This is a genomic window from Candidatus Liberimonas magnetica (assembly GCA_020523885.1).
GTDB classification, from domain to species: Bacteria; Elusimicrobiota; Endomicrobiia; order Endomicrobiales; family JAFGIL01; genus Liberimonas; species Liberimonas magnetica.
The window spans coordinates 230,687-288,357 of sequence record JAJAPY010000003.1 but is presented as its reverse complement, the minus strand read 5'-3'; the positions used below and the strand labels follow the sequence as shown (position 1 = coordinate 288,357).

Genomic DNA, 57,671 nt, shown 5'->3' with positions numbered 1-57,671 from the left:
AAACGCCGATTTTGGTTTCAACAAGCTCGAAACTTCATTGTCTTTTAAAGGTAAAAGCTCTGGTTCATCTATATCTTCATTAATATTCCTAAATGCCGAGTGCAATTTTTCGTTAAAAGAGCGTGCTTTTGCCTGTTGGCATAAAACAAATGCGCCTTTGGCGTCTCCCAAGACTACCTTGTTTAACAAAGCCCCGTCATAGATATCAAGCTTGCGGACAAAATAGGTTTGACGGTACTCGTCTGCATCAATCTCCGAACGGGTTTCTTCAGTAATTTGAATTGCGATATCGTAATCTTCTGCTGCCTGTTTCCGTAAATTCAGTTTTTCATAACACTTTGCACGCTGGTAATAAGGCTCGGACCTGTTAGCTTTGCTCTGATTATACCAGGCGATACATTCATCTAAGAGTTTTATTGCCTCTTTGTACTTACTATCAAGAATTTCAAGCTGGGCACGGTATTCCTGCACATGAAAAATGCGCCTTTCTTCTCCAGTAAGCTTTGCATATTCCTGGGCTTTAATGAATGCCTTGCGGGCTTCTGGGAATCTGCCCAGTTCCATATAGATTACCGCTTCGCCCTGGAAACATGTTGAAAGGTAGTGATTTTGAGAATGTTTAAAGAAAATATTGCGGGCTTTTTCCAGGTTGGAAAGTGCAGGTTCCCACTTGGATGTTTTTGTTAAGGCAATAGAAAGATATAACTGTGTTTTTGCCTTTTCCATTTCAGGTAAATTGCCGCTTGCCATACACTTTTTTGATATAGTATCCTTTTCCAAGAGAGCAATTGCTTCTTCAAAAAAAGTTATTGCTGCTGGGAAGTTGGCAAGCCCGCTTTCTGCTCGACCTATAGCCCGTTTTAACTTAAAAACCTCGTATAGGTCTTTTGATCGTTCGTACAAAGGTAGTGCCTCAAGGAAACAGGCTCGTGCCTGTTCAGGGAAATGGTCAAAGAGTTTCCCATGGCCGTTATTTCGTGCGGCACAGGCAAGTTTAAGGGCATTAACATCAGAAGGGTCTATGCGATATTTCTCCCGTGCAGAAACCAGGGCTTCATCGCGGATATAATCTTTCTTATCAACATCGTTATTGTGAGTGTTTATTCGTGCCATATTTAGATTCCACAAGTTTCTTTAGTTTATTTTCCAGCTTTATCGCAAAATCGTGGTGTCCTGAGTTACGCATAGTTTTAAACGCAAGTTCTGGCGGTTTGGCTGTTTCAACAAGATACTGTGTTTCTTTAACTGTTTTATCAATAAATTGAGCCAGTTTTTTTATGAAATTATTATCATTTTTAAGCTTTTCGGGTATTGTATGGGTTAAAAGTGCCCCTAACTCATGAATACTTATGGAAAGCATTTCTGAGGCCTTATCAAGCGAAATTGAGTGCTTAAATGAGGCATTAGAAACAAGGGAGCTGACAGTTTCAGGTTTCATTGGTTCAAAAGCCGCTGTTACCAGACCTGTAAAGCTTTCTATAGTTTTTTCTTTTGATAACTTCATCGCAGTACGCATCCTCTTTTGGATTACAAACTGTACCCCGCTTATTATAAGCTTTGAAACTTCTTTTGCAGGTACTCCTGCTGATTTCACTGCCTCTTTAAACGGGATTTCTTTAATTGCCAGGTCATGGATAATCTTTCTTGATGCAGTATCCGGGATATTGTTAATATCTTCTGGTTTAATGCTTAATTCCCCATTTCTTATAACTTCCGCCAGGCGATCATAGCAAATACCACTGGTATCTAAATCCTGATAATTCTTCCTAAAATGTTCCTCAACTTCGGTCATGAGCCGCGAAATATTGCTGCGCACAGAAAACTGTTTTATATCCATTATTCCTGAAATTTGGTCATCCTTAAGTAAAAGAACAAAACGCATAATAAAAAGTGTTCGCAGATGGTCGCTTTTTATCTTTAAAACCGATTCAATAATAGTGTTACGAATCTCATGATACAATGAAACATAAAATTGAGAATGCCCCTGGCTCTTTAAACTATTTTCTTTTACAGTCTGATCCTTATAATCTTCTTCATCTGAAACGATCTTTAGCTCAGCAAGCGAGTGCTTATTCCTTCTAAGCCAGTCATTTGCGCTGTTTCGCAGTATAGCGCTCACCCATGTAGCAAAAGAAGATTCCTTCGGATTATATGTACTTAATTTATCAAAAACTTTCCTTAATGTAATAGTAACTATATCTTCAGCATCAGCAGAGGATAAGTTCTTGTTCCAATACGTTGAAAGCAGGATTGGCTGCAGTTTGGTATAGTACTTTTGAAAGAGCACATCAAACAGGCCTGTATCGCCGTTTTTGATCGCTACGGCTAATTGTTCATCTGTAAGAGTTTTCTGTGATTGTTTTTTCATAAGTGGGTTTCCTTTCTGTAGATTGATTAGGAAATTATATCACTTACAAAAAACCAATGCAATTATAGTTACGCCTGTTTTAAAAGATCTTCTTTGGTCAACTTCAACTCGAATTTTTCCGTATTAATAGCCATATCAAATATGATTGGAGACAGCGTTTCTTCAAGTATTGCCCGTAACCCTCGTGCCCCGACTTTGCGTTTCATTGATTGTTCAACGATAAACTCTAAAGCGTCTTCAGAAAAAGATATATCGCCATACAGACTGCGGTACTGGCTAAGAATAGAATTAGAAGGTTTGCTTATTATTTCTATGAGTTCGGTCTTGGTAAGTTCAGACAGCTCAACAAGGATAGGAAACCGACCAACAAATTCGGGTATCATTCCGTAATCTATAAGCTCGTTTGAAAGCTCCGAATGAACACGTACCCCTGCTTGGTGTGCCGGACACGCGTCTTTTGAACCAGTAAACCCCGCAATCTGCTGGTTTTGACATAAATTGGTTCTCATATTAGCGAATGCTCCACCAGCTATAAATAATACGTTTGAAAGGTCCATTGGCATTGTTTTAGTGGAGAAACCGCTCCTGATTGTTATTATTGTCTGTGCTCCATCAAGAAATCTAAGCAATTCTTCCTGAACGGACTTACCGCTCACGTCTCGGCCTGTATTGTGACCTACTGAGCAATCACGTGCAGCTATTTTATCAATCTCATCAATGAAAACAATGCCTTTTTCAGCTCGGGACATATCTCCTCGTGCCGCATCACAAAGTTGCTCTATCATGTCATCAACATCTCCACCTACAAACCCTTTTTCAGTGTATTCGGTTGAATCAACTATAATCATCGGCACATCCAATATTTCAGCAAGGGTACGTGCTATAAGCGTTTTTCCGCTGCCTGTCGGCCCAATAAGCATAAAGTTGCTTTTCCCGGGTTTTAACGCCCCCTTTTTAATTGATATTCGTTTAAGATGTGTGTGAGCAGCCACAGATATCATTTTTTTGGCTCTTTCCTGGCCAATAACAGTTTTGCTTAACTGTGCATATATTTCTCGCGGACTAAAAAGCCTTACTGACTTATTAACTTTGATTGACTTAATATATTTATCTAATACAGCGTCATTTGCTTTATTAGGATAGATAAATTTCCGTGCCATATCTCCTATTTCCATTTCAGTTCTATAACGTTCCAAAACTATTAATTTGTTTTTAAAAAGAGCTGCATCGTGATCGAACATCCAGTTACTGAGCAATATTCTGTCGTAATCTCCTTCACAAACAAGATAAAGCAGATTAGCTTTCTCTGTTTTTATATTGGCTGTAGGGTCAACAGTGTTAAGAGCGATTATGCAAATCACGATGACTTCATATTCTCTTAGATTGTACCGTTTGCGCATTATTTCCAAAGGAAGCCTTACTTTGCCATCTTTCAGTGTAGCTTCTGTAGTCAACCTTATCGTGTTTTTTTGAAGACTTATATTTTTGTAGATTTCGCTTACTTCTTTTTCCTGTTCTAAATGTTTTTTCTTCTGCTTTTCCTGGTCAACAGGATTTTCAGGAATTTTTTCCGGTTTAGTGCTCTCATCCTTTTTTAATTCTTTTAACTGTATAAGTAACTTTACAAGATTAAAATACTGAAACAGCTGTTCCTCTTCCCCTTTATATGTTTTTAATTCCAGTAGTTTCGTCATCCTGCATCCTCCCAGCACAAAATAAATACATTCATATATCCTATTCTGAAATAATCTCCTCGGCATCCTCAAACCGCGTATAATCCTTGAAAAAGTTCAAATCTATAGTGTCTGTAGGCCCATTGCGCTGCTTGGCTATAATAATATTGGCTGTATTCTGGTTTTCTTCGGTCTTTGTATAATACGATTCCCTGTATATGAACATCACAACGTCTGCATCCTGCTCAAGTGCGCCTGAGTCCCTCAAGTCTGATAGCTGGGGCTGCCTTTCCCTGCCTTTTTCCTCAGGTTTCCTTGAAAGCTGGCTTAATGCCAGTACGGGTACCTTCAAATCCCTGGCAAGCCCTTTAAGGGAGCGGGATATTTCCGCCATCTCCTGCTGCCGTGATTCGGCTCTTCCCGACCCTCTCATCATCTGTATGTAATCTATAACAATAAGCGCAAGCTCTTTCTTCTCGTTTTTAAGGTCGCTGGCAAGCCTTCTGGCCCTTGCCCTTAGATCCAGCACACTTAAGTTGGTGCTGTCATCTATGTATATATCCGTTTCTGAAAGTCTAGCGGCTCCTGTAGTCAACGCAGGCCAGTCGCGTGTAGATAAGTATCCCCGCCTTGCATTGTGAGCATTGACACGGCTTGATGAACAAATAAGCCTTGTCATCAACGAATCTTTTGACATTTCTATTGAAAACATCGCTACCGGTTTTTTCTGTTTTAAAGCGACATTTTCCACAATATTAAGGGCAAAGGCTGTTTTGCCCATTGACGGCCTTGCGGCAAGCAGTATCAAGTCAGAAGGCTGGAGGCCTGCTGTCAGGCTGTCAAGCTTGGCAAAACCAGTCCTTAACCCGGGAACGTCATTTTTGTCCTTGTGAATCTTTTCCAGCTTTTCAAGAGAAGAATGTATAAGGTCTGAAACTTTAGAAAAGTCGTGGGACAAACGGTTTTGTGCGATACTGAATATGGTGCTTTCAGCAACATCTAATATTTCATCAGCAGAGGTTTTTTCGTTAAAAGCAGCGGTAACTATATTAGTTCCGGTTACTATAACCTGCCGGAGTATAGATTTCTCCCTTACAATCTGTGCATAATGCTCAACATTAGCTGCCGTAGAAACCTTGTTAATCAGTTCTGTAATATATGAAGCACCTCCGACTTCATTTAAGAGGTTATCTTTATTCAGTTTTGAAGAGATCACAACTGCATCAACAGCCTGGTTCTCAAGAAACATTTCTTGTATCGTTCTGAAAATCCGTTTATGCGCTTCTTTGTAAAAGTCGTAATCCCTGACAAGGTCCAAAACCTTTGAGATAGCTTCTTTTTCTATCAGCATTGATCCTAGAACAGCCATTTCAGCTTCTATCGCTTGCGGCGGTATTTTATCCATCAATTCTGCCATAAATCCCTCCTCCTGCCTATATTATATATACGCAGCAAGTCCGGAATTGTTGATGAAGTTTTTAATTAAATTGATTTTTAATTGGGTTTAAAGCGTGAAAGGTTAGCTGATTGTATATTCTTCGCCGTCTTTTAAGAGTATTACGTTTTTGAAGAGTTGTTTATACTTTTCAGGTTCAAAGGTATGAATAGGTATAAGAGTTTTAGGATTAACTGCCTTTGCAAACCGCTGAAGGTCTTCTACTATAGCATGGCCACTAGTATGCACTTGTTCAAGGTTAATGCCTTTGTGATACCATATTTCTACGTGTTCAGGCTTTAGATACCCGTTCCACATTGAATAAATTATTTGAGAACCTTTTAACTTATCTATATGTTTGGTTAGAATAGGGAAAAAAGAATTATCACGCATGACCATAAGGATTTTGCTTTTTGTGCTGTTGATTTCAGGTATCTTTATTCTACTAGTTTTAAATTTATAGAGTAACTCTGTGCCTGTCAATCTAACAAGAGTATCTACCTGGTTCTTAATAAAATATACCCGTACATTATCTGAATTATACTGGATTATCCCTTTTGATATAGGTTTTAATTTGTGAAGAATATAAGCCGTGTATATATCAATAACAAACAATGCTTTAGCTTTTATACAAGAGCGATATGCAGACACTATCCGGTCTATGTTCTGGGATGAAACAAAAAGAAATGATATTTTATGTTCTTCTTTCAGTATCTGGGTTATTCTAGCTTCAACAGCGGTTTCATCTTTATATTTCTGCCCTTCCCTGCCAAGCATCGAACCTTCCATAAGCAGGCAGTCAATATCTTTCGGCGGGTTGTCTATCATTTTTTCAAATAGTTTACCTTTACGGCCATGAGAGCGAAAGTCTCCTGTATAGAACAAACGTTTGCCATCTGCGTCAATTAAGAACGCTCTCGCGTCAAATGCCGAATGGTCAACAAGATAGTTGGAGACAGTAATATCTCCTACTGTATCCTTTCCCCATGCTTTAAGCCTGCGGAACTGGTTAGATATATTAATTTTTGATGGGGTGAATTTGCCTGTAATTTCAATAAGCTCTATAGCACCTTCACTTGCATAAATAGGTATTTCAGGATGAATAAATTGAAGGAACCCATAATGATCTAAATGAGAGTGAGTAATAAATATAGCGTCAACGTAACGTTTCTCATCTCTATATAAACCCTGAATGTTCGGAAGGATTCCTGATTGCTTCAAATCTTCTATTGTTTTTCCTTTTAGCACTTTAGAATCAAACGGTTTTTTCTCAGAATCCACTAAAGGCATACCAAAATCAAACAAGATCCGTGTGTTTGAAGTTACGACTTCAACACAACTCCCCCCTATTTCTTTAGTTCCTCGATGTATTGTGATTTTCAATTATACCTTTCCTTTAACTATTTAACGATGTATTTATTTCTAATATTTTATTAATCTCTTCTTTGAAATATATGTAATGCAATTCAAAAGTACATCCCTCATGGACAATTTTTATACCTTTAAACGATTCATTATTGCGTTCTTTATATTCACTAATTGGCATTACACAAGCGACTAATAATTTAAGGTCCTTACGTACTTTCCCAGAAAAACCAAATATATTCCACCATTTTTTACCACTTTTACTTCTTAATAGTTTAGAAATAAAGGTAGCATATGCCAACCCCTGCTTAATAGCTACTTTTGGCGGTTCTTTGGCAGTATTTTCATCTTTTAGTTCCATAATACAAAGTTTTGTAGAGTTTCCTTTCCCGACACGCGCTAAAATATCAATCCCTCCACCTTTCCCATTTTTAGGATATTTTAGATCATTACTTGCACTAAATGGTGTAGGCATTTGGAACCTGGCAATTTTTGCTATTTTTACAGGCTGTATATTACGCAACTCTTTACGCTTATCCTTAGCATCTCTTTTAGAAAATTCTGTCAAAAACATACTCTCAATTCTGTGCTCATGATTCTCTTTTTTTTGCTCGACTTTAATTCTTTGAGGATTATTGCAGAAGTGCTTTCTAAATGCTTTTGCTGCTGTTGCATCCTTCCCACTCCACTCCCATATTGTTTTGTCGTCTTCGTAATTATGAATGAATCCAAAATAGTCTTCATTATGTTTCTTATACCTATTCTGATCAAGCTTTATAGACTTTACAGAACCATCCGATTTTACATCAATATCTGCAACAGATTGGCCTAAATATCTCAGATTAAAAATAGCGTCACCCTTTGCTTGGCTAACGTTCATATATAAATATAATGGGGACCATTGGTTAAAAGAATCTTTTTTATTCTTAATTCTACTAATGTTTTTTTTAATTCCTTTTGCGTATTCAGCAAAACGGTTTATCCATTCATTATTTTTATTCAATAAATTACTGGCAGTTTGGATTGTGTCTAAATAATCTTGATAATTTTCATCACAAAGCGGTTTATCCATAGAATCTCCATTAACTATTTTGCTGTTTTTATGCTGTTCTATCCAAAAAGGTAAACATTCTTTCATAGTGGATAGGTCTATCTTAAATTGGCTGTCTTCCGGATCAATAGCAACAACACGTTCCCAATACTTTATCGCATCGGGAACATCACCGTTTTTCCCATGAACGAATGCCATAAATTCATTAAACTCTATATTGTTTGGCTCAATATTAATAGCCTTATTGCCATAAAAAAGCGCTTTCTTAAAATCTTTAACATTCTCATAAACAGTCGCTAGTTTGTAATAAAGTTCTGCAGAGGGTTTTTGAGCAATAGCTTTTAAAAGATATTCTCTTTCTTTTTCAGGGTTTTCAACATCACGCCAATCCATAACTATCTCCTCCTAAATCTAACTTATTTCATCGCCAGGTAAATAAAACTTGCTTATGAACTCTTTAATCCCAACAACAGTTGTTGTCATGCAAGCAAAACAACCGAATTTATTAAACTTTACATTACATTTAATATTACAACTTATCTTTATAAAAGTCCAATAAAAATAAAGTGCGTCTTTCCAGTAAGAATCAAGCACTAATTGCCTGATATATTCTTTCATTCTATGCTTGTTGTTTACATCAACTTTGTCCAGTAGTAAGCGCTGATTTCCCATTGCCGGGGTTTTGTATAAGGCATAATCTTCATAATCCTTCAATACCTCATCCACAAAATCAAACAAGATGCCTGATCCTTTATTTCTCTTGTATTTACGTGAAATATGGATAAATGTAACTGCTGGAAGGAATAAATCGGCGTAAGCAAGCATGGAAGCTCTGCCCATAACTTCATTTGTTTCAGGATGATACTTTCTATGAAATTCTTCTATATAATTTTTGCCTGATTCATAATTGCCTAAAGCAATATTCGCGATCCCTAGCCCGAACATTATATCCTGGTCAAGTGGATTGAGATCTTCACCATTCTGAAAAGCTGTCATGGCAAAAGAATATTTCTTTAAAAACAAAAATGCTACACCTTTCCAGTAATAGCCGTTTGCATCGTAACTATGCTTAGATACATAGTCATTCATAAAAATCAATGCGTCTATTGGTTTATTATCCAAAAGCATAGATTGAACTTGTATTAAAGGGTCATTGTTATTCATCTCATATTCAAACATTTGCATTGTTATTACTTAACTCCTTATTCATTCTGTTTCTATATATACGCAGGAACCTTGGAATAGTTGATAAAGGTTGTAAAAGACTTATTACTAATCAATTGCTTCGTTTAAGGTTCTTGGAATGTTCGCTAAACCTTTAAAAGGATTCGAATCTTCAGGAATATTGGCATGCAAGCGGTCAATATTTTTAGATTCAATAACGCTCATTGATTTCCACTTGCCTTGCAGGAACCTTAAGTAAAAAGCTATGCCGAGGACGCTGACATAGATTGATGCTATAGCCCAGGCATAATAAAGGCCTTTACCAAAAATAAAAACAACCAGATAACTGGGAATAACAAGCACAAAGAAAGACACAAAGAAAAGCATATACATAACAAACTTTGTATCTCCGGCTCCTTTGATGGCCGAAGCAAAAATCGTGCTCATTGCGTCAAATATAGAGTATACAGCTACGAACTTAAGAAGAAAAGTTATTGTAGGTATCATCGCTTCTATTTCTTTGGGATTAGACCCTTTTGTAAAGGGAAGAATAAATATGTTTGGGAAGAAGTAAAAGAGAGAAGCTATCGTAAATATATATAGGATCGTTAAATGAAAGCCGGAATATGCACTTCTTGATGCAAAATCAGCTTTGTTCATGCCTATATATTTCCCAACCAGTATGCTTACGGCAATACCGCAGCCTATGATCGGCATAAAAGCGATACTGTTTATATTGAGGGCAATGTTTGTTGCTGCAAGGTTATCTGTACCAAGTTTCCCAACTATCATGACAAATGTCGTAAAACCAGCCATATCAAGCAGGAACTGAACTCCGTTTGGGAAACCGAATTTAAATATTCTTTTGATAATCTGTAAGCTTGGTTTAATGCTCAAGGTGTTATATTTTGCAATGTTGGTAGTTTTTGATATGGCTACCAAATAAATAAGAAAACCAACTGTCCCTGCTATGACATTTGAAATAGCGGCGCCATTGATGCCAAGTTCAGGAAACCCATATTTTCCGAAAATAAGAATATAGTCAAAAACTATGCATATAAGCGTACTTATAAAGTTCACCCACATAATGATCCATGTTTTACCACGGCCTGCGTAAAACCCTGCCAAAGCGCTTGAGGCTATTACCGGGAATGCCCCGAAACAGAGTATTCTATAATATGATGTTTCAAGGTCTCTGATTTCATTTGTATGGCCAAACAACGCAAAAATATTTCCGGCAAACGGAATCGTTAAGGCAAGAACCAAGCTACCTATAATTGAAAGATAAACACCCTGCCAGACAATAGGACCTATATCCTTGTCCATTTTTGCACCGTAATATTGAGCTACAAAAGTGTCTACATAACCCACAGTTCCAAGAAATAGGCTTATAATAATGAAGTTGAGCATCCCAGAAGGCATTGCTGCTGCAACAGTAGCAGGCGAGTACCAGGTAAGGAACATCCTATCTATAAAATGTTCCAAAGACCAGGAACTGGTACTTAAAATAAGAGGGAACGCAATAAATAGAAATTCCTTATATCCCCCTTCACAATTCCATCTCCAATTAATGTATTTCTGTATTTTAGTTATCATATTTTTAAGTTAAGCTCATAGGAGCAACGTATTTTTATCCGAAAGAATCCTTTGGATAGTTCCCCTATTATATATACGTAAATAAAACAGATTTGTTGATACAATTCTTAATTTGATTGATTTTTGGAGAGTTTTAATTATTTGGCAAGGTATTAATCTGTATAGTCGTATTCTTAATCGGAATAATCAGAGGGAATATAGGCACACTACAACTGATATAATTTAAAGAAAGGTATTTCAAGTGAAGTTATAGCTACAAATTTATCAAGAAGTGTGATTATTTGCGTCAATTTAGAGTTAAATAATGGGTTATGCTTTCCATTTACTAATATCCTTATCTGTTATTTTACTGAATATTTCATTACAGATACTTTCTATTATTTTCACATATCTTCCAATATCTTCTTCTAGACTCTCTTCGTTAATAATAAAATCCTCTTCATCTTTAATATTGTAAAAATTATTACCTCCTTCAGTAGATTTAAGTTCTTTTTTCATAAATATTTGTTCTGAATTATTGAACCAATCAAAGGTTGGCCCTTCTTGCTTAGTAACAAAACTGATATTCATTTTATTGTTTTGTATCCATACAGATATTCTGGGGATAGTATACTTTTTGCCCTCCCATAATTCATACTTTTTACCCCATTCTATTGGATTTACCGTTATCCAAGATGTTCCAGATTGAATATTGTATTTTTCTTCATCTAATTTTTCAGCAATATCTGCTATGAAATCGGCAGTTTTTGGTATAAACTGTATAATGGTATCAAATTCTTCTTTGTATTTTTTATAGATTTGATTACATAAAGGTTTTAATTTATCGTCCATTAAAATGACCTCCTCAATCCAGCAAAGAATATTTTTTAATAAATAACTTATGTTTTCATCTGAAGGTTTTAATTTTTTAATAACTGCTGCAATATCGGAAAACGGTATGCTTGCAAATTTGCTTGATTTTGGATCAATACCTTTTGGGGTTACAAATAACTTTAAAATTATATTTTTGCTAGAAGAGTATTTCTTATCAATCCATTGACTGTAAATTTCTGTTTGATATAAGGTCTTGCCTTCAATTGAGTATTCGTTTTCTGAGGAATCTATTTTATTTTCAATTATTATATATAAATTACTATTTTGATTACCTTTACATTCAATAAATACATCAAGCCTTCCACTATCTCCAATAAAATACTCCTTATAAACTTTTGCATTATTTAAATCAACATTTTCCACATTCCAACTATTATTTTGATATTTATTTTTTAAATATGACAGGAATTCTTTTAAGAAGGCATCTTTTAAACCATGGTTTTCTAAGGGGTCAAGTAAATATTTCATTACTCTTGAAAAAGTAAGTTCGTCATTTTCTTTACATATTATATTAAAAATACAATTTTGGTTCATCTTGAGATTATTTCTTAATTCAGCAAAATCTTTATCTAGAGATAGACGTTGTTCAAAATCATTAATTGAATTATCCATAAATAAATTTTAACCTTTTACAGGGTATTTAGTCAAATTAATGTACAATCTTTCAACATATTGATAGTTGATGGAAAAATGTCCTTTACTTACAAATTAGATAGCACTTCATGCAATTTAACCATTGCCCAAGTATCGCGTTTACAGTAGGTGAGTAGGTTTTTGCGTATCTGCGCGATTTCATTGGCATCTGAAATCTTCCCCATTGCCATATATGCGAACAAAACTGCAGCGCTGCCGCCTTCCTGAATGTCCAAATCGCTATAGTCAAGGCCAGGAACCATTACTGGTAGAACCTTTTTTATTGAATAACTACCCTTGAAATCCTTATGACTGTAATTGCTCCGCAAAAGAGCAAGAAGGTCTACCATTCTATCAACAAGCTTTTTCAAAGGTTCTGAAAGGTCAGGGTAGGTTTTAGTAAGGCCATTAATAATCCCTTGTTCATAGGAAGAATAAACAATGATACTGCCGTTGCCATTAAGTGTTTTTATCAAGTTTTCAGCTATATCTCTCCGGCAATCACGGGCAGGGTCAGCAAGATACTCAAAATGGGCTTCTTCAACCCCTGGAGCTGAGCATTTGTGAATGGAATATTGGGTAACTATTGTTTCGTAAGGGGCAATGCCATCATAAAGAGGTAATGTTGTCATGCAAGTTTCAAAATCCAGGTACCATGCAGGCCATAGTATAGCTTTTAGTTCTTCTTTCATATCTGGAGATATTACAGGTTTTTTTGTACGAACGGCCTGCAATGCCCGCTGTTGTCCCTCAGTTAATTTAATCTCGGCTGGAATATCCTCAATTTTATATATGCCTCTTTCATCTAATTCAATAAAATGTTTAGCTAAGATACGAGGTAAATAAAGTATATGATTTTCAATCCCTTTACCGGTACAATCTTCAAAGACATCGCAGTACTTGCAATCCAAAATAAGTTTTGGCTCGCTTGGGTTTGGAGCATTAAGGGCAGTTGCTGTAGAGTCAGCTATTGCATTAAACTTCTCAACCTGTTCTTTTGCATCTTTGGTAATATCTTCGGTTACAAACAACTTTTTGTCTGGCATGCCTTTTCGGTAATCCCCTGAAACAAGCATCAGGGAAATAGTCTTGATTTGCAGACCTGTACGCATGATCACCATCGCAGTATATGCTGCATCTTCAATATATTCCTCTTTAGCGGTTTTGCCTGATTTTATTTCAATAAGGTTCCAACCGCTACCATCCTTACATAGAACATCGGCCCGGGTTCCAAACCCATCAGCAGAAAACGCAGGTTCAAAAAGTATGGAGTTATTCCTAATTGCCGTACTTGTTTCAATTAGTGCTTTTTGCATTTTCCCAGGGATTAATACCCCTGAAGGAAATAGCTTCCATGCCCGCTCATTTATTTCAATACCTTGCGTGATCCAAAATTCAGCATCAAGCGAGTCATCCTCAGGCAGTTGCCCATGATGAGCAAGCCACCCCAATCGCGGGCAAACAGTTGCATGCAAGAACGTGTGTTTAATTATTAGCTTTTCATAAGGTTTATTGGCTACCATTGGGAAAGTGCTCCTAAAAATCTATACTTAAATAGCATGTATATTATACTCTTTTTTTATTTCTTAATCAGTCATCAATAATAATAGTTGTATCCTAAGGCCTATAATCAAATATTGTTGTATCTATACCGGAAGCTTCGGCTACTTGATCCCGTTCGTTACAATATCTTTCCCGCTCAAAACACATATAAGCATCGTACGCCCAATTTTCATCTCTTGCTGCTTTTTCCAATATTGGCTTCATGAAACTAGACCGGTTAATCGATAACTGCGAGTGAAACATGTGTTTTGAGTCAAGGTATTCTTTTCGTATTCTATGGAATTCTTCAATAGTAGAAACGGGGACCAGGTTTTCTTTATCTAAGGTAAGACTTTCTTTAAACATATCCTGAATGAATTTATATTCAGCAGAAAAATGCTTTTCGCTGCTACAATCTTTCATTTTTTTACGGATAAAGCATATATCCTGTTCGGGAGTTGCCGGGCCAAAATATTCAATTTGTCCGCTAATGCACTTTTTCAGTTCGTCAACTGCATGCAAACAAATCATTTTATGTGATTGAACCGGGTTATGGGTTCTATCATTTAATGCAAGATAATATTCTATTATCTGATAAGAATAACGATATTTCATTGTTCCCTGCAGCCACTGGTACTTACAACAAAGCACATCATCTATATGAAGAAAAAACAGCGCTAAATTATTGCAGAATTGCGGTTTATCCTCATCAGCGCAATTTTCTAATTCTTGGTCAAGGAAATTAAATGGAAGAAACCATACCATTTCAGATTTACCAACATACTTAGGTTTCAAATTCCATCCAGCATGATGAATTTTCTCATAAACCAGCTTTATTGCTTTATTATAGGCATCTTCAAACCTTGATAAAGTTAGTATTCCTGATTGATCATGCATAGCAATTCTACCTCCTGTCTATATGTACGCAGAAAGTTCAAAATAGTTGATGAGAAATTAAGTTAAGGAAATATAATGTAAGATTAAGATGAAAGGTTGTAAAGAATACTAAAACAACTGGTTGGTAATTAATTTAATTACTTTATATCGACTTGGTCGGATTTGGGCATAGAAACAGCTTTTCCGTTATTATACGAAACCATTTCTCCTGTATCGTATTTCAAGCAAGCGCCTTCTACATACCCGTTACGTTTTACAAGTCCTATAATAACTGAGCCTTTGGGCAGCTCTGTCTCGCCTTTATACGTAAGCGCTATCTCTAGAGATTTTTCATCAGTATAAACTTCAACATACATAGACAACCCCTTATACATTAACTGCTTTAAAATTATGTGTCCTTTATTATATACCTAAAGACTTATTTTTAGCAACTTTTAAACCGTTATATCTGCAGTAATTGTAGGGACAACACAAGACAAATGAGGTCACAAGAGGAACATTGAGTAGGCACAAATTGGGCACAAACGATGTTTTTGGTGGAATTTATATGATTAATAAATCGTTGAAATTGCAAGGAGTTATTGATTTGCATTAAATTTGTAGCTAAAGGTTTTGCAGACCTCTCCCTTAGCCACTTGTGACTTCCTTAGCGTTAATATAAATTGAAATCCCGCAAGGCGGGAGGTACCGCACCGAAATTCATGAAAGTATATATAAAAAGCCAAAAAAAGTCAATTATTCGACAGAAATTAATATTTTAAGGTTTGGACAATTGGGGACAAGAGAGGACAAGACAAGACAAGACAAGAAAGGAACATGGCATAGTAACCGTTTTTGTGACAAAACTTGATGCAATAAACTGCGCTTTAATTTTCCTAAAAAAAGTATTCAAAAAACAAAAAAACCACGCGCACATGCGGTGGTTTTTTTATTTCATAGCGGTTGAATTAACCGGGTTGTTTAATTCTGTTAAATCTGTCTTCAATAATTTTATTCAATTTAGTCTTTTCATCCGGTGTTAGATCAGAGTTTTGGATTTGTGAAATAAATATAGACTTTTCATCTATAAATCTGTTTTTTATTTTATTTTCCGGTATGTTTAGATATTTCGATAGTTCCTGAAAGTCCTTAAAAGTCAATTTATTCTTTTTGCCGTTTAATGTTAAAGCTAAATCTTCCTCATCAGGAATGACAAGTTTAGAACATACAATATCATAAGCCGGTGCAAGCCTTACTTTGTCATCCTCTGTGTAAAGTATTGAGAAATTCTTAGAATGAGCATCGCCATTTCCAATAAGAAAATTAAAAAGCACTCTTTCATAAAACAGCTGTATATCTAAACCAGGTACATCTGATATTTCTTTAAGCTTTAAACCTATTTCTTCAAGAGAACCCTTGTACTTATCTCTTTTGTCTAATATTTGGTAAAAGTTTTCCTGATGTATTTTCTTACTTTTATTTCTGTCATAGCGTTTTATTAAATATGCTTTTGTGCCGTCTTTAAGTTCAAACAACCCGTGCGGAGGAACATCGATTCCTACTAATTCGGCTATAGTCATACAAAGATTTTCATTTTCAGGTAAATGCGTGTAAACTTGAGTCTGCGGCTTAAGAATATATTCTCCTTTATCAGGTGTAACTTCAATTTCTTGATTTTTTGTATTTAGTTTAACAGACAGTTTTGGCTGTACACCTGAAATTGATAGTTTCCCGGCAGTTTGCTGGGCCTTTAATGTTATTTCCGGCAGTGAGAAATTTATCTTTGGCACATAATCTACGCCAAACAGTTTTTTTAGGCATTTAGTATGGTATGCTCCAGCTATTTCCAATTGCTGACCGCAAATTTTGCATAATTTCATTTTATCTCCAATATTGATACAGCTCCGGCTGTATCTTTGCATGTTGAAAGCAAAATGCCGAATAAGTCATTTTTATCAATTTTTAGCTTTGAAGAAACTACATCAAGATACCACCCTTCAGGTAAAAGCCCTTCAAAAAAGTTAAATAAAATATCACTTTCATAGGGTTCCGGCCTTAATGGCAGTGAAACAGAGATAGGATGGCCATTCTTTAGGTAATTATCATTATACTGGAACTTGTACCCCTTACCAGTTTCTTCAATTATACCGGCTTCTATGTCGTTTGACATAACACTGGCTCTTCTTTGGTTATTTTGCATTTTTAATTACCTCAAGGTGATATCCTAAAAAATCAAGTACCTGGTTAAGTTTGTCTATCCTGATAGTTTTCTTTCCTTGTTCAAGATCTCTTACAAACCTGAGTCCAACTCCGACACGCAGCGCAAACTCTTCTTGTGTTAATTTGGCCTGTTTTCTTAGTTCTTTAATCTTATGTCTTATCTCCATTTTTTATACCTTCCTTTTGCCCACCGTCGCAAGACATATCATCAATAATCACGGCTATTCGCCGTATTGATGATACAGCTTCGTCGGATTTCGCAGAAACAATAAAAGTTAAAATCCGTTGAGCTCATTTTCTACATTAATTATATACCCTAAAAGGTATAATGTCAAGTTAAATTAAATAAAATATATCATTTAGGGTATATTCTTTAATATGAATTAGCTATTCATACCCTATATGGTATAATTTTAATATTTCTTTTTTCATTATAATCCCTATCAGGTATAACATTTAGTCCTAGTCGCAATAATTCTTAATTTGGTCGAAATCCAAGGATGTTGTGAAAGGCTTGAGGTTAGGCCAAAGACCCAGTCTAAACGCTTATTTTTAGCAATTTTACTTGGAATTCATGGAAGGTTTAGGCGGTTTTTTGGAAGTTTTCTTTTTTCTTTTGAGTTGTTTCTTTAAGAAATGAAATGACTTTTGACTTTATGATGTCACGTACTTTTTTTGTACTCTCAAGTATCTGGAGGTTATCCCGCTTATTGGCCTCCGGGTCAATTATGTCCCAATGGATAGTCTCTTTTGTGTTCAAGAATACCGGGCAAATTTGCAGGGTTTGTTTGTCGCAGGTGAGCACCACATAATCGAAATGCGCATTTGAATTAGAAAAATCTAGTACGTTTTTTGTTTTATTATTCGAAATATCAAAACCTATTCTCCTCATTACCTGCACTGCAAAAGGGCTAAGTTCGCGAGGCGTAATGCCTGCGCTGAAAGCTTCGAATTCATCTCCGGCAAGCCTGTTTAGAAAAGCCTCGGCTATCTGGCTTCTTGAGCTATTATGTGCGGATACAAATAAAACTCTTATTTTATTCATAGAAGACCCCTGCATAATGTGTCAATTATTATCATTTAACATTTACTATCTTTGCAACGGAGAGTTACCTGCATTACAAGTCCCATCAAAAACTAAATGTTCTATCTTATACGTGCCCAGTTTTCTTGCTTTCAAAAAACCGTCCCAGGCTGCTTCAGCAAGGATCCCGCTTTTTCTAAGGTCAAACAACCATTCCGATGAATGGTCAACGGAACCTGCCGGTTTTATACCCGTATGTATGTCCTGCAGCCATCTTTTGTTCAAAGCTTCGTGAGTCCCTACAGACGGGGCCATAAGAATAGGGATGCCTAAGGCACAATAAAATACCAGTTCGCTTGGTTTTGTCCATAGCACATCTGTCGTCCTTAAAGCTTTATTAAACATATCAAAGTATTCGTACGGGTCCGGGCTATAAATTATCCTGACATTTTTGTTCATATAGTCTTTTAGATTAAGGGAATATAGGAAATCTATAAAACAACGATAAACATCCTCTCGAATCCCTGCTGAAAGATTTATGCGCACTTTTTGAGCTACAATCTTGTCTTTGAAGCTTTTCAATATTCTTTTTGCCGTACCTACCTGTACACCTGAACCGCCTACCGCGAAAGTAAGGTCAAAGTATTTTTCTCCAATAAAATCTTCCTGCTTTTTACCCAGATAGTATTCCACTGTTTTTCCGTGAATATTAAAAAAATAATTATCAGGGTCAAGCCTTATCAACCTATTGAACAGGTCTTCCTTTAATATCTCAAGCCCTTCTTCACTGCCTATATTTTCTTTAGGCAAAGGAAACCCTGTAAGAAAAATGTTCCCTTCAGGTACACCGTAAGACAAGAGCCGTCTTTTGACCCTTGTACATGGCGCAAAGTATTTAACATTACTTTCCTTAGGCTCTTCAGGAACCCATATTCTGTTAAAATCAGAATCGCATATTAAAAGGAAATTTTCTTTTTTCTTAGATTGCAATATATCTAATGCTATTGCAGAAGAATAAAATGTGCTTATAACAGGAAAAGCTTTTTTACCGATTAGCTTTACAACGGAATTGCTTAATCCTCTGTTCTTTATTAAATAAACAAGAAACTTAAGAGGAAATATCGGTTTGGACAGGTCTCTTTTTGGATAGTATGAAGGGATTTCCTGTACAAGGCACAGTAACTTGTAAATATAATCCCCTATTAAAGGTATTTCTTTTGCCCTGGACATGAAATAGTAAGCAGCTCTCATCAGGTTCCATATTTTGTAATCCTGAGGCTCACTATCTTCTTTTGACCCATCTATTAAAATACGGTTATCCGCAATATCCTTTAAAGGATACGCGGCACGTAAATGGCCAAGCCCCATATGAGCCGATATGACCCAGGCTTTTTTCGATGGTTTATCATTGTTGTAGTTCATTGCAGCCTGAGTTTTATCCTGCTCTTGTACCCTATTATAAACATTTTATCGCGCCAGGCGACTGTTTTATCGTATAACGGAATAAAGTAAATAAATAGCAGTAAAATATCCTTTAAAACAACATAAAATGGGTATAAAAGAATAACTTTCATCTTTTTAGGCTCTTCCCTGTCCAGCCAGAAGAGGGTTAAATATTCTAAAATAACTTTGAGGAAAATCGAAGACAGTAATAAGAATATACCGTTCTTCCCGGTCATTAGTGAAAAGACTAAAGCCATTCCTAAAGGGTTTACAAGTATCTCAAGAGAATAAAATACTTTATTGATATGGAACCTCATTTTTGCCCACCTGAGGGTTCTTGCAAAAAAATCCTTTACCGAACCCGTGCAGTTATAGTCCTTCACCCACGAGAAATTAGTAGCTATCTTTATTTTGTTATTACGGTATATCTCTCCCATCATATAATCTTCAGCCAGGTATTCTTTGAACCTGTTAAAACCGCCTAATTTATTCAATGTATTTTTTTCGATAAGCATTGATTTGCCTACAATAATAGGTTCCTTAAACAAATTCCAGGCAAGAATGATGTTTCCTGAGACAAATGTATTTAAATATGAATTTCTCATGATACTACCGCCTGAGCTGCACCCTGTCCCCAGGATAGGCGAAAAGACTATTTTTGAATCATTGTTTACATATTCTTCTACTAATTGATGCAGCGTATCCCTGTTTATCCGGGTGCTTGAATCAGCAACCCAGTAGAGGTCACAGTCTGAATTATAATAGGTTACAAGTTTTAATAGGGTATCGATCTTTGGGTTTAATTCCTTATCTTTGCCTGTTTCTATTATCTTTGTTTTCCTGCCTGGATACTTTGCCTTTACCTTTTTTAGAATCCCAAAACAGGGGTCATCTTCAGTTTCTATACCAAACACTATTTCGAAGTTCGGATAATCGCTCAAATAAAAACTTTCGATGTTGGTCTCCAGGTTATCATCTATACCCATAACAGGTTTTAATATGACAACTTTGGGGTACTCTGACAGCCTATCTGTTCTCTTTATGTAGCTGCTATGCGTGATTGTTGAAAGCAGATAACAAATAAGAAGGGCAAAAGAAATAGTTATTACAGACAAGGAAGTTACAAATAATACTGTCATTGTTAATACCCCGAGAACCTTTGGTGCAATATCCGGTTGTACATTCGTTTATCGATATTAACCTCATCGTCAAAGAGATTCTTAACAAAAATGTCCATGTCAAAACGTTCTTTCAGATTTATGGATGAATCTTTTTCAAGAATCCTGGAATCACCTGCTGAGTATAAGGATAGCTTTACATTTGATTTAACAAAAACTATTTTGTTAGGCTCGAAATTCCATTGTTGGAATATATTCAAATGCTCTTTTTTCAATACTTTTATCGTATCCATGCACGAATAGAACCACTTAAAATAAGAATCTATTATTCCTGATATAGTGTCATCTTCTATCAGGTCGTTGTTATCCCAGGAATAATCTGAATCATAGACTGCGACAGCTTTTGTATTGAGCAGCTTTGCAGCAAAAAGTCCGAACAAGCATATAGGCCCTGAACCCGATATATAAATTTCATCAGGGTCATATTCATAGACCTCTTGTAAAGATTTTAGAACTGACGGTATGTGGAACACCGTCTTTTTATTCCACGGCAGTTCTAAAGAATATATGCCGGGGATATTGACTATATTTTGCCGCACCTTAACATCTTTGCCAGTTTTAATATTGCAGGACACGAATTTTACATCCCTGTTCTTATGATGCAAAGCGGCAGATTCATCCAAAGATTTAAGGAAGCCCGTGTTGGCAAAATCCGAATCATCAGTGAACCAGAGTATTTTTTTTGCCTTATTTTTATTGATATTAAACCTTGTTTTAAGCTCTTCGGAAAGATCCCTGCTCTGGAATAAATGCCTGAAAGTGCTGAAAAATGGTATAGAAATAAATATCCCGGGCAAAGAAGTGGATATGTTCTTTATGAGGTTTATTACATCACCTCTCTGAAGGTCTGTTTCAATGGATTTAATGAATATTCTTGCGAATTCATCGGCAATTGAAGCGATCTTGCTGTAGATAAGGTCAAGTTTGTTTTCTATAGGCAAGGAATTGTTGGCACGGAATTCTTCAATAAGCTCCGTGATCAGATCTCTCACATTATCATCGCCTTTTTTATAGGAATACTTCATTTTTTTTATCTTTAACCTGTCTTTAAAACTTAATGCGTTATTTTCAAAAAACAAAGAACTGAGCTTGCTGATGAAAGATTTTGAAAAGTTATTGCTTTTTGACTTGGAAAAGTCATAAGCTATCTTATATAACGCAAAGGCCAGTGATTTGAAGTCGTTATGCCTTCCGTCCGCAGATATCTTATTTGACTTTATCTTATCAAGAAATTCCTGCAAATTATTTGCCTCAGCCATCGTATAGGTTTTTCCAATAAATATGCCGCCGTGGTCATCGGAACCCCCGCTTAAACCTTTTATCCAGGGCATATTACCAAAAGGCTCTAACCCGTGCTTCTTAAACAGGTCTCCTATCTTTTCCGGATTAAGGCTTTCAAGGGTTTTGATCCATATGTTATTATTCAATTTATTCCTAGCGCCGTTTATCCCCTCGAAGTTATCAAAAAGCAGTATAAGCTTTTCAAGGTGCTCTATAGACAGCCTGTCATTAACCGAATACATAGCATGAGCCACGGAATAAGCCAGATTTTTTTCCTTTATATAGTCCCTTAATTGGTAAATATCCTTTCTTATTTTTTGTATTTCATCGTATTCGGTGTAACCAAGCCCATAAATAAGTATGTGAACTTTACACCCGTTCTCAGGAAAATACGCGGTTGTTTCAAGGCCTGTAAACACGTCCTCAGGGTGTCTTTCCTTTAAGCGCATTACGCCTTCTATCTTGTTGTGGTCTGTTATGGTAACAAAGCTCATACCGTTTTCTTTTGCAGCCCGGTATATGAATTCAGGGTCAGTATATGATTCGCTTGCACCGATCCGCTGAAGGAACCATTCCGAAGGATGCTCAGAATATTTTGAATGTACATGCAGGTCGACTTTAATCACTGTCCTCTCCTTTAAATATAATTTATCTTTTGCCATAGATCACTTCTTTCCTGAATCTTTTTCCTCTAATCTTCTAAACAGGTCCTTTATTCTGGTGATCAGCGCCTTTGGTGAAAAAGGCTTTGTTATGTAATCATCTGCTCCGAGTTTAAGGCCCAGTATCTGATCTGCTTCTTCGGCTTTGGCAGTGAGCATTATTATAGGAATACCGGCATATTGTGGTGTCTTTTTGAGCATGTTGAATATCTCGTAACCATTCATGCCAGGGAGCATTAAGTCAAGAAGCAAAAGATCCGGTATTTTATTCTTTAATAAGTTGAATAGGCCTTCGCAGTCGCTGCAAACCTTTGTTTTAAACCCATTCTTTTTTAGGTTTATTGTTATCAGCTTAAGTATATCTTCTTCATCATCAACTACAGTTATTAGTTTATTCATTTGATCCTTTGAATATGGCTTTACTCTCAATAGAATTATACTTATAATGGGTTAATTCCATATAAAGGTATTGTTAAGGCTATGTTAATGAAATTTCGAGAGTAGATATGGAAGAATAGGGAACCTTGTAAGTTATTGCTGCCAGGCAAGCTTTCTGGTTAGGTCCAGATTAAACACATTCTGTTTTTCAGGGAGAGGTATTTCTATATTTGAATTCATTGCGCCCGCTACTTCAAGCAAGGCTGCGACAGATTTGGCATAAGACTCCGACCCTCCCGGCATATACGGCTGATCAGGAGTGAAGAACTCAGGCAGGGTTCCATTTTCTATAATCAGGTGTTTCAGTATATTGATAATTCTCTCGGATTCTGTTACAGTTAAATCATCTCTTTTTGCAATAAGATAAGGGGAAATGAGCCAGGGAAATACAACCCCGCAATATGGATTATTTGTACCCTGCCTATATCTCGGATCTCCGGGCGAGAGTGTTCTTAAACCATATTGGGTAACTAAGGAATCATCTATTACTTTCAACATAGCTTTTTGCCTGTAGGAGGATAAGAAATCCCCGTTTTGGCTTAATGAAATAAGTGATAAAGCGTTAGGCCTGATAGCGTCAGCAGAAGCAGGATCAGTGCCCAGCACATCGAGCGGGTATGCCCGGCCTGCAACGAAATAGTACCTGTTAATCGCTGTAGCTAAGTTCTGCCTGATTACATCATACTTTTCGGCAAGCTGTTCATCACCTGCTGACCTATTTAACTTGGAAGCTATAGAAAGAGCGTTATATAATAAGGCCTGAACCTCAATAGGCTTTTCCCTGCCTGTATTGGAAACTTCGCTATTTTGTTTCGGAGACTGATAATATCCAGGCGGAACGCTTACTAGCCCGTCAGTATCTAAACGTGCTTTTCCGTTTGGCCTTAAATAGCCGTCCACTATTATATTTGTAACATCCAGCATTTCCCGCATAAAATCCACATCGCTGCTGTTGGCCTTGTAATACTTATTAAGTGCCTCTACGAACCACAGGGAACCGTCTTCAGTGTCATAATCCAACCTGCCGTCATTTATTATAAATCCGGGCAAACGCCCGTTTGTCCTGGCCAGGTTTGCATAATACCTGAAGAGTTTCTTTGCTTCATCATACCTTCTAGTTACAAGAAAAAGGCCGGGCAGGCACATGAAGACATCTTTTGTTTTTACACCATCATTAGGATGAGCCAGCATCCGGACACCTCCAGGGCCGTCATGGACTATAAATGAATCCGCAGCAACAAGAAGCTTTTTAAAAAAAACATCGCTTACAATGCCATTACTTGCTTTAAAACCAAGCATATTTTGAAGATCTTTAAGTAAAATATCTATCTCGTTTACCAACTGCATATCTTTTTCATCGAATTCAAGGATACTATCAGAAACATACTTTGCAAGCAGATCCTTTATTTTGGTATCCGAACCCACATTTATGCTCCTCTGGCCTGAATATTTCGGGTAAAGTATCTGTTCTTCCAGTAAACCCTGGATAAACCCGAAAAGCTGAATATTTACATTAACTTTTTCTTTAGGATCTGAAACTGTGTCCGCGTGTTTTTGAAGTTTCTTAAGATAGAACCAAATTTCAGGGACCACAGACTCGGTTAACCCTGCTTTTTTTAGTATCCGGTATGTTATTGAAAAAAACTCGCATTTGCCAGCATGGTTTAAAAATGCATCCGTGCCATTCTCTTTGGAATTATTTATGCACCTGTATGCAGCAAGAAGCAGATGCAGGCCTGGAGCGCCTAAAGATGCCAATTTATTCTTCCCCCCGCTGTATGTTAATTCCATGGTCTCAAACCCGTTTAACTCAGCATTTATTAATGCCTTTCTATCTCCTATATCAAGGTTACTCCCGTACATATACCCTTCATTAAAATAAGACTTTTGAGTGTCTGGTTTCTTGCTGACTATGATATCTTTTAAAGACGCTATTAGTTCGCTTAAATTCGCTCCGGAAATTGACTCGGCCTTGTCAAACTGACTTGAAAGCTCAAAGCTTATATATTCAGAACAACCTGATCTAATGGCTTCTGAAAGGGTTTTCATGAATGTTTCTCCGGTATCACCGCTTGTTAGGTCAATTCTTAGCCAGGCATTTCCCATTTTTTCAAGTTCCTTTTTTATTCTATCCTGAGTTAACTGGCCGGGATCTGAAATAGAAAGAAATGAATATATTGATTTTGACTGCCCTGAGTTATAGTCGACACTGTACCCCTTAAAAGGTTCAACTATTATAGTCGCTTCCGGCTTTGAACTCCTAACAGCATCTGTCAGCCTTGACAACAAAAGGTTGTATGAAAAATCACTGTCTTTTATGCTTTCATAGGCATTGATACCGCTTATCCAAACACCCTCAAACCCGAAATTCTCAAGCCAATACTTAAGTTCCGTAACAACCGGCCCATACCCCGACTTCTGCATATTTCTCCAATTACCCAACACCAAACCATTCTCAACTTTTCCGCCAATGTTTGGAGAAACAGTATCTCTTTCTTTATCGCAGAAATAGTCAGGATGATAGATCATGTCAGAGGAATTCCTTGCTTTTAGAATAGGGTAATTCATGATTATACCCATTCCTTTTTTATGGGCATAGTCTATCGATTCTCTAAGTTGTCTGTAAGCTACGTACTGAAGGTATTCATAAATCTTGGGGTACAAGATCCATTTATCAGGAGCTATCTTAACTAGATCATCTATCATTTTGGCGTCCTGAGGGTAAGCACCGAGTATCCTGACCGCGGAAAAATATTTTGCCCCCTTTTCAATTTCAGGCCATAGCTTTTCATTGTCATCCTTGAATTTGGCGAATTTTTTCTGCTCTTCCTTATTTTTCAGGAATTCATTGTAACACCTGAGCGCAACATAAAACCTGTTCTGGCCGATAGTGGTTTTTTCATTTTCAGCACTCTGCTCTTCCTCATCTTTAATGATCGAATAAAAGGATTCAATGTCGACCGAAGAAAATGCAGCTTTTTTTGACCTCAGCCTTCCTGCTTCTTCCACCAGGTCGACAAGAAAAGGGTCTACACAAAAACTGCTCATGCTTCCGCAGACGGAGCTATCTGCGGCTTTGAAAACCGGGAAAACAGGCTGCAAAAGCAAAGTATTTATGCCGTCAGGACTAAGCTTGTCGCACAGTTTTCTTATATCGCCAATATTATTTATAGAAACAACCGGCGCTATTTGAACTCTGTTCGTAGAAGAACCGAATCTCCTGTTGTTTTTGCGGGTTTTTTGAGATACACAGTTTTTTGTTTTATAAGCCGGATATAATAATTCCTTAAGGTAGCTTTTAGCGGCCTCGGCATCATCCGGTGCGATCCCGCTTGCCGGTTCATAAACCATATCCTGAAACTCGGGATAATAATCTATGCCGGGCATTGCCCCGGCCTGATTTAAAGAGGCGCTTATATCTGAGGTAACAAGCGCTATTTTTCTTAAGTCCACAGCACCTGAAGAAATTATTGAATAGTTAAGAAGGTTCTCGTTCAGATTGATCTTTTTAATAGAACTTAAAACAAGTTTTGAAACCTCATTTTCATCTTTTAGTGAATCGGTGTTAAAAGTAAAAACAAGAGAATTAAGCTCCTCATCATTTATAAAACTGTCCGCAATAGCCTGCGGCTGGGTAAAGACGCTTAAGACTCCACGCATAGACACAACTGCCGGAACTATATCCTGGACCGGCAGTCCGAGGTCAACCAATTGTCTTTTTAGCTCAGGGTTTCCTTCAGTTATTTCTTTAATGACAGCGAGCGTGCCCCTGCCGAGCAAAAGCATCTGGATATCACGTTTTTCAGCGTCATTTTCTAAACCTTGACTGTCTTCTATTTTAGAAACAAGCATTCTGGCTGGATCGCTTTCCTGCTCAATAGCCGGTAAAGGCCTTAGATAAAGCTTCACGCTTTTATTGCCTGCGCCGCTTTCGATCACACGCGCATAGATCCTGGCTATTACATCAATATTTTCAACGGGTACTATGACCTTGGTATTCAGGTCAATTAACTGGCCTTCGGCAGAAGCAGTGTTTTGGTACATAAGCGTTACTTTTAATGCATTTATGCTCAAATCAGCCATTGAAAGCATCTGTCTGTCCACAATTTCCTCATCTTCGATACAGCTAAACACTATACTTTTATTGCAAAAACCTGGAGCATTTTCAAACAGCCATCTTTTGCTTTCTGTAACGGTCTCATTTAACACATTTTCCCTGATAGTTTTAATGGTTTCGATCGGGTCAGCGCCGGACCGTCTGGCATGCCTGAGAGCATCCTTGATTATGCCGGGTACAGTTTTTTTGTATATCCATTCCCTAACTTCGCTTTCATCCTTTAGCCTTATGGTGTATGTGTTTAGCACATAGCCGTACTTGTAGCCGTATTTATACATGATTTCTGCGCGTTTTTCTATGGTTTTTAGGCTGTAATGATAAAGCAATGTAGCTGGTATATGATCACCGGCCCAGTATATCTTACCTTCTTCTTTAAGCTCTTGCAGCCGGGCTATCTTTTTATCCAACAATTCACTGCCATTGTTTTTCTTTATCTCATTTACGGGGTGCCTAAAACCAGGCTCATCTTGATTCCCTTCAGTTTCGTTTTTCTTGACTTGAAAACCTTCATTTTGAACGCCTGCTTCCAGCTTGATAGTTTCCTCTATTTCTTGGTTTCCGGAAAATTTCTTGAGTAATTTTATCTGTTCCAAATATGCCAAACTCTCTTTAAAGTGTCCGGGTGATACAGTAAACACGGCTTCAGGCGGAATGAACGTATTTATATCCAGTTCCTTGATCGTATCCCTGTAGGCATTTTCATAAAGCCTGAACAAATTCCAATAGAAATCATTTTCCTGCTTGCTCTGCCCGTTTTTTCTTAATTTCATGCAAAATGCCAGAGGATCTTCATTCTTAGATAACATTAAGAAGGGAATTATTAGATGGGGCATCAAATCAATCTCAGGAAGCACCTTATTCCCATATTGAGAAATCATTTTATACTTAATAGTGCCTAAAAGGTCAATAAACTTATTGAATTTATCCGGGTCGTCAAAACTAACGATCATATTTCCGGTAAGCGCTTTCAACTGTTTAACCTGCTTGTTGTTAAGGTCATACATACTGTTCAAACCCTTTTTTGCAAGCATGTTGGTTACTTCTTCATTATTGAATTCATGATATATTTTATCGATCTTTCCTGTTTTACGTTCTTCTATCATTAATGTTAAACTCTGTCCCAGCATCTGAGAGTAGCTTACGTTTGAACCCAGCAAAGTTATATCTCCCGTGCGCTTGATAGGCCCCAGATATATGCTGCTCGGGTCGATAATAGCCATACCGCCCCTGTTTTCCTGGCGTAAACTCCGAAGTGCCTTAAGCCCGTTGAGGAGAGCAAGCTCAAGCACAGTCAAACTAGTTTCATTTATCCTGGCAGGGAGAGCCTGTCCGAGCGAGCGCTCAGTCATACCGTTAATATTTAAGGCCACTATCCTTAATTTTCCGATATCCTTGCCTCTCAATGAAGGATATTTCTCTGCCAATCTGGAAAATTTATCAGCTTTCAGAGGTTCAAATACTTCCAACAATGTACTGCCATTGCCTTTGCCTGTATTTTTAATAAAAACAAAAGGCACGGAGAACTGATCCCAGGTTTTATGCGGTAATATAGCTTTTAAATGGGCTTGAAGCCCTTCATCTGTGTCTGCCACAATAAAAACAAGATCCGGTTTCTCGTTGTTAAAAGATTCCAGCAGCTCCTGATACTCATTGCGGAGTATGCCCTCGGCTTCTGTTTCAAAAACTGGAGGCCTTTTTATTGATCTTATGATTTTTTTATTGCGGCTGAAGTTCTTGTTGAATAGAGAAAGAATTATCGGTATCCAGTGCAGCACAAGGGAAAGGCCAAGCCCTGTAGCGAACGTGACCAGAAAACCTCCGGGAGTTAAAGGTGTACCGAACAAATACGATTCTAAAAAAGGGCCCCAAAATACGATAAGCGGTATAAACCGGGCAAGCATTTTTCTGTCTCTCCAGCCTTCAGACATTCCCAATTCAAAATATACGCTGTATTTGTTTTGCTTTATAAAATCATTGACCTCGCCGCTAATTTTACCGGCATCATAAAAACCAGGGATTATCCCGTTTCCTTTAGTTACAAGGTTTTTTGAGGTTTTTCTAAGAAAGAGCGAAGACAGGACAATGCCCACAGAAATGCCGAAAATAGCCCTTACCACGTTCATAAGCTGAGACTGTTCAAGAAAATATAGCCTGCTGTTTTTTGATATCCGATAAATAGACAGCACCTCTATGTTGTTTGCGCAGTCCAGGGCATAAAGATAGTCGTTGGCGTATTCATACATTTGGGAAAAAGAGGCTATTTCATTTTTTAGTTTCTCTTTTTCTTCTGCAGGCAGGCTATGTATCTTATTTGCAGTTTTCTTGGCTAGCTCCAAAAACATATCAAAAACAATGACTGCTTTTTTTCTCTCTAAAGGAACCAGCATTATATTGGAAAAATGTGTAAGACGGATCAGCTCCCCTGCATTGCTTCTGATGGCATCCAGAGCATTTTTATCGAATTTATCCAGTTTAAGTATATCTCCCCAGGCATCCAGGCAATCTTTTGAAGCGCCAAACACTGTTTTTGCATTTTCTTCAGGCTTCTGAACCAGCAAATAGCCTTCGGGTACACTAGAAAGTTCCTTTATTGTGCTATCAATTGATTTTTTTAACCAGGGGTTACGATTAAGATGCTTATTGATAACTCTTTTCTGCCGGTTGTAGAAACCATTTGTCCTTCCCTGCTGAATAAAAAACTGATGCAAAAAAATCGACAAAACTATGCCAGTGCCCAAAGGAATTACTATTGAGAACAAGATAGAAGCTAAAATCGGATTACCGCCTACCAGCGCGGTCTGGGCCGCACAGGATGTGCCGCCAACCCATAAACTGCTGGTCAAGATAGTGCGAAAGCTTAAGAATAGCGAAGAGGAACGCTGGATGGCTTTTCTGCTTCTCCATAGTTTATCCAGGCCCAAGGAATGCTCCCCGTTTTTATGCTCAAGAGCCTGTACATACATATTTATTTCTGATTTCGTTTGAGGGTAATCATACAGGGAGTCCAGCAGGAGGTTTCCTGTGCCCACAACCTTATCAACCTGTTTTCCCAGGCCGAGTTTTGACTTTTCAAAACCATCTGCCATTCCGAATATAAGCCTGTTAAGCGGCATTATCTTATATTTTTCCATCCAGTCGTTCTTGGGATAGATGTAGCCTGATAGTATCTCAAGATTGACGGCAAAATCTATCGTATGAAGGTACTCAAGGCTGTATACAGAAATGCTTTCAAAAGAATCCCTGACATGGACTAATTTCGCCTGTTCCTTGTCTTCTGCTGGGTTCTTGTTTAAAATACCAGCTAACTGCTCAACAGTAGAGATCGAAAGGCTGCTGAACTTTCTATACAGCATAGCCATGGGCTTATTATTATTTCCAAAACTTTCTTCTGAAAGCCTGGTCAAACGCATTATTCCTTTCGCCTTTTCAAGCATGTTATCATAAACACCAGGATCAAAATCTTTTTTATTTGCATCAAGCAGCTGTGCCCATTCTTCCAGAAGTTGTTCGGATTTTTCTATGGCTGTTACGCCGGTTTCTGCCCTGCTCTGCCGTTTTTCAGTGGCGACCCCTCCGTCTGAAGCCGAAGGCTCTTTAAACCTGTCGCCCTTCAGGGACGAATGCGAACGCATTCCTCCCCCGTCTAAAGACGGGGGATTCCATGGCGCAGGATTAATATTGTCATCTCTTTCCGAAGATTTCTGGCCGGACAGAATTAAACTGTCCGCGGCCGGGCTTTTCTTTGTATTAGATTCTATTTTCTTAAAGCGGGTGGAAAAGTTTTTTTTGGCTTGGGTTATGGCCGGCAGAGTTAACTCAGGCACGGATATTTCTCCGAGCATTAAAACCTGGTCATTATATGTTGAAGGAGGGTCCTGCCCGGTATAGATCCTGGAATATAAGGACTCTGCAGGAAGCTGGGTTTTTATATTAATGTCTTTTATTAAATTGAATTTATTCCTATACAATTCAAAAAGGGCAAAGTAAAAATCTTTATAAAAATCGAGGTCATCCCCATTTTTGAAGGTATCTCTTAGCTTTACGCAAAAAGCGTTAGCGTCTTCGCCGTTATAAAGCATAACAAGCGGGACAAGCAGGTGAGTTGTCAGATCAAAGCCCGGAGGGGCTTTGTTTTTATAGTTAGTATTGACCCAGGACCGGACATCTTCCATAAGCCTGTTGAACCTGTCATATTTGTCAGGACTGTCAAAGCTTAAAATGATATTTCCGGTCATAGATTGCATTTGTTTGAGTTTTTTGTTACCGAGATGGTACATTCCGCGGATGGCATTTTTCTCAAGGGTATTTTTTATCTGTTGTTCGTTAAACCTGTTGTAAAGCTTGCGTACTCTGCCGGTTTTATCGTCATTGAGCATTAAGGTTAACCCCTGTTCAAGCATCTGCCCGTAACCCACATAGGAGCCAAGAAGGGTAATATCTCCTGTTGGCTTTACAGGTCCAAGATAAACAGAGGCGGGGTCCATGATGACCATACCGCCTTTTCCCATTCTGGTTAAGTTCTGGACAGCCTTAAGGCCGTTTAATAAGGCGAGTTCTATAGGAGTGATATTTTTCCCGTTGATCTTTACCGGCAGGGGCGCACTTATCGTATCCTTATCCAGGCCGTCCACAGCTAAAACCAGTATCCTGAGGTTCTCTATCTTCTTGTCTTTCAGTGATGGATATCTTTCTCCAAGGCCTCGTATCCTTTCAGGACTTAAATATTTGAATGCTTCAAGAATAGCCCTTCCGCTTCCGTCCCCGTCATTGCCTATGACCTCAAAAGGCACATTCGACATTACCTCCGGTCTTTTAGCAAATAATTCCTCAAGGGCTTCTTTGCGCATATCGCTATTACCGGACATTACAAGGACTAGGTCCGGCATAGGCCCGGAAAGGGAATTTGCCAATGATCTGTATTCATCATTAAGCATTGCTTTAGCCGGGGAATACGGCAGGGTTGTCTTCTGTTTTCGTTTTGAAAATACTTTCTTAAAAAATGAAGCTAGAGCTTTAGGTATCTTTAAAACTCTATTTCTTCCCTTAGGCCCCTTCTGTGGCAGCTCAACCTTAGTTCCGTCAAGAACAACATTTATTGAGCCGTCTGCCAGCATGCTGTCAATATCAAGTTTTACTGTGATAGAGGGATTTTCACTCATCCATCTTGTCAGTTCAGCCTTAATTTCTTCTGCGGACATACCCTGCTTGTGCGCCTCCTCGGTCCACTTTAACATAAGCAGTTCTATCCTAAGTTTTGAAGTGCCAAGATCCAGCAATTCAGGAGCGAACGAAGAAGATAGAAAATCCTTTAAGGCAAAGTTATCTGTAAGAATTTTTGAATATATGGATTCATCAGCCGCATGGGTTACATTGGGTATTATATTAAGATAAGATATTCCGCCCTTTTTAATGAACTCTGTTATTTTTGAATGGAAACCGCCGGTTACTACTACGTTGATCTCTTTAAATTCCTTTAAATGATTAAGGACCGTGGCATAATTGCTTTTCAAAGACTGATTTAAATCTTTACCCCGCCGCACAGAAAGCCCTCCCGCAAACCGGGAACGGGGGATGAATGTTAATAATGGCGGGATGTCACTTATAAAAGTCCCGCAGAGCGGGACTGCCGGAGGGGTTCCACTTGCTTCATTTTTTATGTTCTTTAGCAGATTGTTATAGAATATATCATCTCTTTGAATATTGGTTTTATAGAATTCATGGATATTCTCTTCATCTATCATAGCTGTAAGGCCGGTTGTGTCGCTGTTTTCAAAGAACTTGCCGAGCAAGACCTTATATTTAGCACAGTTATTCTCAAAGGTAGCCAGATCGTCAGGTGTTATCTTTAAATTGAGCAGGTCATTGAGTATCTCGCTCATATCAGATAGAAAAAGTATTTCTTTATATAACAGCCTGTCAGAAAATGAATTTAAGATCTTCTTTTTCAGCAGCTTTTCTTCAGAAAGCATATATATGGGGTTAAAGCAATAATTCAGAGTTTTGTATTTAAGAAAGCTGTTTATTTCAGGGTAAGCATAGCTCATATTCGGAGTGTAGGTTTTTGCGATTTCTGATAAGGAAAGGTAAAATTCATCTGACCTGTCAGGATCGTTCAGCTTCTGCATCATAACCCCGTAGAGGCTGTACGGGATAATTCGTTTAAGCATACCATAGTACTGTTTGAACTCTTTTTCTAATTTCTTACTATCTCTTCCGCTATTTGATCTAAGAAGCTTTATGTAAACATCCAGGTTTGGGTATCCCGTTATAGCTATACCTAATTTATCGCAGAGTTTTCCCATCTCCAGGTAGTAGGTGCCTGTATCCTTACGGGCATTGCTGCTATTTAAATAAGATTCCAGTTCCTGTATTTTTTTAGAAAGCATCTTTTTTTTAAGGCCGGTAACCTTATATCTTAATTTAGTGATCTCTCCTGCGTAGCTTCCCCTTTTCTCTAAAATGCCCCTTACCCTGTTAAGGTTAGAAAGATATATTTCCCAGTTTTCAAGCCCGTACAGAATATCCCTGTCTTTAGCTACCGAGTAATATTCCGCCCCGCTTAACAACCCATCTGAAAGCAGATCATTAAGGACCATTTTTTTTATTGCTTTATCAGGCAAAGATGAAAGCAGGTGTGTATCAACCTTGCCTTCAGGGGCGCCTTCGGAAAAGATTTTTGACAAGGGATAACGTGCATCGAATAAGTTTATTATATTAGATATATTTTTTTGCGCTTCGGCATGGCAATGGAGGTCTTGAATATAAATGACAAGTGTATCGGAATTGTTATAGTTGCCGTCAATTATTCTGCCATAACCTGAGGGCAGAATAAACCTGCTTATGCTGTCCTCCAGTTTTTGAGCATTCTTTTTATTTGCTAACAGGTCCGTGAGCGCCAATAATGGTTCCTGCAAGACAAAGGAATATGTAAAAAAAGATAAGACTACTATCGAAATGGCTTTTAAGTGTAATTTATTGGAAAGCATTTGTTGTCCTTTTCTGCGTATTTAACTGAACTCTTCATTTAAATGGTATTTTTACTTGCTTTTTTACAATTTTCCTTATGCGATACAGTTATACGGATAAATTATTAACAATGTATAAAGAAATAATTAATAATTCGTTAAGGCTTGTTTTTACTTACTTAAAAGGCCAAATATCTTTAAACATAACTTTAACAATTAATTAATACGCACTTAACAATTAATTCGTAGAATAATAGTATGAAAAACAATATCAGAGTAGCTGTCATAGATATAGGCACCTATTCAATAAAACTAACGATAGCTGAAAAAGCCGAGCCAGGCATCAGTATTTTAGAGTCCCTGAAAAATATAGTTCCTCTTGGCAATGATACTTTTTTTCACAGGCGCATCTCTCATGAGACAACAAACCAAACAGTGAGCATCTTGTTAAAATATAAAGAAAAACTCCAGGAATACTCCGTAGATTCTGTCAAGGTAGTAACTACAACAGCTGTCAGAGAGGCTGAGAACAGGGACATATTTATCGATACGATATTCAGGGAAACGGGGTTTGTCGTAGATGTACTGACAGCCGGTGATATAATATATTATTTTGATTCTTACTTGTACCGCAAGCTGAAGGACTCCTATCCGCTCCATGATAAAAGCATCCTTATCGCAGAACTCGGCTCTGGAAGTATTGACGTGGCGCTGATGGATAAGGGCTTTACCTATCTGAATGCAGGCCTGCCGCTAGGAACTCTCAGGTTAAGCCAGATGATGCAGGAGCTGGGAGGCAGCACAAGCGAGAACTGCGAAGCTATAACAGACAGGATCGAAAATGAGCTAGCTTACCTTAAGCGCGACCTGCAGCAAATGGAGATAGACGACGTTATATTGATAGATGAAAGGTACGCATCTTATCTTAGTGCGATCCTGCCCGCTATAAGCTTATCAGGCAAGTTCTATGCGTTAGATGCCCAAACCATAGCAGTGCTTAACAACATCATGATAGACAAAAAACCTTCTTTAATAGCAAAAGAGTTTAATATCCCTCTTGAGACCGCGGCCACATTTCTTGAGTATTCTATTATTTTAAGACAATTCGCAGGCATGAGTAAAAACGGCCAGGTATATATGCTTGAGGCTTCACTTTCCGAAGCGATCCTTGCGAACATAATCATGGATTATGAAAATTCACCGAAATACAATAAAATCAACCAGCTTGTTTCAATAGCTACGATACTATGCAGAAAATACCGTATGGATATCAGCCATATCGAATCCGTTGTGAAGCTTTCTTCAACACTCTTTGAAAACTTCAAAGAATTGCTGGGCCTTAAAAAACAGGACTGGGTGTATCTGCTTCTCGCCGCATACCTGCATGACATAGGCATGTTCGTTCACAACAGATCACACCACAAACACTCAGAATACATAATTTCCAATCTTAATCTGTTCCGCTTAGCGCAGGACGAGATAAAAATAATAGCCTGTATTGCGCGTTATCACAGGCGTTCCACTCCAGCGAAATCCCACCTTTTATATAATTCGCTTTCAAAAGACAAGCAGATACTTGTTCAAAAACTAAGCGCGCTTTTAAGGATAGCCAATGCTTTAGATAGAAGCCACAAGCAAAAAGTTGATAAACTGGAATTTAAACTTACTGATTCGCCGGCCCTCAGCATCACTGCGTATACCGGAGAAAACTTTGAGAACGAAAAACTTGAATTTCGTGACAAGAAGGACCTGTTTGAGGAAATATCAGGAAAAAAACTCGAATTAAAAGTCCGGAATATTTAATACATGCGACATGAAATCCGCCGACTCCTGTCGGCGGATGCCCGGCCTTCGTAGCCATAAAGGCTACTACGGCGGAGTAGGCAATGCAGAAGTGGTCGCAGTAGGTCGCGTTATTGAAGGAGCCTCCGGCTCCTGCCGGAGGGGCTCCACTATGAAAAACAACACCGAGATATTTATCCACAGGGACATAAGCTGGTTAATGTTCAATGAACGCGTGCTGGAAGAGGCAAAAGACGCAGCTAACCCTCTTTTGGAAAGGCTGAGGTTTCTGGCGATATTTTCAAATAATCTTGATGAATTCTTTATGGTGCGGCTAGCAAGCGTGAAGCGCCTTATTGACGCAGGCTACAACAGGAAAGACGATTTTGGCTATTATCCCCAGCAGCTGCATGATGAGATTATAGCGAGATCTACCAGCCTGATAGCCGCTGCGTACCATGCCTGCCGAAGTATAAAAGAGAGCGAACTAAACAAAAACGGGATAAATATCCTGAAACATAAACAGCTTAATGCTGAACAGGGAAAATTCGTTTTAAAATATTTTGACTCAACCTTATACCCTTGCATAACGCCTGTTGCTGTTGACATAAGCCATCCTTTCCCGGTCCTTCCCTCAAAATCGAACACTTTCGGCGTATGCCTTGAAAAAGGCGGCATATACTACCTTGCTTTGATACCAGTGCCGAAATCGATCTCCAGGATACTAAGGCTCCCATCAGAAAAGAATGAATTTTCCTATATTTTGATCGATGACATTATCCGGAACAACCTTGAAATATTTTTCAGAGGGTATAAGATCTACGCCAGTTTTTTATTCAGGGTTATACGTGACAGTGAACTGCTGGAGAACGAAGAGGATACCTCAAGCATAAGAAAGGTAATCGAAAGAGAACTCAAAAATCGGCCAAAAGCAAAGGTTGTCAGTATCCATGTAGAAAAGCAGTATAATGACAAGCTTCTTGATATGATCTGTTCAGGCATCGACTTTCCAAAGGAACAGGTTAGAGTCATTGACGGCGATCTCGACCTCACTTACCTTTTCAAAGTGGCGAATCAGGCATTAAGGCCGGAATTTAACTACAAGAGCTATGTGCCCTCCAAACTTGTATATGAAAATATCTTTGACTCAATAAAGGAAAAACAGTTCATTATTCATTTCCCGTATGAATCTTTCCAGCCGGTTATAGACCTAATACAAAGTGCAGCTAGAGACAGGGATGTTCTGGCAATAAAGATGACCCTGTACAGGACTAATGAAGACTCTGCCATTATTCAAGCTCTTATTGATGCCGCAAAAAGCGGGAAGCAGGTAACAGTAATAGTTGAGATAAAAGCTAGGTTCGATGAAGAAAGGAATATCGGCTGGACAAAGAACCTTGAAGCTGCCGGCTGTCACGTGATCTATGGTATTCCTGGTATTAAAGTTCACGCTAAGATGCTTCTGATAGTAAGAAATGAGGAAGGCAGGATACGCAGGTATGTCCACCTTTCAACCGGTAATTACAATGAGATAACATCTCGCGTTTATACCGATCTGTCATACTTTACTGCAAACGATGATTTTGCAAAAGATATTTCCGATCTTTTTAATGTTATTACAGGCTACTCAGTCTCCTCCAACTGGAAACGCATATTTGCCGCACCCTATAATTTACGAGAAAGTTTTTATGAACTGATAGATAATGAAATCGTATTTCAAAAAAAATACGGCACCGGCTTTATATTTGCAAAAATGAATTCACTGGAAGATACCGCAATAATAGAAAAACTATACAAGGCATCGATTGCCGGCGTAAAGATACGCCTGATCGTCCGCGGTATATGTTGTCTTGTTCCCGGAGTTGAAGGCTTAAGCAGCACTATAGAGGTCAGAAGCATAGTAGGGCGCTTCCTTGAACACACGCGCATATTTTTATTCAACAACAATACTGAGCAAAGGTTATTCCTTGCCTCTTCGGACTGGATGAAAAGGAACTTAGAAGGCAGGATCGAATTAGGATTTGAAGTTGCTAACCCCGAACTCAAAGACCATCTTAAGTTCATCTTAAACACCTACTGGGAAGATACGGCGAAAACCAGGGTTCTAAGAAACAGCAGAACATATACCCGCCTGTCCGGGAAGATAAATCACAAAAACGCTCAGGAGTTTTTGATTGAATATTATGGAAATGAAGTTAAACGTTAATATACCGCGTATCGCAGATTTTGCGGAAAACTACTTAAATGACTTTTTAAAGGACTACACTTTCCTGAAAGCCAGAAATTTGCCAGCAACTGTACATGCCGCACGGATTTCCACAAGACGGCTTCGTGCATCCCTCAAAGTGCTCTCGCATTGCATGAAAAACGACAAACATAGTAAATACAGAAAATACCTCAAGAAGACAGGCAAGCTTATGGGCAAGATACGCGAACTGGACGTTCAGATCAGTTTTCTTAAAACACTTCCTTTAAACAAAGCACTCAAAACCAGCACCTTATCCTGTTTAAAGCACCAAAGAAAGCATGCCTATAAAGCATTTAAAAAAACTGACAGCAGTACAAACGACAGGATTGTGAGCGAACTAAAAAGCTGTTTTAAAGCTCTAAAAAACAGCACAAACTGTTATACTGGCCAGAATATACAAAAACTGATCCTTGACTACATTGATAAACTGCTTTCTTATAACACGGGTGATTATAATGAACTGCATAAGATGCGAATCACAGCAAAAAATCTTCGATACACCCTTGAACTTTTAAAACCCTTTAATAAGGATATATTCAATAATCCTATTATTTCCGCACATAAAATCCAGGATATCCTTGGTGATCTGCATGAGATGGATGTCTGGCTCAATTTTATCAAAAACAATAAGATCGGCAAGAATAATTCTTTATATACGATATGCCTTTCAAAACGCCAAAGCGCACGAAAAATGTTCATGTGCATATGGGCAAACCAAAGGAGAAAAAGAATATGGGAAATCTTAAAGAAAGCACTACAGAAAAGGCAGCATGGCAGTTATTAACAGTCTGGAAGAATTCAGATAATAAACATGCCTTACAAGTAACCGATCTTTCCGTAACGCTTTTTAACCAGCTTCAAAAGCTACACAGGATGGGTCCAAAAGAACTTGAGATGTTAAGGGCAGCCGCTATATTACATGACATAGGCTGGAAAGACGGCAGGAAACGCCATCACAAAACATCGCGCGATTTTATTATCTCTTCCAAGGTTGTGTCTCCGTATGAAAACCAGCGTGTGCTGATCGGGCTTATTACCCGCTATCACAGGAAAGCCCTTCCCAAGAGCACGCACAAATATTTTCGAGACCTGGACAATAATTCAAAGGAGCTGGTTACAAAATTAGCGGCTATCTTGAGGTTCGCGGACGGCCTTGATTCCAGCCATAAGTCTCCAGTAAAAGCAGTTAAGACAAATATAATCAAAAACCAGATATCTGTACATGTATTAATAACAAATTTGAAAAGCAAGGAAGTTGAAACAGGAAAGCTTAAGTCCGATCTTCTGGCAAGAGTATTCAACAGGAAAGTGAGTCTGGTTTTTTTACAAGAGCAACAGCTCCCAAAATAACAGCATTATCTTGAAGTTCTGAAACTACTATTTTACATTTGCCTAAACCTGAAAACAATTTGTCTTTATTGACCGCTTTTTCAATTATTGGAAGCATGTATTCCCCGCAAGCTCCTATTACACCCCCACCCAAGACAATAACCTCAGGGTCAAACAAATGACGCAAAGAAACACAGGCTGAACCTAAGTGGCGGGACACTTCTTTCATTATTCTTGTAACTACAGGATCTTTAGCCTTAAGGGCTTTAGCCAGTATCCTGCTTTTAATCTTTTTGAAGTTTCCATCAAGCATTTTTTCCACTATAGTTTCTTTTCCCTTTTTTACAGCCCTTTTGATATCCCTTTCAATGGCCCATCTGCCGCAAAGAGCTTCAAGACACCCGTTGTTACCGCAGGTACAGTGCAACCCGTCATGAACAACGACCATATGACCAATTTCAGCTGCTGCCCCGTTACAACCGGTATAAAGCCTGCCATTTATTAAAATACCGCCGCCTATTCCTGTGCCAGCAAATATGCTCACAGCGTTCCTGGCCCCCATTGCAGCGCCTTTCCACTGTTCTCCCAATAAACCCAGGTTTACATCATTAGCAATAGCTACAGGTATTTTAAACTTTTTCTTTAATATTGACCTGAAATTAACACCTGACATATTAAGATTAGGCGCACGCACGATAACGCCTGAATCCATATCAATAATACCGGGAATGCCTATCCCTACCCCGGCTACATTTTTCTTGTTCAAATTATTTTCTTTCAATATTTTTTCATACTGGTCAAATATGCATACTGCAAGTCTTACAGGAGATATGCTTTTTGGCGTCGGGGTTTTTGATGTTGCTATAATCTTTCCTTCACCCGAGACGATCCCTACACGTATCTTTGTGCCGCCAATATCAATTCCTGAAAATATATGATCCATTTTATTATTTAGCATTTTGTGCTCATTTTCTTAAAAAACCTTTTTCCCTTGTTTTAATTGAGAAATAAATTCTTCAACTTTTATTTTTATCATGTTTCGGATTTCTCTTGTTTTGGCAAGCTTTTCATCAGGTGTGCCTTCTAGAGAAGATGGGTCAGTAAACCCCCAGTGAAGCTTTTTTGAAACCCCCGGAAACAACGGGCAGCGTTCTCCGCTTGCTTCATCACAGACGGTAATAACATAAGCAAATCTTTCGCCCTTTTTTAACAGATCAAAAACACCCTGTGTTTTTTTGCCTGATATATCTATGCCTGTTTCTTTCATAACCTCGACAACAACCGGGTTTAATTTCCCGGGTTCAAGGCCTGCACTCTTGGCTTCAAATATATCGCCTGCCAGATCGTTTAAAAAGGCTTCAGCCATCTGGCTTCTTGCGCTGTTATGTACGCAGACAAACAAAACCTTAATCTTTGGCATATGTAAGCTCCTATCAATTTTTTGAGAGTATTAATTGTGCTTCTGCGGCTTGCAAGGCCGAAATAAGTACGGTTTCCGTTATTTCTTGTTCACTAATGCCTTGCATGAGCGCATCCTTAGAATATTTTTTTATACATTGGTTGCATCCTAAAACTGACGATGCTGTAAGGCGTATAAGCGTTTTTGTTTTTATATCTAAAACACTTTTATTGCCAGCGGTATCAAAAAGACGCTCAAAAGCATCCCCTATAGGTGTTTGACCTGAATACCAGGGTTTATTCTCTTTCATTTGTTTCATCCTCCTTATGATGTTTAATGACTCTTCCTTCTACCATATACATAACTTCCTCGCTTATATTGGTTGATAAATCCGCAATACGTTCCAGGTTGCCCGTAATTCTTAAGAGGTGCAAGGCCCGGTCAACTGTTGTTGAGTCTTCTGTCATAAGTTTACTGAGTTCTACAACAATTCTATCTTTCAAGTCATCTACAATATCATCGCTTGAACAGACTTCCTTGGCTAACACAGGGTTCTCGTCAATAAATGACCGTATGCTGTCACCAAGCATTTTTATTACTATTTCTCCCATCTTGGGAATGTCAATATAAGGCTTAATATTCGGCCTTTCTATTAAAAACATGCTGCTCTCAACGATATTTACTGCATGATCTCCTGTTCTTTCCAGATCACCGCCCATTTTAAGTATCATTAAAAGAGTCCTTAAATTCTTTGCACTCGGTTTATACTGCGCTATTAGGTTCGTGCATAACTCGTCTATTTCTATTTCATAATTATTAACTTTAGGCTCATCGCGCTTTATCACTTCAATTAATATATTCTTATCTTTCTGAGATAAACCTTTTATACTTTTATCTACCATTGACTCAACAATTGTTGCATACTCTATAAGCTCTTTTTTTAAATTAACCAGCCTTTCTTCAAGCATTGTCTTTCTCCCTTAAAATTTATTTACGTTGTAGGGGCAGGCCTTGCGTCTGCCCGTTTATATGTTTGTTTAAATTTCTATAATATAGGCGGACGCAAGGCCCGCCCCTACGTTAAGACGTTATCCGAATTTTCCGGACAAATATTCTTCTGTCCTTTTTTCTTTTGGCACAGTAAATACTTTCTCAGTATTGCCGAACTCAACAAGTTCGCCCAGGTACATAAATGCTGTATAGTCTGAAATTCTTGCTGCCTGCTGCATATTATGAGTAACTATTATTATTGTATAATCTTTTTCCAGCTCTTCAATTAATTCTTCTATTTTTTTTGTAGAAATAGGATCTAAACTTGCGCAAGGCTCATCAAAAAGAATAACTTCCGGTTCAACTGCCAGGCAACGGGCTATGCAAAGCCTCTGCTGCTGGCCTCCGGAAAGCATAAGCGCACTCTGGTCAAGCCTGTCTTTAACTTCTTCCCAAAGAGCTGCCTTTTTTAGTGAATCCTCTATTTTCTCCGTTATAAATTCATTGTTTGTTATTCCATTGATCTCAAGCCCGTAAGCAATGTTTTGATAAATGCTTTTTGGAAAAGGGTTAGGTTTTTGAAAAACCATCCCGACCTTTCTTCTTATTTCAACGACATCTGTTTTCTTATTGTTTATATCTTTGCCATCAAGCAGTATTTTGCCCTCCAAACGCGAGTTCAGCACCAAATCATTCATCCTGTTAAAAAGCCTGATAAATGTTGATTTACCACAGCCGGACGGCCCGATAATTGCAGTTACTTTGCGGTCAAATAAATTCATATTAATATTATTAAGCGCCTGTTTCTGGCCGTAATAAAAGTTAAGATTCTCTACAGTAATTCTTGCTAAATTAATGTCCATAAGTTACGCTCCGTTTTTGTCTTATATAAATTGCAGCGCCTGATATTGATAATACTAAAACCAAAAGTAAAAGCGAGCAGCCATAAGCAATGGCTTTCTGCTGATCAGGATGCGTGCCTTCGGTCATAAGGGCATAGATATGGTACGGCAGGACCATGGTATCTGAAAAAATTGAGCCAGGGTATCTTCTTGTATAAAATGTTGCGGCTGTAAAAAGAATAGGGGCTGTTTCACCGGCAGCTCTTCCTATGCTTAAGATAACTCCAGTAAGTATACCGGGTAAAGCTGTCGGCAGGACTATTTTCTTAATTGTCTGCCAGTGAGTTGCCCCAACGGCTAACGATGCTTCCCTTAAACTGAAAGGAACAGCTATAAGCGCTTCCTGGCAGGCTGAGATTATGCCGGGAAGAACAAGAATAGCAAGCGTAAGGCTTCCCGATAGTATCGATACTCCAAACCCGAAGTATTTTACAAAAACAGCCAATCCAAAAAGGCCAAAGACCACAGACGGTACGCCTGCAAGGTTGTTTATGCTCATACGAATGATATTTACAATAAAACCTTTCGGGCTGTATTCACACAGATAAATAGAGGTTGCAAGGCCCAGAGGCAGTGCGATTAGAATAGACCCTAGTGTTAAGTAAATAGTGCCTACTATAGCAGGCGCAACACCGCCTTGAGTCATGCCTCTTCTTGGGACTTCAGTCAGAAACTCCCAGGAGAGCACACCGTAACCTCTGACTACAATAAAATATATTATTGACCCAAGAAAAAACAACGTAATTAATATACAAATGAACAATGCTATGAAACCTATATTCTGGATAATTTTATTCTTCATCAATCTATCCTTGTTAGCGTGGAGCGGATAGCGTTTAGCGTATAGAACAACAAAGACTTTGACCTTCCTATCCGCTATACGCTCTACGCTGAACGCTATCTATTCAGCCCAAGTTTCAATCTATATTTCCTGCTTATAAGCTCAGCAACAACATTAAAAACCATGGTTATTAAAAAAAGTACAAGCCCGATGGCAAATAAAGCATTGTAATGAGGGCTTCCCATGACCGCCTCTCCCATTTCAGCCGCGATAGTTGATGTCATCGGCCTTATCGGTTCAAGAAATGACTTTGGTATTACCGCAGCTCCGCCGGACACCATTAATACAGTCATTGTTTCGCCTACTATCCTTGACATACCAAGTATTATTGAAGTAGAAATACCTGAACCTGCTGCTGGGATTACAACTTTAATAAGCGTCTGCCACCTGTTAGCGCCAAGAGCATAAGATGCTTCTTTAAAACTTCTTGGGACATAATTCAAAGCATCTTCGGCAATACTTGAGACAACCGGTATCGCCATGATGCCCAGCACTACGCTCGCCGTTAACCCGCATAAACCTGTAGGGATTTTAAGCAAGTTTTGAAGGAACGGCGCTACTATAACCATCCCAAAGAAACCAAAAACAATTGAAGGAATTGCAGAAAGAATTTCTATGAGCGGCTTTAAAACCATTTTCTCTTTTTTGCCTGCAAGTTCATGAATATAAAGTGCGCTTCCTATACCAAGAGGCACACATACAAACATAGCTCCTATGGTTATCCAGAAAGAAGCAAGAATCAGAGGCAGAATCCCATACAAAGGCGGATCATATGTAGGGTACCAGCTTTTGCCAAGGATGAAATTCTTAACTCCGACCATATTAAAAACCGGTAGCCCTTCCTTAAAAAGCACTATAATTATACCCAGCAAGAACAGCAAGGAAGAAAATGCCAGTATTGTAAAGATATATTCGTACAGTTTTTCTTTTATCTTCATTTTAATAAATAATAATGTACCGGAAGCAGCTATTCAATAGTGCTGCCCCCGGTACATTAAATAATTTTGAAGCTGAATTACTTAAGTCCGACAAAACCTTCTTCTTCAACTATCTTTTGTCCGTCTTTGCTTAGAATGAAATCTATGAAATCTTTCACTTTGCCTTGCGGCTGGCCGTTGGTATACATGAAAAGAGCTCTTGAATAAGGGTATTTTCCTGTAAGAACTGTGACTTTGGAAGCTGCTATGCCGTCAATTGGAACAGCCTTTACCGAAGACGTGATATATCCTACTCCGACATAGCCTATAGCTCCTGGTGTATTAGCAACAGTCGTAGCCACAGCCTGGTTTGATGCCTGCATAAGAGCATCCGAACGGACTTTTCTGCCAGCTAGTGCAAGCGCTCCAAATGCTTCAAAAGTTCCTGAAGCGCTGTCGCGCGAAACGACAACTATTTTATCGTTATTGCCGCCAAACTTCGACCAATTAGATATCGAACTTGAGAAAATCGTCATAACCTGTTGTTTAGTAAGTGCTGAAACTGGGTTCTGAGGATTAACTATCACGGCTATTCCATCCATGGCAACCACATTAGCCTTGATGTCCCTGCCTTTTCCTGCGGCTTTGGCAAGCTCTGCATCTTTTATCGGCCTTGAGGAATCCGCTATGTCGCATGTACCTTCAATAATCGAAGTAATACCAACACCTGATCCGCCGCCGCGTACATTAATATCTATGCTTGAGTCGTTGTTCATGAACTCTTCCGCGGCTTTTTGGGCTATTGGAAGCACTGTTGTTGAACCCTCAATAACTATTTTTTGTCCTGCAATTGCAACTGAGGTAAACATAACTACACTTAAAACTGCATTAATTAATCTTTTCATTTAGCTCTCCTTTTAAAATAATTTAATGTTACTTCATTAAAACTTATAAACTACATCAGCCTGTACAAGGCTTTTCGGCGTTGTAGCTGTTGCGCTGTTTATTTTGTCCATTGCATAGTAGTCTATGCCAAGCGAACAAGCTTTTGTAAGACCCATTGTAAAAACAGCCTCAAATCCTTTGCTGTTGTTTGCTCCGCCATAGGCATCTGAATCACCCAACTTATTTAACCATGCGTTTGCTTTTAACTCGCGAGCCATATATGCAACCTGCCACTGGCCGAATTCGGATATCTTATCAGCTCCAAATTTAACACCTATTGCTGATCCGTCTTTATCCGTTGTTGGCTTTGAATCGCCATTTGTTATAGTATCGCCATATACGCACAACATATTTGAACCTATTATATTAAGGTATTTTGCCTCAAAGCTGAAATTTGTGCCATTATAGTCAAATGCCGGATTGGTATCATAGTATACAGTGCTTTTCCCTTTAACCTGCAGAGACTGCAGTGCTGCCGCAGCCTTTATGCTTATATTATCATTTACTGTATATTTTACTATCGGCTGTGCTATGTATGCTATTGGGTTATCTGCCACAGCGTTTTTTTCACAGAATACAAGCCAGCTGCCTACAACATCGATGTTAAGCTTTTCAGTAATGTCTTTTGAGTACTTAACAGCAACGCCATCTGGATTAATGTCAGTATCCCATAATAAATCCGTAGGATTCCAGACATGATCGCCTGATTTCATTTTTCCTGCGTTAATACTAAGAAACGAAAATGGGTTGTATTTCAAATACATATAATCCACCATCAGCATGGATTTTGCAAAACCGTTAGTGAAAGTATGGTTCGTAGATGTTGGTTCAGAATCTATTATTGAACCGCCTGATGCAGTTGTGCCTGATACCGTAGCTCCTGACAGGGTTTCACCGCCTGTTGCAAGGCCAAACCCTGCCTGCATGTTTTCTGCCATCCTAGATTCAAAACCCATTCTTAAACGAGCTCTTTCCCTTATCCTTGGATATGTCTTGCTTGAGTCCCAGTCAAGCTGATGCCTTAAACGTAAATCACCTTTAAGAGATAAATTTTGAATCCATGCCGGAAGCGTTGCTATCTTGCCTTTTGCCAAATCCTTTCTCGCCTCTTCCTTTCCCTCAGTAAGAATCTGCTGGGCTTCGCCGTATGATATTATGCCTTTTTCAGCGAGCTTATTAATGAGCATATCTGCCTCTCCTGCATAGGCTATACCTGTTGACATCATTACTATTGCTGCTAATATTGCTTTCATTTTCATTTTTTATTCCTCTCTTATCTTTTTTAAACCATTATAGTTTGGTTATTTTAGATTTAACAGGACAATTAATATATCCTGTTTTTTAGTCTTTACTGCAAAATCAAACGTGTTACGCGTGCATCGCGTTCGATTTTTCTCAGCATCTCGTCCATGTCTTTCCATTCACTAGTAAAATCTTCATTTCTGAAATGATCTAGCGCTACCGAAAGGACTTCAATGCTGTCTTTAAGGTTCCTTATCGTTATTTCTTTCAATAAGGCCTGTGAAATCCTACCAACCATATACAATTCACCTCCTTGGCTTTTATTCCTTATCCTTCTCGTTCCTATTATACGTATTGTGCGTTAAGACAAAATAAAGGGGTTGTTAATTCTGCGTTAAGAATATTTTCTTTGATTTTAATCTTCTCAAAGCTTTAAATTTTATTTGCCTTGCTTTTTCTCTTCTTATTCCTAGTATTTCAGCTATTACTTTTAATGATTTCTTTTCTTCGTAAATATACTTTAAAACCTGTTTTTCAATCTCGGGCATATCATCAGGAAAATCAATTGGATTCATTGATGGCTGATCATTGATACCGGTTATCTCAATTGCATCATCTATTTCAGCAGCATTAAGCGATATCCTTTTTTCTTTATTAAGGTATTCCAACATTTTTTTCTTAATCCAAAATACAGCGTAGGTGCTGAATTTTGTTTTTTTGCCTGTATTAAAGTTTTTTCTGGCTTCCAGAACCCCAAGCATCCCCTCTTGCACGAGATCATCAAATTCAACGCCATACCTGTAATATTTGCCGGCTATAGATTTAACCAGAGGCATGCAATCATCAAAATACATTTCGCTATTCATTTGCCAATAGCATAGCAATTTTGGGTTAAGCAAAAATGAAGGTATTGTAAAGATTTTGTTTAGAAAAGATGGAATGTTTTATGGCACAAGTAGTCGAAGAAAGTTAGAAGGTTTTGAGAATATAAGATTTAATGATTTGGGAGAGTGATTGTGATTTTTGTGCCGATACCTAAAGCGCTTTCAAAGTTTACCGCTCCACCGTGCAGCATAACGATATGTTTTACTATTGAAAGCCCCAGGCCGGTACCGCCGGCTTTCCGTGAACGGGATTTATCAACTACGTAAAACCTTTCAAATATATAGGGCATATGTTCTTGAGGAATTCCTATGCCGGAGTCTGAAATTATAATAGTAGTTAGTTTATTGTCCTGTTTTACTGAAATATCCACATTGCCTTTATCTGTATACTTAATGGCATTATCAATAAGATTGACAAACATCTGCTCCAATTTGAATTGATCCGCAGTTAAGGATTGAACATTACCTGGGGCGGAAAGATTAATAGTAATATTTTTTTCCTTTATTTTAGGCTCAAACATTTTGATAACAGATTCTATAATAGCTTTTATATCCGTTTTAGCAACCTCAAGCTTAAACCCTTTTTCTTCAATTTGCGATAAGAGCAAAAGGTCTTCTACAATGCTTAGCAAACGTTCTGAATGCTTTATTATTATATCCAGATAGCGCCTGCCTTCAGGGCTTGTTTCATCCTCAAGTGTTTCCGCAAAACCTTTTATTGCCGTAAGAGGCGTCCTTAATTCATGCGAAACATTTGCCACAAATTCTTTCTTCTTATTTTCAAGGTTTCTAACCTGAGTTATATCATGCATAACAATAATATAGTTACTTTCATTTGACAGGGGTACAGCACTGGAAGCGTATATCTTGCCTGAAATCTCAATTTCATCAACAACAGCTTTCTTATATTCTTTTGCCTTGTCTATTAATTCCTTTAAACCTTGAGCCCTAAAGATTTCCCAGTAGAACCTTCCGTCTATTTCTTCATTTAGTACAACTTTCTTAAAACTTTCATTGTATATTACTATTTTATCATTTGAATCGATTACAAAAAGCACTTCTGTTATAGAATTAATTATAGTATTCAGCTCATCTTTTTTATTTGAAATGTCATTAAAAAGAAAACCAAGCTTTTCAGCCATTTGGTTAAAAATATGAGCCAAATCATTCAATTCATCATTGTTTTTTAATGTAACTTTGGCACCAAAATTACCAGATGCTATTTTCAGTGAAGCTTCTTTAAGCCTGCCAATAGGCACTGACATACTCTTTGAAAACAAAAAGGCTATAATCAGAGAAATTAACAGGACTATGCCCGTTACGCTTATTATGTGTGTCATTACATTATTAATCAATACATTAATATCCCTTAAAAATGTGCTTGCACGCAAAATACCGATTATTTTGCCGTTATATTCTATTGGCATGGCAATATAAAGCATTTTTTCCTTTACTGTAGAGCTGTATCTTAGTGATTTACCTATATTGTAGTTATTCCCGTTTAAAACCTGCTGCACTTCAGGCCGGGTTTTATGATTACTCATAGTTTTAGGATCTGCTTCAGAGTCAGCCAGAACATTTCCTTCTAGATCAATAATAGTTATGCGCTTATGTGTTTGGACTTCAAGCTTCTTTATATACTGATCAAGCCCGTTTATATTGTTGGATTTTATATATGCCAATGCCTGTGGGTTCACTACTTTACACAGGTCTGTAAGTTCGTTGGTAAAGGTACTTATATAATTCTGTTTGATGGCACCATATGAAAAAAATAGCACTAAAACCGAAAGTCCCAGTGCAATTAACAAATATCCTGAAAATATTTTAAAGAAAATAGTCTTTCTCATACTATTCTTCCATTTTATAACCAATACCCCTGATGTTTTTTATTAAACCGCCCGCTTTTCCAAGTTTTTCTCTCAGGTTTTTAATATGCACATCAATTGTCCTGTCAATTATTATCTTATCTTCATCCCATATATTATTCATAAGCTCTTCTCTTGAATAAACTTTGCCTCTTTTTGAATAAAGAAATTCCAGAAGCTTAAATTCAGTTGTTGTAAGTTCAATTTTTACTCCATCAACATGAACCTCGAATTTGTCTGTATTTATTTCAAACAATTTATTCTTTTTATTTATGCTTTTCTTATTCTCAAACCTTCTCAAAACAGCTTTTACCCTTGCCACAAGTTCTTTGGGAGAAAATGGTTTTGTTACATAATCATCCGCTCCGAGTTCAAGACCTACAATCTTATCAGATTCGTCGGCTTTTGCAGTAAGCATTATTACAGGCACAGTAGCGTATTTGTTGTCATTTTTTAATAGTTTGCATAACTCCAGGCCATTCATATCAGGAAGCATCAAATCAAGCACTATTAAGTCTGGAGTTTTATTTTTAAGAAAACGATAAAAACCCTTTGAATCACTAAACCCCTTAACTGCATACCCATTCTTCTTCAGGTTCACTGATACCAGCTCCAATATATCTTCTTCATCATCAACAACTGCTATTAGTTCATTCATTTGCTTTTAAACCTGGAAACAACAATATTATACATTATAGAAATAAACTTTTCAAAACTATTTCTACTGATGATGGTCTTTTGTTTCATCGTTATGATGCTTAATGACTTTTCCTTCTACCATAAACATAACTTCTTCACAAATATTAGTTGACAGATCAGCTATTCTTTCAAGGTTGCCGGATATTCTCAAAAGATGCAGGGAACGCTCTATGGCAGTAGTATCCGAACTCATAACAGCGCTTAATTCTATAACTATCTTATCTTTAAGGTCATCAACAATATTATCTCTTTGGCACACATTTCTTGCCAATACAGCATCTTCGTTTATAAATGAGTTTATGCTGTCTCTTAACATAGAGATAGTTGTTTCTGCCATCTTAGGGATATCTATCATTGGTTTTACCCAAGGCCTTTCTATCAGGAAAAGGGCGCTTTCCACTATGTTAACTGCATGGTCGCCCATGCGTTCAAGGTCATTGCTCATCTTAAGGACCATCAACACTGTGCGCAAGCTCCTGGCTTTAGGCTGGTATTGGGCTATTATGTTCGTACATAATTCATCCATCTCTATTTCATAATTATTGGCTTTGGGCTCGTCTTTTTCTATCACTTCTTTAAGCAGAGACTTTTCCTTGTTCAACAGCCCTTTGCTGCTCTTTTCAACCATGGATTCCACCAGGCTTGCGTATTCAACAAGTTCTTTCTTTAAACTAATTAATTTTTCTTCTAACATGAAGTTCTCCTTAAAATTTATTGTCACTGTAGGGGCGGGCCTTGCGTCTGCCCGTATAATATTCGTGATTTTTAAAATTTAAACAAACATATAAATGGGCAGACGCAAGGCCTGCCCCTACGTTAAAACATTATCCGAATTTCCCGGACAAGTAATCCTCTGTCCTTTTATCCTTAGGAACAGTAAATATCTTGTCTGTCTGACCGGATTCTATTAATTCTCCAAGATACATATAGGCTGTATAATCGGATACTCTTGCGGCCTGCTGCATATTGTGAGTTACAATAACTATAGTATAGTTTTCCTTAAGTTCCCTGATAAGTTCTTCAATGTGCGCTGTTGAGATAGGGTCAAGAGCTGAGCAAGGCTCATCCATAAGTATTATGTCGGGCATTACTGTAAGGACTCTTGAGATGCATAACCTCTGCTGTTGTTCAGGCGAGAGGCTAAGCGCCGGTGACTTAAGTTTATCCTTCAGTTCATTCCAAAGCCGTGTTGATTCAAGGCTTATTTTGACGATGTGCTCAAGGGAATCCTTATTCTCTGAGTGATGTATTCTAAGGCCAAAAGCGATGTTTTCAAAAACAGTCAATGGGAAAGGGTTGGGCCTTTGGAAAACCATACCCACTTTTTTTCGTAAATTAGTAAGATTTGTTGACTTAAGGCAGATATCATTATTGTTGATAAATATTTTTCCGGTTGACCTAAAACCGATAACAGTGTCATTCATGCGGTTAAAACACCTTAAAAGAGTAGACTTACCGCACCCTGAAGGCCCGATAATACTGGTTACAGTCTTTTCATTTATCTGGACATTTACATCTTTCAAAGCATGGAATTTTTTATAGTAAACATTAAGATTTTCAGTTTTTATTATGCTCACCCAGCCCTTCCTTGTAAACCAATTAATATACTAACTCTCATCTAATTATGAATCTCATCCAAACTCTGCCTATAATAAAACATTTCAGGAAGGGCTGGGCTCCTAGTTTATCCGAACTTCCCCTGAAGATAGTCCTCGGTCTGCTTATTTTTTGGTTTTGTAAATATCTCAGAGGTCTTATTGTATTCGATGATCTTTCCCAGGTAAAAAAATATGGTCAGATCAGAAGCCCTCGCCGCCTGATTTACATTATTAGTCACTAGTATAACAGTATGATTGTTTTTCAGTTCCTGGAGCGCCTCTTCTATTTTTGCTGTTGATATGGGGTCAAGACCCGAACATGGCTCATCAAGCAGGATAACTTCAGGCTCCAGAGCAAGGACCCTTGCCAGGCACAATCTTTGCTGCTGGCCTCCGCTTAAGTTAGTTACGTTTTCATCCAGCCTGTCTTTTACTTCCTCCCATAAAACTGAAGACTTTAAGCTTTTTTCTATTATGCCATCAAGATCTTCTTTATTGGTTATTCCGTGCAATCTCGGGCCCAGAGCCATATTATTATAAATAGAACCCGGTAAAGGCACGGGCACGGCAAAAACCATGCCCATTTTCTTGCGCAGTAATGAAACGTTCATGTCGTTTGAATAAATGCTTTTATCATCTAAAAATATTTCACCGGTAATCGTTGAAGTCAAATTAAGGTCATTAAGCCGGTTTAAACACCTTAAGAATGTTGTTTTTCCGCTCTTAGCAGGCCCTATAATAGAGAGAATGGTGTTTTCATAGGTATCAAAAGTAAGGTTATCCAAAGCATTAACATCTCCATATTTAAAGGAGAAATTACTTACCCTGATCTTAACTTTATTCTTTAAATCAAATTCCTGCGCCATACTATCTCCTGGCTCTTGCTCTTATCTGTGCACGGATCAGAATTGCGGTAAAATTAAGCGCAAAAGTTAAAACTAATAATACCAGCACGGTTGAATAGAGGATTGGCTTTGTAGCCTCAACATCCGGCGACTGCGTGGCCATAACATATATATGATAACCAAGTTCCATAAACTGGTCGTTAAGCTTTTTAGGCAGATAGGGCAGGAAGTAGGCGGCGCCGGTAAACATTATCGGAGCTACTTCTCCTGCACCGCGGCTTATAGCCAAGACCCCGCCTGTAAGTATCCCGCTGACCGAGTTTGGCAGGACTACTTTAAATATCATCTGTAATTTTGTAGCTCCCAGAGAATAGGCTACTTCCCTGTAAGAATCAGGCACAGCTCTTAGAGATTCTTCTGTTGCTACAACAACCGTAGGCAAAGTGAGCACGGCCATTGTCAAAGCAGCCCAGATAATAGCTGGCTGGCCGAAAACCAGGTTATTGCCGAATATTACGGTATCTATTCCTCTTCCAATAAACTGAACAAAGAACCCCAAACCGAACAGGCCGAATACAATAGACGGAACGCCTGCCAGGTTTTGTAAGGCAAGCCTTACAATATAAAGAAGTTTAGAATTTTTCGGTGCGTATTCATGTAGATAAACAGCTGTAAACACACCTAGAGGAATTACAATGATAGTCATAAGGATAACAAGAGCGACCGTGCCAAATATCGCGGGAAAGATACCGCCTTTTGTCATTCCCATCTCCGGGGCTTTAGTCAAAAAATCTATTGAAATATTGCTCCACCCGAAATAAATTATATTACCCATAATTAAACAGACTAGCGCCACTATTATTAAACAGGCAATCCCTGTAAGTAACTGGAAAAATTTCATATTTTTCCCTCTAATTTATCTTTGAGCCTGCCTACAAACCAGTAACCGAACAAGTTTACAAAAAAGGTTACTATAAAAAGAAAAGTGCCGATAAAAAACAAAACGCTGTAATGAGTGCTGCCTACAACTACCTCTGCAAGCTCGGCAGCTATAGTTGCTGAAAGCGTACGTACGGAATAATACAATTTACCTGACATAATAGCGGCATTACCGCTTGCCATTAAAACTATCATGGTTTCACCTATGGCTCTTCCAAGCCCTAAAACACACGCGGCAAATATGCCCGGGAATGCAGCCGGCAAAACAACTCTATAAGCCGTTTGCCATTTATCCGCACCCAAAGCAAGGGCGCCATCCCTGTATATTTTAGGTACTGCATTAAGCGAATCTTCAGTTATTGTATAGACAATAGGGATTACAGCCAAACCCATTGCCAAACCGGCAGTAATAGCATTTAGCCTGAAAGTCCAGCCAAAAAGCCCCTGCAGCCAACTTGCAAGCACCATCAGTGCAAAGAAACCTAAGACAACAGAAGGAAATCCGGCTAAAAGTTCTATGACCGGTTTTATAAATTCCCTGATAAAGTTTGGGGCAAATTCACTTGTATAGATCGCTGCGGCAATAGAGATAGGTATGGCAAAAAGAAGGGCTACAAAGGTAACCTTTAAGGTTCCGAGCAAAAGCACTATAATAGAATATTTCGGGATATTCGAGATCGGCTGCCATAAAAAGACTTTCCCTTCACCGGGATTATATTGTTGCGGGAGAAAAAGCCTCAAAAGGTCAGTTTCTTTATGAAGCTCAGGTGAAGTAAATATCGGCAAGGACTCCTTGGCAATAAATATGAATATAAGTATCAAAGTGCCGATAACGATAAATGCGCTAAGCTTAATCGATAGTTCTATAAAAGTATTTTTTATTCGTTTCATTTTTTTAAACAGACATAACCGACTTCCTGACATATTTCTTGGCCTTCTTTAGCCAAAACCCATTCTATAAAATCTTTTGTAACTCCCGCAGGTTCAGCAACCGTATAAAAATATAATTTTCTGCTTACAGGATATACTCCAGATACGATATTCTTGATTGAAGGCAGCAAGGCAGGGCTTTTATCATCTTTTTTTACTCCGATTTCTTTAATACCTTTTGCATAAGCCATTCCGCCGTACCCTATAGAATACTTATCTTTACTGATCGCATTTACAACAGCTGCTGTACCGGGTAAAGACTGCACCATATTATAGAAATCTTCGCCTTTTAGAACATGTTCTTTAAAGTATGTATAAGTTCCGGAGTTATTTTCTCTTCCATAGAGGACTATTTCCTTTTTATCCCAGCCGAGTTGCGACCAGTTATTTATTTTCCCCTGGTAAATTTGTTTCAGCTGTTCTATGGTTAAAGAAATTACCGGATTTTTTTCGTTGCAATATATAGCTATACCATCCTGCGCTACAGGTATTTCCTTAGACCCTTTACCCCGTTTTTGAATAATGAGTTTATTTTCCTCATCTTTTAAAGGCCTTGAAGCCTGGCATATATCCGTAGACCCGTTGATCAAAGCTGCGATGCCTGTCCCGGAACCGCCTCCTGTAACTTGTACAATGATATCGGGATGGGATTTCATATAATCTTCCGCCCATCTCTGCCCCAAAATTACCATCGTATCAGAACCCTTGATAGTGATTGTTTTTCTTTTGGAGTTTTGATCTCCACCAGCAAAACTAAACAAACCTAAAGACAGAACAAAAACTACAACTAATCTTAATAAACCTTTCATAACTTCCCTCCTTTTTAGGATTTAATTCTGCATCTCCTGTTGTCCGATACTTTTCGATACAAAAAATAATCCGCTTAAAGTATAGTTTTTTTGTGTTAAGATTGTGTTAAGATGGTATTAAGAGATTGTTAAGACTATAGCAACTTCATACCTTTTGGTGTCCATACCTAAGGGGTACACCCCAGGGTGAAGTAATGATATCTGGTGTAAAAAGGAATTATAATAGTTTTTCGATGTTTTCTATGAGCTCGTTCATGTTATAGGGTTTGTTAAGGTAGGCATCTGCTCCGGCATCAAGGCCTTTTTCCCAGTCACCCAGAGTCTTTCTTGAGGTCAGCATGATTATGGGTGTTTTTTTTAATTGCTCGCTGTTCTTTATTAAACGGCAGAGGTCTATGCCGTTTAAAAGCGGTATTCCTATATCAAGGATAACAAGGTCAGGTTTTTGCGACTGCACTTTTTCCCAGCCTTCCTCGCCGTTATCGGCAAGAGTAATTTTATGGCCGGAAGCTGTCAGCCTCAGCCTTAGAAGCTCGCTTACACTCCTTTCATCTTCAACTATAAGTAGTTTTGCCATTATGATTTCACTATTCTATAAAATGATCCTAAAATCCATGAAAATCCCTTATGAAATTATACTTCTTTAAATATAAATTTTCAACGTATTAGTGTTTTAATGAAATATTTTGTAAAATATAGCCGTTAAAAAACCTTACTGGCCTATATATATGATAAAATTAGCTTTAACTATCGTTAGGAATATAATATCGCTTAAGTTAATTACCCTTGTTCTGCCGGGAATACAAGCCGAAGGGTTCTCGGTTCTTATATCAGCTTCTATCGTCATCTGGCTTTTGAACCTTCTTCTTAAGCCTATACTCTTTATTATTACCCTTCCCATCACCCTTGTTACGCTGGGCATTTTTACGTTCATTATTAACGGTTTTTTGTTTTACCTGATACCGAAGTTCGTGAGCGGTTTTAGTGTGGAAAATTTCTGGCAAGCAATACTTGCAGCGCTCCTTTTCGGTTTTATAAACTTCTTTTTAGATATATTTTTTAAAACAAAAAGTTCCGAGGTCCTTTTTCACGCAGCTACCCGCCAGCCATCCGCCCCCGGGCCGTACGGTAATGTAGTAGATGCCGAAGTAGTCCACCCCAAAGACACCAAACAAATACAAGACAAATAAAAAAACCATGTTCCACCTACGCGGTGGAAGATGGTCATATATTGTTTTCTTGAAACCTTTTATTTCTATTTCAATTTAAAAGTTGCCATTGAAAGATAAATCCTTTGCTTTGTCAAAAGTGCTAATATTCTCCTTAGTTGAACCTGACGCTACTCCGGTTTTTTGAATAGTTTTCTCTACATAGTCTTTAAAACCCATGTTTTCTGATAATATGTTATTTCTTTTGAAGCCTAATTCCGCCAGCCTGTCTTTTACGGTTTCTGAATGCGGGTCAACAACAACGATAGCGGTATCTTTATCGATGTTATCCTGCAATAACTTAATTGCTTCCGTGTCGTACTCAGGAAAAGAGTAACCTATAAAATATATCTTTTCAGCTTTTTTCAGCTCATGAGCCGCCAAATTCCACAACTCCTGAAACCATACCGGTAATTGGATTATATTTTCATGGGGTACGGCTATAAAAGGCTCATATAAACCGCCGCAAGTGCACATATAGTTATTATATGTCTCCGGCTTAACCCAGGGTTCGAGCAGAATAAGTTTGCCGCACTTATAACAATAGGCCCATTCTATTGACCCGTGTAACTTTATAAGCGGTAATTTTTGCTGGATCTTTTTGAAAATACTATTTCTCTTTTTGTTATTAAAATTTATCAGATAATCTATATAGACATTATTCTCGGAGTTATCTCTTATGAGGGTATCAAAATTGAAAGTTATAATTGAAGTTTCTGAAGGGTTTTTGTTTTTGAGAAAATTATCAAATATTACATTTTGATACTCATAAATACATTTAATTGATATATGGGCGTAAATGGCTTTTTTTAGATTTTTAAAAGCTTTCCAGTTTTTTTGGTCATAGGAATAAGCCAACATTTGATCAAAGAAATAGTTTTTTCGTTGACCAGGAATATCGGGGTAGGAGGTTGAACCCTCTAAAAAATTCAACCAGCCCAGCTCACGCCCCAGGGGCAGTTGAGCGGCTGCGTGAGATGCCCCGGCACCAATGATGTAAAGTTCTTTTGCCATAGATTCCTCTATTGCCTAAACCATGGGTGGGTTTACCCAATAGTCCGGGCCACTATCGTTATTTTTTCTCCAGAACTTCACGTACTTTTATCAGCAGGTCTTTTTGCATTATAGGTTTCTGCATAAAATTGATCCCTTCGTCCAATACACCTCTATGGACTATATATTCTTCTATATAGCCGGACATAAACAGGACCTTTATATCAGGGTACTCTTTTTTTATTTGGGTTGAAAGCTCACTGCCGTCCATGCCTGACATAATAACATCAGTTATCAATAAGTGGATCTTTTTGTCGCCCAGCCTGCATATTTTAAGGGCATCTTCACTGCTCGATGCTTCAATTACTTTATAACCATTTGATTCTAAAATACGCTTAATTA

General features: G+C 38.1%; 48 protein-coding genes (2 of these 48 running past the window's edge). 5 read left to right on the top strand and 43 right to left on the bottom strand.

From position 1 onward, the window contains the following. The 21 genes from LHV68_04245 to LHV68_04145 form a co-directional block, all read right to left on the bottom strand. On the bottom strand, positions 1-1,113 hold the 5' portion of the coding sequence (locus LHV68_04245; protein MCB4791079.1) for a CHAT domain-containing protein. The gene continues 972 nt to the left of window position 1, outside the view; only the first 1,113 of its 2,085 coding nucleotides appear in the window; its start codon is at positions 1,111-1,113; its stop codon lies off the left edge, out of view. Then, positions 1,088-2,368: an RNA polymerase sigma factor gene (locus tag LHV68_04240; GenBank protein ID MCB4791078.1), complete on the bottom strand. Its 1,281-nt coding sequence runs from the start codon at positions 2,366-2,368 to the stop codon at positions 1,088-1,090. Before LHV68_04240 ends, LHV68_04245 begins: the two co-directional genes overlap by 26 nt. A 68-nt stretch (positions 2,369-2,436) precedes the next feature. Continuing rightward, positions 2,437-4,062, bottom strand: a complete 1,626-nt coding sequence (locus LHV68_04235; protein ID MCB4791077.1) for an AAA family ATPase — start codon at positions 4,060-4,062, stop codon at positions 2,437-2,439. 40 nt (positions 4,063-4,102) lie between these two features. Beyond that, entirely contained in the window at positions 4,103-5,458 is a 1,356-nt protein-coding gene (gene dnaB / locus LHV68_04230; GenBank protein ID MCB4791076.1) for a replicative DNA helicase, read from the bottom strand. Positions 5,459-5,560: 102 nt separating this feature from the next. Then, positions 5,561-6,859 (bottom strand): MBL fold metallo-hydrolase, encoded by a 1,299-nt coding sequence (locus LHV68_04225; protein MCB4791075.1) that lies wholly within the window; start codon positions 6,857-6,859, stop codon positions 5,561-5,563. A 13-nt stretch (positions 6,860-6,872) separates the two neighbouring features. Beyond that, entirely contained in the window at positions 6,873-8,285 is a 1,413-nt protein-coding gene (locus LHV68_04220) for a tetratricopeptide repeat protein (protein ID MCB4791074.1), read from the bottom strand. Positions 8,286-8,303: 18 nt separating this feature from the next. Next, the gene (locus tag LHV68_04215; protein MCB4791073.1) at positions 8,304-9,077 is read right to left on the bottom strand and encodes a hypothetical protein; all 774 of its coding nucleotides are present in this window, start codon (positions 9,075-9,077) and stop codon (positions 8,304-8,306) included. Between the two features lie 87 nt (positions 9,078-9,164). Further along, positions 9,165-10,652: an MATE family efflux transporter gene (locus LHV68_04210; GenBank protein ID MCB4791072.1), complete on the bottom strand. Its 1,488-nt coding sequence runs from the start codon at positions 10,650-10,652 to the stop codon at positions 9,165-9,167. Positions 10,653-10,961: 309 nt separating this feature from the next. Then, on the bottom strand, positions 10,962-12,137 hold the full coding sequence (locus LHV68_04205; GenBank protein ID MCB4791071.1) for a PD-(D/E)XK nuclease family protein: 1,176 nt from the start codon (positions 12,135-12,137) through the stop codon (positions 10,962-10,964). 89 nt (positions 12,138-12,226) lie between these two features. Then, the gene (locus LHV68_04200; GenBank protein ID MCB4791070.1) at positions 12,227-13,681 is read right to left on the bottom strand and encodes a DUF2779 domain-containing protein; all 1,455 of its coding nucleotides are present in this window, start codon (positions 13,679-13,681) and stop codon (positions 12,227-12,229) included. Between the two features lie 94 nt (positions 13,682-13,775). Beyond that, on the bottom strand, positions 13,776-14,597 hold the full coding sequence (locus tag LHV68_04195) for a hypothetical protein (GenBank protein ID MCB4791069.1): 822 nt from the start codon (positions 14,595-14,597) through the stop codon (positions 13,776-13,778). A gap of 137 nt (positions 14,598-14,734) precedes the next feature. After that, a complete protein-coding gene (locus LHV68_04190; protein ID MCB4791068.1) occupies positions 14,735-14,953 on the bottom strand; it encodes a hypothetical protein in 219 nt (72 codons plus the stop codon). A gap of 591 nt (positions 14,954-15,544) precedes the next feature. Next, positions 15,545-16,456 (bottom strand): HipA domain-containing protein, encoded by a 912-nt coding sequence (locus tag LHV68_04185; protein MCB4791067.1) that lies wholly within the window; start codon positions 16,454-16,456, stop codon positions 15,545-15,547. Then, positions 16,453-16,776 (bottom strand): HipA N-terminal domain-containing protein, encoded by a 324-nt coding sequence (locus tag LHV68_04180; protein ID MCB4791066.1) that lies wholly within the window; start codon positions 16,774-16,776, stop codon positions 16,453-16,455. The genes LHV68_04185 and LHV68_04180 overlap by 4 nt, the downstream gene beginning before the upstream one ends. Then, the gene (locus LHV68_04175; protein MCB4791065.1) at positions 16,766-16,963 is read right to left on the bottom strand and encodes a type II toxin-antitoxin system Y4mF family antitoxin; all 198 of its coding nucleotides are present in this window, start codon (positions 16,961-16,963) and stop codon (positions 16,766-16,768) included. Before LHV68_04175 ends, LHV68_04180 begins: the two co-directional genes overlap by 11 nt. Before the next feature lie 416 nt (positions 16,964-17,379). After that, positions 17,380-17,841 (bottom strand): arsenate reductase ArsC, encoded by a 462-nt coding sequence (locus LHV68_04170; GenBank protein MCB4791064.1) that lies wholly within the window; start codon positions 17,839-17,841, stop codon positions 17,380-17,382. Positions 17,842-17,886: 45 nt separating this feature from the next. After that, positions 17,887-19,242 carry a hypothetical protein gene (locus LHV68_04165; GenBank protein ID MCB4791063.1) on the bottom strand — a complete coding sequence of 452 codons (1,356 nt, stop codon included), beginning with the start codon at positions 19,240-19,242 and terminating at the stop codon, positions 17,887-17,889. Then, entirely contained in the window at positions 19,239-20,402 is a 1,164-nt protein-coding gene (locus LHV68_04160; GenBank protein ID MCB4791062.1) for a hypothetical protein, read from the bottom strand. Before LHV68_04160 ends, LHV68_04165 begins: the two co-directional genes overlap by 4 nt. Positions 20,403-20,404: 2 nt before the next feature. Next, positions 20,405-22,384 (bottom strand): glycosyl transferase family 1, encoded by a 1,980-nt coding sequence (locus tag LHV68_04155; protein ID MCB4791061.1) that lies wholly within the window; start codon positions 22,382-22,384, stop codon positions 20,405-20,407. Between the two features lie 3 nt (positions 22,385-22,387). Further along, positions 22,388-22,783: a response regulator gene (locus LHV68_04150; protein ID MCB4791060.1), complete on the bottom strand. Its 396-nt coding sequence runs from the start codon at positions 22,781-22,783 to the stop codon at positions 22,388-22,390. 132 nt (positions 22,784-22,915) lie between these two features. Continuing rightward, on the bottom strand, positions 22,916-33,925 hold the full coding sequence (locus LHV68_04145; GenBank protein MCB4791059.1) for a 4-alpha-glucanotransferase: 11,010 nt from the start codon (positions 33,923-33,925) through the stop codon (positions 22,916-22,918). A gap of 237 nt (positions 33,926-34,162) precedes the next feature. On the opposite strand from LHV68_04145, the gene LHV68_04140 reads away from it, so the two are divergent. The 4 genes from LHV68_04140 to LHV68_04125 are packed head-to-tail and all read left to right on the top strand — an operon-like array spanning position 34,163 to position 39,284. Continuing rightward, positions 34,163-35,707 carry an HD domain-containing protein gene (locus tag LHV68_04140; protein MCB4791058.1) on the top strand — a complete coding sequence of 515 codons (1,545 nt, stop codon included), beginning with the start codon at positions 34,163-34,165 and terminating at the stop codon, positions 35,705-35,707. 37 nt (positions 35,708-35,744) lie between these two features. Next, positions 35,745-37,892, top strand: a complete 2,148-nt coding sequence (ppk1, locus tag LHV68_04135; protein MCB4791057.1) for a polyphosphate kinase 1 — start codon at positions 35,745-35,747, stop codon at positions 37,890-37,892. Next, positions 37,870-38,718: a CHAD domain-containing protein gene (locus LHV68_04130; GenBank protein MCB4791056.1), complete on the top strand. Its 849-nt coding sequence runs from the start codon at positions 37,870-37,872 to the stop codon at positions 38,716-38,718. Before ppk1 ends, LHV68_04130 begins: the two co-directional genes overlap by 23 nt. After that, complete coding sequence (locus LHV68_04125; GenBank protein MCB4791055.1) at positions 38,667-39,284, top strand: HD domain-containing protein; 618 nt, start codon at positions 38,667-38,669, stop codon at positions 39,282-39,284. Before LHV68_04130 ends, LHV68_04125 begins: the two co-directional genes overlap by 52 nt. Here LHV68_04125 and LHV68_04120 read toward each other — a convergent pair. The 20 genes from LHV68_04120 to LHV68_04025 form a co-directional block, all read right to left on the bottom strand. Then, on the bottom strand, positions 39,232-40,221 hold the full coding sequence (locus LHV68_04120; protein MCB4791054.1) for an ROK family protein: 990 nt from the start codon (positions 40,219-40,221) through the stop codon (positions 39,232-39,234). The genes LHV68_04125 and LHV68_04120 overlap by 53 nt on opposite strands. Positions 40,222-40,236: 15 nt before the next feature. Beyond that, on the bottom strand, positions 40,237-40,683 hold the full coding sequence (locus LHV68_04115; protein MCB4791053.1) for an arsenate reductase ArsC: 447 nt from the start codon (positions 40,681-40,683) through the stop codon (positions 40,237-40,239). Between the two features lie 13 nt (positions 40,684-40,696). After that, positions 40,697-40,972, bottom strand: coding sequence for a carboxymuconolactone decarboxylase family protein (locus tag LHV68_04110; GenBank protein ID MCB4791052.1), 276 nt, complete (start codon positions 40,970-40,972; stop codon positions 40,697-40,699). Continuing rightward, a complete protein-coding gene (phoU, locus tag LHV68_04105; protein ID MCB4791051.1) occupies positions 40,959-41,630 on the bottom strand; it encodes a phosphate signaling complex protein PhoU in 672 nt (223 codons plus the stop codon). The genes LHV68_04110 and phoU (LHV68_04105) overlap by 14 nt, the downstream gene beginning before the upstream one ends. Positions 41,631-41,750: 120 nt before the next feature. Further along, positions 41,751-42,515 (bottom strand): phosphate ABC transporter ATP-binding protein PstB, encoded by a 765-nt coding sequence (pstB, locus tag LHV68_04100; protein MCB4791050.1) that lies wholly within the window; start codon positions 42,513-42,515, stop codon positions 41,751-41,753. Further along, positions 42,505-43,356 carry a phosphate ABC transporter permease PstA gene (pstA, locus tag LHV68_04095; GenBank protein ID MCB4791049.1) on the bottom strand — a complete coding sequence of 284 codons (852 nt, stop codon included), beginning with the start codon at positions 43,354-43,356 and terminating at the stop codon, positions 42,505-42,507. Before pstA (LHV68_04095) ends, pstB (LHV68_04100) begins: the two co-directional genes overlap by 11 nt. A gap of 95 nt (positions 43,357-43,451) precedes the next feature. Further along, entirely contained in the window at positions 43,452-44,333 is an 882-nt protein-coding gene (gene pstC, locus LHV68_04090) for a phosphate ABC transporter permease subunit PstC (protein ID MCB4791048.1), read from the bottom strand. 77 nt (positions 44,334-44,410) lie between these two features. Further along, complete coding sequence (locus LHV68_04085; protein MCB4791047.1) at positions 44,411-45,217, bottom strand: phosphate ABC transporter substrate-binding protein; 807 nt, start codon at positions 45,215-45,217, stop codon at positions 44,411-44,413. Positions 45,218-45,253: 36 nt separating this feature from the next. Then, positions 45,254-46,516 carry a putative porin gene (locus tag LHV68_04080; GenBank protein MCB4791046.1) on the bottom strand — a complete coding sequence of 421 codons (1,263 nt, stop codon included), beginning with the start codon at positions 46,514-46,516 and terminating at the stop codon, positions 45,254-45,256. 89 nt (positions 46,517-46,605) lie between these two features. Continuing rightward, entirely contained in the window at positions 46,606-46,797 is a 192-nt protein-coding gene (locus tag LHV68_04075; GenBank protein MCB4791045.1) for a hypothetical protein, read from the bottom strand. An 85-nt stretch (positions 46,798-46,882) separates the two neighbouring features. Further along, positions 46,883-47,353: a sigma-70 family RNA polymerase sigma factor gene (locus LHV68_04070; protein MCB4791044.1), complete on the bottom strand. Its 471-nt coding sequence runs from the start codon at positions 47,351-47,353 to the stop codon at positions 46,883-46,885. Positions 47,354-47,493: 140 nt separating this feature from the next. Then, positions 47,494-49,230 carry a HAMP domain-containing protein gene (locus tag LHV68_04065; protein ID MCB4791043.1) on the bottom strand — a complete coding sequence of 579 codons (1,737 nt, stop codon included), beginning with the start codon at positions 49,228-49,230 and terminating at the stop codon, positions 47,494-47,496. A gap of 1 nt (position 49,231) precedes the next feature. Beyond that, positions 49,232-49,906, bottom strand: a complete 675-nt coding sequence (locus LHV68_04060; GenBank protein MCB4791042.1) for a response regulator transcription factor — start codon at positions 49,904-49,906, stop codon at positions 49,232-49,234. A gap of 63 nt (positions 49,907-49,969) precedes the next feature. Then, a complete protein-coding gene (gene phoU, locus LHV68_04055) occupies positions 49,970-50,641 on the bottom strand; it encodes a phosphate signaling complex protein PhoU (GenBank protein ID MCB4791041.1) in 672 nt (223 codons plus the stop codon). Between the two features lie 130 nt (positions 50,642-50,771). Further along, positions 50,772-51,524, bottom strand: a complete 753-nt coding sequence (gene pstB, locus LHV68_04050; protein MCB4791040.1) for a phosphate ABC transporter ATP-binding protein PstB — start codon at positions 51,522-51,524, stop codon at positions 50,772-50,774. A 107-nt stretch (positions 51,525-51,631) separates the two neighbouring features. Then, positions 51,632-52,411, bottom strand: a complete 780-nt coding sequence (locus LHV68_04045; protein MCB4791039.1) for a phosphate ABC transporter ATP-binding protein — start codon at positions 52,409-52,411, stop codon at positions 51,632-51,634. Between the two features lies 1 nt (position 52,412). Beyond that, complete coding sequence (gene pstA / locus LHV68_04040) at positions 52,413-53,291, bottom strand: phosphate ABC transporter permease PstA (GenBank protein MCB4791038.1); 879 nt, start codon at positions 53,289-53,291, stop codon at positions 52,413-52,415. After that, entirely contained in the window at positions 53,288-54,220 is a 933-nt protein-coding gene (gene pstC, locus LHV68_04035; GenBank protein ID MCB4791037.1) for a phosphate ABC transporter permease subunit PstC, read from the bottom strand. The genes pstA (LHV68_04040) and pstC (LHV68_04035) overlap by 4 nt, the downstream gene beginning before the upstream one ends. Then, positions 54,217-55,068, bottom strand: coding sequence for a PstS family phosphate ABC transporter substrate-binding protein (locus tag LHV68_04030; GenBank protein ID MCB4791036.1), 852 nt, complete (start codon positions 55,066-55,068; stop codon positions 54,217-54,219). Before LHV68_04030 ends, pstC (LHV68_04035) begins: the two co-directional genes overlap by 4 nt. Before the next feature lie 217 nt (positions 55,069-55,285). Next, positions 55,286-55,645: a response regulator gene (locus tag LHV68_04025; GenBank protein MCB4791035.1), complete on the bottom strand. Its 360-nt coding sequence runs from the start codon at positions 55,643-55,645 to the stop codon at positions 55,286-55,288. A gap of 151 nt (positions 55,646-55,796) precedes the next feature. On the opposite strand from LHV68_04025, the gene LHV68_04020 reads away from it, so the two are divergent. Then, positions 55,797-56,258: a phage holin family protein gene (locus LHV68_04020; protein ID MCB4791034.1), complete on the top strand. Its 462-nt coding sequence runs from the start codon at positions 55,797-55,799 to the stop codon at positions 56,256-56,258. A gap of 75 nt (positions 56,259-56,333) precedes the next feature. Here LHV68_04020 and LHV68_04015 read toward each other — a convergent pair whose 3' ends face one another. Both LHV68_04015 and LHV68_04010 read right to left on the bottom strand, forming a co-directional pair. Beyond that, positions 56,334-57,290 (bottom strand): hypothetical protein, encoded by a 957-nt coding sequence (locus tag LHV68_04015; GenBank protein MCB4791033.1) that lies wholly within the window; start codon positions 57,288-57,290, stop codon positions 56,334-56,336. A 58-nt stretch (positions 57,291-57,348) separates the two neighbouring features. Further along, on the bottom strand, positions 57,349-57,671 hold the end of the coding sequence (locus tag LHV68_04010) for a response regulator (protein MCB4791032.1). The gene runs 1,255 nt beyond the window's last position; the window shows 323 of its 1,578 coding nt (coding positions 1,256-1,578); its start codon lies beyond the right edge, outside the window — the gene reads right to left on this strand; its stop codon occupies positions 57,349-57,351.

Excerpts from the sequence above, each read along its gene's own strand:
- LHV68_04140 (MCB4791058.1), top strand. The coding sequence starts at position 34,163 with ATGAAAAACAATATCAGAGTAGCTGTCATAGATATAGGCACCTATTCA.
- LHV68_04150 (MCB4791060.1), bottom strand. The coding sequence starts at position 22,783 with ATGAATAAACTAATAACTGTAGTTGATGATGAAGAAGATATACTTAAG.
- pstC (MCB4791037.1), bottom strand. The coding sequence starts at position 54,220 with ATGAAACGAATAAAAAATACTTTTATAGAACTATCGATTAAGCTTAGC.
- LHV68_04185 (MCB4791067.1), bottom strand. The coding sequence starts at position 16,456 with ATGAAATTATGCAAAATTTGCGGTCAGCAATTGGAAATAGCTGGAGCA.
- LHV68_04240 (MCB4791078.1), bottom strand. The coding sequence starts at position 2,368 with ATGAAAAAACAATCACAGAAAACTCTTACAGATGAACAATTAGCCGTA.
- LHV68_04220 (MCB4791074.1), bottom strand. The coding sequence starts at position 8,285 with ATGGATTGGCGTGATGTTGAAAACCCTGAAAAAGAAAGAGAATATCTT.
- LHV68_04190 (MCB4791068.1), bottom strand. The coding sequence starts at position 14,953 with ATGTATGTTGAAGTTTATACTGATGAAAAATCTCTAGAGATAGCGCTT.
- LHV68_04070 (MCB4791044.1), bottom strand. The coding sequence starts at position 47,353 with ATGTATTTTGATGATTGCATGCCTCTGGTTAAATCTATAGCCGGCAAA.
- ppk1 (MCB4791057.1), top strand. The coding sequence starts at position 35,745 with ATGCCCGGCCTTCGTAGCCATAAAGGCTACTACGGCGGAGTAGGCAAT.
- LHV68_04130 (MCB4791056.1), top strand. The coding sequence starts at position 37,870 with ATGGAAATGAAGTTAAACGTTAATATACCGCGTATCGCAGATTTTGCG.
- LHV68_04205 (MCB4791071.1), bottom strand. The coding sequence starts at position 12,137 with ATGGATAATTCAATTAATGATTTTGAACAACGTCTATCTCTAGATAAA.
- LHV68_04200 (MCB4791070.1), bottom strand. The coding sequence starts at position 13,681 with ATGGTAGCCAATAAACCTTATGAAAAGCTAATAATTAAACACACGTTC.
- dnaB (MCB4791076.1), bottom strand. The coding sequence starts at position 5,458 with ATGGCAGAATTGATGGATAAAATACCGCCGCAAGCGATAGAAGCTGAA.
- LHV68_04045 (MCB4791039.1), bottom strand. The coding sequence starts at position 52,411 with ATGGCGCAGGAATTTGATTTAAAGAATAAAGTTAAGATCAGGGTAAGT.
- LHV68_04020 (MCB4791034.1), top strand. The coding sequence starts at position 55,797 with ATGATAAAATTAGCTTTAACTATCGTTAGGAATATAATATCGCTTAAG.
- pstA (MCB4791038.1), bottom strand. The coding sequence starts at position 53,291 with ATGAAATTTTTCCAGTTACTTACAGGGATTGCCTGTTTAATAATAGTG.
- phoU (MCB4791041.1), bottom strand. The coding sequence starts at position 50,641 with ATGTTAGAAGAAAAATTAATTAGTTTAAAGAAAGAACTTGTTGAATAC.
- pstB (MCB4791050.1), bottom strand. The coding sequence starts at position 42,515 with ATGGACATTAATTTAGCAAGAATTACTGTAGAGAATCTTAACTTTTAT.
- LHV68_04180 (MCB4791066.1), bottom strand. The coding sequence starts at position 16,776 with ATGCAAAATAACCAAAGAAGAGCCAGTGTTATGTCAAACGACATAGAA.
- LHV68_04080 (MCB4791046.1), bottom strand. The coding sequence starts at position 46,516 with ATGAAAATGAAAGCAATATTAGCAGCAATAGTAATGATGTCAACAGGT.
- LHV68_04210 (MCB4791072.1), bottom strand. The coding sequence starts at position 10,652 with ATGATAACTAAAATACAGAAATACATTAATTGGAGATGGAATTGTGAA.
- LHV68_04075 (MCB4791045.1), bottom strand. The coding sequence starts at position 46,797 with ATGGTTGGTAGGATTTCACAGGCCTTATTGAAAGAAATAACGATAAGG.
- pstA (MCB4791049.1), bottom strand. The coding sequence starts at position 43,356 with ATGAAGAATAAAATTATCCAGAATATAGGTTTCATAGCATTGTTCATT.
- LHV68_04110 (MCB4791052.1), bottom strand. The coding sequence starts at position 40,972 with ATGAAAGAGAATAAACCCTGGTATTCAGGTCAAACACCTATAGGGGAT.
- LHV68_04160 (MCB4791062.1), bottom strand. The coding sequence starts at position 20,402 with ATGACAGTATTATTTGTAACTTCCTTGTCTGTAATAACTATTTCTTTT.
- pstC (MCB4791048.1), bottom strand. The coding sequence starts at position 44,333 with ATGAAGATAAAAGAAAAACTGTACGAATATATCTTTACAATACTGGCA.
- LHV68_04175 (MCB4791065.1), bottom strand. The coding sequence starts at position 16,963 with ATGGAGATAAGACATAAGATTAAAGAACTAAGAAAACAGGCCAAATTA.
- LHV68_04015 (MCB4791033.1), bottom strand. The coding sequence starts at position 57,290 with ATGGCAAAAGAACTTTACATCATTGGTGCCGGGGCATCTCACGCAGCC.
- LHV68_04195 (MCB4791069.1), bottom strand. The coding sequence starts at position 14,597 with ATGCATGATCAATCAGGAATACTAACTTTATCAAGGTTTGAAGATGCC.
- LHV68_04060 (MCB4791042.1), bottom strand. The coding sequence starts at position 49,906 with ATGAATGAACTAATAGCAGTTGTTGATGATGAAGAAGATATATTGGAG.
- phoU (MCB4791051.1), bottom strand. The coding sequence starts at position 41,630 with ATGCTTGAAGAAAGGCTGGTTAATTTAAAAAAAGAGCTTATAGAGTAT.
- LHV68_04115 (MCB4791053.1), bottom strand. The coding sequence starts at position 40,683 with ATGCCAAAGATTAAGGTTTTGTTTGTCTGCGTACATAACAGCGCAAGA.
- LHV68_04155 (MCB4791061.1), bottom strand. The coding sequence starts at position 22,384 with ATGGCAAAAGATAAATTATATTTAAAGGAGAGGACAGTGATTAAAGTC.
- LHV68_04170 (MCB4791064.1), bottom strand. The coding sequence starts at position 17,841 with ATGAATAAAATAAGAGTTTTATTTGTATCCGCACATAATAGCTCAAGA.
- LHV68_04120 (MCB4791054.1), bottom strand. The coding sequence starts at position 40,221 with ATGCTAAATAATAAAATGGATCATATATTTTCAGGAATTGATATTGGC.
- LHV68_04065 (MCB4791043.1), bottom strand. The coding sequence starts at position 49,230 with ATGAGAAAGACTATTTTCTTTAAAATATTTTCAGGATATTTGTTAATT.
- LHV68_04165 (MCB4791063.1), bottom strand. The coding sequence starts at position 19,242 with ATGAACTACAACAATGATAAACCATCGAAAAAAGCCTGGGTCATATCG.
- LHV68_04025 (MCB4791035.1), bottom strand. The coding sequence starts at position 55,645 with ATGGCAAAACTACTTATAGTTGAAGATGAAAGGAGTGTAAGCGAGCTT.
- LHV68_04125 (MCB4791055.1), top strand. The coding sequence starts at position 38,667 with ATGGGAAATCTTAAAGAAAGCACTACAGAAAAGGCAGCATGGCAGTTA.
- LHV68_04030 (MCB4791036.1), bottom strand. The coding sequence starts at position 55,068 with ATGAAAGGTTTATTAAGATTAGTTGTAGTTTTTGTTCTGTCTTTAGGT.
- LHV68_04145 (MCB4791059.1), bottom strand. The coding sequence starts at position 33,925 with ATGCTTTCCAATAAATTACACTTAAAAGCCATTTCGATAGTAGTCTTA.
- LHV68_04085 (MCB4791047.1), bottom strand. The coding sequence starts at position 45,217 with ATGAAAAGATTAATTAATGCAGTTTTAAGTGTAGTTATGTTTACCTCA.
- LHV68_04215 (MCB4791073.1), bottom strand. The coding sequence starts at position 9,077 with ATGCAAATGTTTGAATATGAGATGAATAACAATGACCCTTTAATACAA.
- LHV68_04235 (MCB4791077.1), bottom strand. The coding sequence starts at position 4,062 with ATGACGAAACTACTGGAATTAAAAACATATAAAGGGGAAGAGGAACAG.